This is a genomic window from Methylophilus sp., assembly GCF_035460085.1.
Lineage (GTDB): Bacteria > Pseudomonadota > Gammaproteobacteria > Burkholderiales > Methylophilaceae > Methylophilus.
This window is the reverse complement of record NZ_DATHWZ010000023.1, coordinates 56690-110404: the sequence shown is the minus strand read 5'-3', so window position 1 is coordinate 110404 and position 53715 is coordinate 56690. Positions and strand designations below refer to the sequence as shown.

Below are 53715 nucleotides of genomic sequence, written 5' to 3'. Positions count from 1 at the left end.
AACTGGTCGGCTATCAAAGCGGTCCAATGATGTATCAGAATATTCCTACAAATAATTCAGCCATATTTGCATGGCGTGTTTATTGACGGGGCGCCATGATTGAGCCTCAATTAGTAAACAACTCAAAAATTAAAATTGCTTATTTGGCAATGCTATCTGTTTAGGAGACCGCGCTATGCTTAGAACTGTCCTGCTTGTGATTCTAATTCTTGCTTTAGTCGGGGCTCTGCCAGCCTGGCCCTACAGCAGCAGCTGGGGTTACTACCCAAGCGGCGGGTTGGGGTTAGTGGTACTTATCATTTTGATATTGGCGCTCACTGGAAGGTTATAAATGCGATTGGCTTAGAATAATTTCTAAGCCAATTTCTTTGTCATCTGTTAAAGCAATCTTTTTCCAATCTACTTTAATTAATTCAATAAGAGGAAACCCACCATGATCATGGCAAAACGTTTTTTAAGCGCCTTTGTGGCACTTTCGATTTTTTTTACAGGCTCCATTCAAACAGTGCAGGCAGCTATGATCAGTACCGACCAGGTAGTTGAATCAGCCATTACTGTGAAAGGTGAACAAGATCGCGCAAAGATTGTTGCCATGCTTTCGCGTGAAGACATGCAATCAGCATTGGTGGCTCGTGGTATTGACCCGGTCGAAGCCAAGTCACGTGTTGCAGCGCTGACAGATGAAGAAGCCAACTCACTGGCTACTCAACTGGACAAAGCCCCGGCAGGTGGTGGCATCATTGGTGCAGTGGTACTGGTGTTCCTGGTATTGTTGCTGACTGATATCCTGGGCTTCACTAAAATCTTCCCATTTACACGTTCAGTGCGTTAATGATTTATCATCTCGCTCATGATTGCGAGATGCGTAATTGAACATGGGTAACATCAAAGCCAGTCTGGCTCGTTTAAGCATGCTGGCTTTTTTGTGCCTGCTGACAGCGTGTGCTGCCACCGGGGTACGTGAAGCGACACAGAACTCCCAGCTGCCCCGACGGGTTGAGCTCACACAAACACCGTTCTTTCCGCAAGACCAGTACCAGTGCGGCCCTGCTGCATTAGCGACTGCATTGACTGCAGTCCATATTCCTGCTACCCCAGAGCAATTGACGCCGGAAGTCTACGTGCCCAGCCGGCAAGGTAGCCTGCAAATTGAAATGCTGGCCGCTGCCAGGCGCCATGGTGCTGTCGCGGTACAGATACCAGCAAAACTCGAAGCAATCATGCAGGAAGTTGCCTCAGGTCATGTCGTGATCGTGATGCAAAACCTGGGATTATCCTGGGTTCCCTCCTGGCATTATGCAGTGGTGATTGGCTATGATGCTGACCAAGAGTTGGTTTGGCTACGTTCAGGCCCCTATAAGCGCCAGGAAATGTCGCTCAGTGCATTTCAGCGTACCTGGGCGCGCAGCGAATATTGGGCGTTTGTGGCTTTACCACCAGGGCAGTTGCCAGCCAGCGCAAGTGCGGATGATGTTGCCAAAGCGCTGGTCGCTTATGAAAAAAATGCGCCTGTTTCAGCCAGGAAGAAAGCTTACCAGGTAGCGGTGGAACAATGGCCTGATCACCTTGTGTTATTGATGGGTTTGGGAAATGCGGCCTATGCCGCAGGTGACCTGCCTTTGGCTGCCACCAGTTTTAAACATATCACTGAAGTCCATCCTGAATCAGCTGCGGCCTATAATAATTTAGCCAATGTACTACTGGCGCAAAATCAAATTACGCTGGCAGAGACGGTCGCTACCAAAGGCCAGTCGCTCGCAGGCAGTAATGAAAAACTGAAGGCGCAAATTGACCAGACTTTGGTTGAGATCCGGCAGCAAAAAAAATAAAGTCGCTGGCAAGCGGATATTGCGCGGGCAGTACCCTGTCATTATTTAGGTATGTTTTTCAAGATAATTATAAAAATCTTTTCTTTTTAAAGATTTTGAGAACAACCAGCCTTGCACATATTTAACCCCACGCGCTTGTAATATCTTTGCCTGTTGCGCTGTTTCCACGCCTTCGGCCACCATTCCCAGCTGCAATGTTTTTGCCATTTCAATGATATGGAAAGCGACATGGCTGGTGACCGCATCGGTGCCAACCGAGTCGACAAAAATCTTGTCAATTTTAAGGTAATCCAGCTGGAACTTGGTCAGGTAAGACAGGCTGGAATAACCGGTACCAAAATCATCAATCGCCACCATCACACCACATTCACGGATATTTTTTATAGTGGTAAGCGCTTCTTCATCATCCAGAAAACCACGTTCGGTGACTTCAATCAATAGCTGGTTGCCTTGTGCGCCTGTCGATTTTTTCAGGTGTTCTATCATCGGTAATAAAGCGCCCGAGCGAATATCCTGCGACGAGATATTAATGCCGACATAAAAGTGTTTATGCATATTCAGGGCCGTATACATATCTTTGGCAACCAGTTCAAACACTCGCTGCGTGATCTGGCAGATCACGCCAGAGGCTTCAGCGGCGGGGATAAACGTATCCGGGCTGATAAAGTGATTGTCTGACGTTCTCCAGCGGATCAGTGCTTCAGCCCCGACGCAGTGGTTAGTTTCCAGATGTATGATGGGCTGGTATTCCAGGTAAAACTCATTATTCGCCAATGCCCGCAAAATGGCTGATTTTGTCGAGTACCTGGTTTTCTGCATATAGACGAAAATGCCGCCTAACGAGATGCCCACCACGATCACCAGCGGAATCAGGATCTGGATAAAGGAGGTCAGGTCATCATTGATATCTTCTAATGGTATAGCAGTGACAACGCCGGTTAAATTCAATTTGTTGGACGCCATATATACCAGCATGTGACGCTGTTTATCGATGAAAGTAAGCGCTTGCTTTCCTTGATATCGTTTAAGCCAGTCAGTTGCGATATGGCCCCTTGAGGTATATAACTTTTGCGATTCAATCCCGAATATACCTACAGAAACATCCGAACTCCCCAAGGCTTCTATCGTGTGGCTGGGTACCAGTACGATTGCCCAGCCAGCTTTCTCCATCATTACCAGGTGGTGATTTTGCCAATCAGCCACCTTGATGTTTACCCACATCCTGGTGCCATCAGGTTCGATCCGGAAAGGTTGCCCCAGGACTAAACCATCAAATATTTCCGAGATAGAGGAGCAGGTTATCCGGTTATCCTTGACATGGGCGACTGCCTGGAGAAAGAAACCGGTGATATTAAATTCCTGCATTTTTTGGATATGCCGGGGGGAACAAGCTTCTTTTTCCGGTACGGATGCAAAGTGGTTTACGACATTGGTAAGCTGGGTGCGCGTTGCATCCATACGCATCAACACACCAGTGGTCACTTCACGCAGGTGCTTGGTTTCTTTTGAAATGGCCTGTTTTTGCGCAATCATTAATGAGAGGAAGATTGAAACAAAGGCCGTTAACAGAATAAGTAAAATAGTAATGCCGGTGAAAACCCGGTTGTTCCGCCAACCTATATTTAATAGATTATTCAATTTTGCACCCTTCCAAAAGTCAGTCTTATCGCTGCATGGTTCATACACATCGGCCCTGGTAAACGCTGGCCGATGGTGTTCAGGGAGTAAACGTGGACAAGCCTGTAATGATTGAATGCGCCTGATGTACAAGAGTGATAAACATAATTTATTTTTTCGTTAGTGTTGTTTGGATATCGTTCTTGAAGCTGATGGAGGCAATTATATTGACACAAATTGTCTCTGTATCCATGTTATCGGCACAGGTGGGCGAGTCTGAAGAGTAAACAGGGGTTAATTGTTAACTTTTTTTATTTTATGCGGTGGAATAGTAAAACCCCGCTAGGCGCGAGATTGCTGAATCATTTTTCTTCATAGAGGATAACGCTGATTTCTCCATCCATCTCGATTTGCATTTGCTTGACTTCCGAAACATGCCCTATGCCTTCTTCCCTCAATTTGGCCATGATTTCATCTTTGGTGACGAATTCCTTGCGCATTTCGCGGAGTTGCAATACGCCATTTTTTACCAGTACCAGTGGCGGCGCTTCCACCCTTTTTCTTACCCATTTATATTTGAAACTGAGCCAGTCAATCAACAGGTTCCAGAACACCAACACCGCGATCAGTACCAGGCCATCTGAAATCGATTTGGAATCGCCACTCATGGCATTCTGGGAGGCATCGGCAATAATCACCACAAACAGGAAGTCACTGACACCGACACTTCCCATACTGCGACGCAGGATAGACCTGAAGATGATGAATAAAAACCAGTAAACCACCGAGCCCCGAAGGATGATTTCCCAAAGCGGGACAGTGAGATGAAACGGTGACAGATCCATATGCTTTACCCCGGTTATTTCTCGCTAAATGATGTTTACACTCAATCACTCACATTGAGTCCACCTTGGGTTGAATGCTACAAAACTGCAAATACTTTCTTTGTCAGATCACGCGTAAAGTGATGTAGGAAAAGGCTGAAATTAAAGCGGATGCTTTCATAGCAGATTCAAAACAATAAAAACAATAGACTAAAATTTAAAGCTTAACGTAGTGGTGACGACATGGTTCTCGAGATTGCGGGTGGCTTTATTGACGAGCTGATTAAGGTAACCGGTTTCGAGAACGTAGCTTTTATCGATCTTCCAGTTAACGCCGACAAAAAAACGGTTTTGGTCCAGGCCACGGTGTGCGCCCCAATCCGTCTGGTCGACATTGATAAACACTTCATCAGACACGACTACAGAAAGGGCAGGATGATTTGTTACCGGCTGTGCGGCCCTGAACATTTGCCGTAGCCTATGACCTGTGTCATGGAATCCTTCTCTTGTTCGCTCTTCGAGACGGCTGCGGTTGGTAAATGTGATTGAATGGTAAGGTTCGAACTGATACTGGAATTGCTGCCACCACCGATTTTCCTGGTAAGAAGATTTTCCATCGGGATGGCTGGCAATCGTATCATGTCCCAACCATAAACTGGTTTTAGCATCAGGTTTATAAAACACCGCAGGTCGCAGATAAAGGGTATCCAGATGCTTGCCTTCATCCCGCCAGCGAGGATTGATATCCATATCCCAATAAAAATGATGAACCGGTAATTCACCCTGCATACGCAGGTTGAACCAATAGCCCCCATCCACTTGCGGTCCAGCATAAGCGTGGCTGGAGCCCAGCATTGTTAAAGCTGGTGATATCAGCATTAGAAATCTCAATACAAAACCATGTAGCAAAGCACCTCTTTTTTTCATTGCAATACGCCTCGTCTTTTTACATTTAGGAAAGTTTAGGAGATGCAGCTGAATTAAATCTTAATTTCCCTTGATTAATACGCGCTGTATACGTCTTATCATTCCTACATGCAATTCAGCCAGTTTGGCATAGCGGCTTTTTTATCAGCGCGGCATGATAGGTTTGCAAAATAGATTACGATTGAAGGAGCGCTAATATGTGCGGAGAAACACGCATTGATCAAACCGACCCTAATCACGCTGTTGAAACGGATAACCTCCACACGCCGGAACAAAATGCGCATTTGTTAATGAGCATTTTTGTAGATCATTTCAAATTGCTGACTGGAGAAGCTTTACTGACCAATAAGTTAAGTAGTGTCTGGTACGACAAGCAAAAAAGTGAAGAAGATATGGTGAGTGGCATTGAATATGCAAAAAAACAGGAATGGATTACACCGCTGGATGATGCTTTCAGGCTAACGGAAGCTGGCTACGAATCTGCAAAACAGCTACCAGTGTAAGCACTTATTTCAGGCTGACATCCAAAACACTCATGGCTGTGCATAAATCGCTGGCATTTGTGAGACACACCTTCAATAATCCAACAAAAGGCATGCACATATGCATGCCCCTTCGGGTAAATCACAGCGTTGGTATTGTACTGTCTAACCAATAATATCGCGCTGGACATCAGGTTCAGCTGGTTCAACCGGCTGATAAGGAGTATCTGGATCAGGTTTGATCGGTTTATGGGTTTCTTCAGGAAATACTGGATGATCAGTATCATTCTGTTGCCCGAAAAAATATTGTTCTATCAGTGAAAAAGACATTTTTCTATCCCTGTAAGTTGATCGAATGAACTCAAGATACTGGTCGGCACGCAGTCTTTTTATCGGTAAATTGCTTAAAGTCTTGTAAGAATTTATGGAGTGCTTAAAGCACATGATGACGCTGAAAATTCCTACGTCGCTTTCATAGAGCGACTGACAGTAGGCTAAGTCGGAATTGTGTAATATAAGTTTCAGTTATTTTGCACTAGTAATTATGAACACTAGTAATTATGAACATTAGTGCATCTTCAGTAAAACCTCCATGCAGTGACAATCCACCATCATGCAATCCACCATTCACGTGGCAATAATTTTTTGATAAGGAGATTGATATGTTAGACAGATTCACCCTGGATTACCTGAATCCCGATCGATTCTCTGAAATAAGCTCAGCAGACAGAGACGAGCGCAGCGACGCTGTAACAGAAAAATCACGCGAAAGTAACCTCAAGCGGCGGGAAGGCAAATCCGCTACCCGTACAGTAAAACAAGCAATGGCGATCAAGCATTCAAAAGCCCTAAAAAATGCACATGATTAACGTTGTCTGAACTTTCCTACAAAAAATTCAGCCTGAGTTGTATGGCATAAATTCTTGATTTTGGAGATGATGAACCAACTATCAATCAACCCAATTAATTTAGAGAATCCCACACTACCAGCAGGAACGATAATGTAGGATTAAGTTGCAGGAGAACGCTATGATTAGTACATTACTTATTGTATTTGTCGTTTTAGCCGCCATCAGTGCGGCGCGCAGCTTGCCTTACAATATCCCGTGGGCTGAAAATCATTCCAGCAAAGGCGTCATCGGCGTTGTCGTTGCGGCATTGATTATCCTCTCGTTTACCGCAGGGTTCATTGATGTTTAGATGGTTGGTGATTGGCGCTTGATCGAAGTCGCGAGGCTTCTTCCCATGGTGCTTATTGCTTATCACTAGCACGATATTCAAGTCACTAGCACGACATTCAAGTAACTTGATTGCGATCAAATATCGCATGTACATGTATACGTTTGATGTCATCAGCACTTAAGTTTTCCAGATCGGTAAAGGTGATGGTTGCGCCTTTGTTTTTTGCTGCTTCAGCAATTCGGATTAAATCATCCAGTGGTTTGCTATTTGCCTTCAGCGTGAAGCCCAATCCTGCATTAGCGATTCGGATCAATTCATCCGTTGTCATGTTTTCGAAACTCATCGCGATATCCTCCGCAGTCATCACGCATTGCAGAAAATTACCAGACCGAACTACTGTTCAGGCACTGAGCTGCTGATGCCTAAAAATTACCGTAGCACTCAGTCACATAAACTGATTGTTAGCATCAAAAGCCAGCTTACTCCGTTATCGATGTATCTGAAATATTTAATTAAATGTATTTAGAGGGTGTTTATTTTTCTGCTGCAAACCTGGTCTGGTTTGCATCTGTCTTCAGGTCTTCCTGGGCAGGTTCCTTGACTATTAAAATGGTAATTGCTAAATTGAAAGCGCATGCATCCCTTGTTTAAAAAGTTTCTTGCCTTTATCGCGCTGCTTTCTGTCATTAGCTCGTCAGCGTGGGCGGTATCGCCTGTTGTCATGGCAGATGATGTATTCATGTCTGAAAACACCTTATTGCAGGACGTGCATACACAGAATGAAACGCAGGAGAGCCCTCAGCAACATCAAGAATCCACCTGCAACCATGCCTGCCATTTTTCAGCACATATCCTGGGATTGATTTCCCATGGCGTATTGCATGTGATTCCGGTGCTGGATTCAGGCATCTATAGTTTTCATCGTCCGCATCAGGTGAGCCATCCTTTTCTGCAAGGTCTTTACCGCCCTCCTATCCTCTTGTAAATCATTTGTCAGTCAGAGGCAACCTGGCTTCTGAAATCGTGATTGATCTAGAGAGGTATTCACTGTGTTTATCCCTATGTTTGAGACAGCGTTGCAGCGTATTGCAACCACTGTCAGCCTTGGTTTATGGCTATCGACAAGCTTGCCCGTTGTGTCATTACATGCGGCGTCATTAACGTTGGAAACGGCCTGGCAGCTGGCTGCCAGAAGCAACCCGGAATTACAGCGCCAGATTGCAAACCAGGACATTCCTGATGGCGATTACCAGGATGCCAGAGGGCTGCTTTATTACAATCCCGTCGTCAATATGGATATGCGGCAACGCAGTATTGCCCAATCACCCGGCGCCAACAGCAGGCGTGGTGAATGGGGTGCCGGCATTGCGCAAACTTTTGAGATTGCCGGGCAACAGGGCTGGCGAAGAAATGCAGCGCAACTCAGCCAGCAGGCGATAGCACTGGATATCGCCGAGGAATACCGCACTTTGCACGCACAAATGGAAGAGCAGTTCGTGACGGTGCTGGCCATCCAGAAAAGGATGGAGGTTGAACAGCGCATATTGAAGCTGATAGAGCAAAATACCGCTTTATCACGCAAACGTGTTCAAGCAGGTGAAGACAGCCTGCTGGATGGCAACCTGGCCGTGGTGGATACTGAACGCGCACGTAACCAACTGAGTGCATTGAACGAGCAACTGGTGCGTGCGCGTGCGCAACTGGCGGCTACCTTGCAGTTAGGGGAAGCTGAATTGCCTGTGGTGTCAGGCGAGTTAATGCCGGTGGCAAACACTTACACCCTCACCGACCTGCTCGAAAAATTAACTGCCCGGCCTGGCATCCAGTCGCTGGATGTCAAAGAATCCGCTGCCAGGTCCAGATTAGCATTACAGAAAAACCTGACCTACCCGGACCTGACTGTCAGTTTGAACAATAGCCGCGAGGCGACCATCGCCGGCGATGACAATATCACTTCGCTAGGGGTGTCGCTGCCGCTGCCTATCTTTCGCCGCAATGGTGCCGGTATCGGGCGCGCCACAGCCGAATTAATGCAGTCCGAAATCAATCGAACAGCGCTGACGCGTAATGCGAAAGCGGCCATTCAGGCCGCCTGGTTACGCCGCGAAAACATCCGCGAGCGCATCAGCCGCTTAGATAAAGAGGTTTACCCCCGGCTCGAAGAAAATCTCACGCTGGCCAAACTCGCTTTTGAAAACGGTGAAATCGGCCTGCCGCAATTACTGATACTCCAGCGCCAGGCGGTGGATGCACAACGGGATATCATCGACGCCCAAAAAGACATGCGGCTGGTGCAAATCGAACTTGAATATATTTCCGGTTGGGCTACGCCCGTGTTGCCCACGCCATGACAGGACAATAAAAAATGCATAAAACATCCATACAACTAGCACCACGCAATGCACTCTGGCTGCTGTCATTGATAGTATTGCTCAGCGCTTGCAGCCCTGAGCAAGGTGCTGAATCCGCACATCCTGCCAAGCCAGGACAGCAAGCTGAAGATCAAGAAAATACCGAGCATCGTGACACTCAGGCAGCACTTACCTTTAGCGAGGCAGAGCGACAGCAGTTCGGTATTTCTGTGGCGCCGGTGGTTAAGCAACCATTGCAGGATCAACTCACATTCACGGCCAATATCGTCGCCAACCAGAATAAATTGGCGCATGTCACGCCACGTATTGAGGGCAAGTTAGCCAAGGTGATTGCTAATCTTGGTGACCAGGTCAAAGCCGGTCAGGCACTGGCTGAGATTGATAGTATCCAGATGGGTGAAGCGCGGGCGCAATACCGCAGTTCTCAAAGTGAATTATCTTTAGCGCAAGCCAACTTTGAGCGTATCTCGCGCTTGTACGCCGATAAGGTCGTGCCGCAAAAGCAGATGATAGAGTCGCAAGCCGCGTTGGAGAGAGCAAAGTCAGCTTCTTATGCAGACTCGGAGCGTTTGAGAATGTATGGCGGCCTGAGTAAACAGAATGGTTCAAATGGTGGCTCAACTTATGTGCTGACTGCGCCCTTCGCTGGCATTGTGCTGGAAAAGAACGCGGTGATAGGCGAGCTGGCAAAAACCACTGACAGTATTTTTACCATTGCCGATATGTCTACCGTCTGGATTGAAGCAGACGTGCCGGAAAAAGACTTGAAAGACATGGCGATAGGCAAAACCGCAACCGTCAGCGTCAGTGCTTATCCTGAAGAGACTTTTTCAGGAAAAGTCAGTTATCTGGCGAGTATCGTTGATAAAACCACACGCACGGTCAAAGCACGGATCGAGTTGCCAAATCCAGACCATAAATTACGCATCGATATGTTTGCTAATGCAGTGATTAGTCATGCAGCCGCGAAGGAAAGTCTGGTGGTAGCTAATGATGCGGTGGTGATCATCCAGGGCGTACCACATGTCTATATTCTGCAAAATAAAACCGGTCAACAATATACGTTCGAAGCCAGGCCGGTTGCGATAGGTCAGCGCATGAATGCCTATGTGGAAATTAAAAATGGCTTGCGCGAGGGGGAAGTCATTGCCGAGGCTGGCGTATATGCCCTGAAAGCGCGGCAGCTCAAATCACAAATCAGTGATGAACATTAGGGGACGCACATGCTGTACTGGATGTTAGAAACGTCGCTGCGTTACCGGTTGCTGGTGATTCTGGCCGCAGTGTTACTGATATTTTTTGGGGTGAAAGCCTGGCAGAATGTGCCGCTGGATGCTTTTCCGGATGTCACGCCGGCACAGGTGAATATTTATACTGAATCGCCTGGACTGGCTTCGGAGGATGTCGAAAAACTGGTGACTTTCCCGGTGGAAAGTGCCTTGGCCGGACTCAAGAATATTGAGCATATCCGTTCAGTTTCCCTGTTTGGTTTATCGTATGTCAGCGTTTATTTTAAAGACGATACAGATATCCAGCAGGCCAGGTTTCTGGTGAGCGAAAAACTGTCAGATGTGAAGGCGCGTATCACGATGGGCGACGGCGGCACTGGCTATGGCGAACCGACCCTGGGGCCGAATACTTCAGGCCTGGGGCAAGTGCTATGGTATACCTTGAAGTCGGACACCATGAGTGGCATGGAGTTACGCAGCCTGCAGGACTGGACCGTACGCATGATGGTACGCACCGCTGCCGGGGTAGATGACGTTACGACATGGGGCGGACAGGAAAAGCAATTCCAGGTGCAGATAGATCCGCAAAAACTTTTTAAATATGGCTTAACTTTTGCGCAGGTGGTTGAACGGCTTACCGCCAATAACCGGCAAGTCGGCGGCCAATTTATTAATGTCGGCCAGGAGCAGTTTCTCGTGCGTGGTTTGGGCCTGGTCAAGAATACTGCCGACATCCAGAAAATTGTCGTCGCAGAAAACCAGGGTATTCCGGTCTATGTGGAAAATATTGCGACAGTCGTAGAAGGTCCGGGGCTACGTTTCGGTGCAGTCACGCAAGATGGTAAGGAAGTGGTGATGGGCATGGTACTTGCCCGCATGGGTGAAAACGCCCAGCAGGTGGTGAATGCCGCCAAGCAAAAATTGGCACTGGTGAAGTCGGCACTGCCAAAAAATGTAACGCTGGAAACGGTATATGACCGCACGGCGATCATTGATAAGGCAATCCACATGGCAGACCGCGCCATGCTGGAAGGCGCGTTGCTGGTGATCGCAGTGCTTTTCCTGTTGTTGGGCGAAATACGTGCTGCGCTGGTGGTTGTGGTGGCTATTCCCTTAGGGCGGTTAATCGCGTTTATCCTGATGGCGCAATATGGTGTCTCGGCCAACCTGATGTCACTTGGCGGACTGATCATCGGTCTTGGTATGACGATTGATGGCCCATTGGTGATGGTGGAAAATTGTTTCCGGCGCCTGGCTCATGCCGGCAACCAGGTGAATAAAACCCAAGTGATATTACAAGCTTGCAAAGAAGTCATCCACCCGATTGCGTTCGGGATGTTGATCATTACGGTCGTTTTCCTGCCGATATTTTCACTATCAGGGCTTGAGGGCAAGCTGTTCAAGCCGCTAGCGATCAATATGATATTTGCCATGACAGGCTCAATGCTGCTGACACTGACGCTGATTCCTGTGCTTTCATCGCTCATGCTTAAGCGCTCGAAAGCACCTCTCGAAAAAGAACCGTGGTTGATTCACTATTGCAAACCCCGCTATCACAGATGGCTGCAATGGAGCCTGGGTCATCAGAAAATCATTGTCGCGGTCACTGCCATCGCATTTGTGGCGGCTATGCTCATGTTCCAGTTTTTGGGTAAGTCGTTTATGCCAAATTTGCAGGAACAGGATATTTTATTCAGGGTCACCAGTATCCCTTCAGCGTCATTGGAGCAATCCATTTCTGTGTCAGACCGCGTTTACCAAAGCCTGAAAAATATGCCGGAAGTGAAAGGCAGTGTTGCCATGATAGGGCGCGCTGAAAAAGGCGAAATTGCCGATGTGAATTACATGGAAATTCTGGTGCACTTGCAGCCGTTGTCGGCCTGGCCGCAGAAAATCAGCTACCAGCAACTCGCGCAAAAACTACAATCCCAGCTGGAAAAAGAAATCCCTGAGGCAGTGATTGCCGCCACGCAACCGATACAGATGCGGGTGGAAGAATTGATTTCCGGGGTAAGGGCAACCCTGTCTGCCAAGGTGTATGGCGAAGACCTGGCGACGCTGGACCGTATTGCAAACCAGGTGAAAAGTACGATAGAAAAAGTGGATGGGGTGACTGACCTGGCCTTGGAAGCCAATGTGGGAAAACCGCAACTGATTATCGACGTGAACCGCGAAGCCATAGCCAGATATGGCATCAATGTAGATGAGGTATTACAGGTAGTGCAATCCGGTATCGGCGGTAAACGAGTCTCAACGGTGCTCGAGGGCGTTAAACGTTTCGCGATCCAGGTGTGGTTGCCGCCTGCCTATCGTGACAATCTGAAAGCCATCGGCGACATTCCGATCACGACAGCGCAAGGCGCACTGGTTCCGCTATCGCAGGTGGCGACATTGAAGACTGAAGAAGGCTATGCCTTTATCCGCCGTGAGCAGTTGCAGCGCTATGCCGTGATCCAGATGGATGTGCAAGGGCGCGACATTGATGGTTTTGTCAAAGAGGCGCAAGCCAGCATTGATCGACACATCACCTTGCCGAGCGGCTACTGGATAGAATGGGGTGGTGCCTTTGAAAATCAGCAACGCGCACTCACCAAACTGGCAATCATCGTGCCGTTGACCATAGGCCTGATTTTTGTGCTGTTATATACCGCGTTTGATTCGCTGCGTTATGCCGGTTTGATACTTGCTAATGTACCTTTTGCCGCCATGGGCGGCATATTTTCATTGGCTATTTCCGGTCAATACCTTTCGGTGCCAGCTGCCATCGGGTTTATTGCGGTGTTTGGCGTGGCGATGCTGAACGGGATTGTGCTGGTTTCTTTCATCAACAGTTTACGCGCAGAGGGTAAAAGTATCCGCGAAGCGGTGCTCGAGGGTACGTCACTGCGTTTACGGCCAGTGATGATGACTGCTTTGGTGGAGATTGTCGGGTTGATCCCCTTTGTGCTGGCCACGGGTGTGGGGTCAGAGATCCTGCGGCCATTGGCGATCGTGGTGATTGGTGGCCTATTGACTGCTACTTTATTGACGTTGATATGCCTGCCAGTGGTATATGACTGGATGGAAACCAGAAACGCGCCTGGCGCAGGCTATTAATCCAGGAGTGAATGCTAACTTATCTATAAGAACAAGCGTTCACTGTTCGGTGCAAACGGCTGTCAATCAATGATGACTATGCCGTTTTTGCCATTCTTTTTGGCAGTGTACATGGCTTTATCTGCCCGCCGGATCAACTCCAGCGGTTCTATTTGTTGAGGTTGCGGGCCGCCATAGTAGGCGATGCCTATACTTAAAGTGATATTGAGCTGCTTGTCACCTATCTGCACCGGCTCGGCAATCATTTTCTGGATATTGGCTGAAATCCTGTTGGTGTCCTCTTTATTTTTGAGATTTTCCAGCACAATCACAAACTCATCCCCCGCGTACCTGACCACAGTGTCAGATGTCCTGGTGCAGCGGTTGATACGGTTAGCCACCTCTCGAAGGAGCTGGTCGCCAGCCTGATGGCCGTGCGTGTCATTGATTAATTTAAAGCCGTCCAGGTCGATAAACACCAGTGCCAGGTAAGTCTGGTGGCTTTTAGCGCTTTGGAAAGCCACCGGCAACAATTCTTCCAGTATCCTGCGGTTAGCCAGGCCAGTGAGCGGGTCGTTCCTGGCTTCACTTTTGAGCAGGTTTTCTAGTTGCCTGCGTTCGGTGATATCGCGTAAAAAGGAGGTGAATAACACTTGCCCATTAATCTCCAGCGCATTCACCTGCAACTCAATCGGGATGCGTATGCCATCTTTACGCACTGCTTCCAGCTCAATCCGGTTACCGACTATCCTGGAGTTTTTTTCCTGCAGATAGCGACTCATGCCGGACTGGTGGGCGTGCCTTAACTCGGGCGGAATAATCAGGGTTTCCAGTTTTTTGCTTATCGCTTCTTGTTCCAGCCACCCAAAAGTATGCTCTGCCTGTTTATTCCAGGCAGTGATGCATCCTTCGGAATCCATGCAGATATACGCCTCATTGGCATTGGCAAGAATAGTCCTGAGCTCAAGTTCTTTATTCTGTAGTTCCTGTTCAGATTTTGATTTTTCCTGATAGGCATGCGACAGCGATTGATTGACTTGCCTGAGTTCATCCGTGCGCTGGCTGACCTTTTCTTCCAGTGTTCTTCTTAAGGCATCCAGCGCAAATTCGGTTTCTTTGGCCACGTTGATATCATTGATGATGGCAATCAGGTAGTCGATTTCATTGCCTTCTGTCATTTGTTTGGTGACCGTGATTTCTACCCAGACGAGTGAACCATCTTTTCTGATGTATCTTTTTTCCAGCTGGTAGCGGTCGATTTTACTTTCTTGCAACTGCTCCAGCAGCACCAGGTCATTGTTCAGGTCTTCCGGGTGCGTGATATCCTGGAAAGTCAGGTCAAGTAGCTCTTCCCTGGAGTAATTGACGATTTTGCAGAGCTCGTCATTCACTTGCAGCCATGGTCCTGAGGGTTTTACCAGGGCAATGCCGGCACCGGCATTTTCAAAGACACTCTGGAATTTACCGTGCGCATGATCAATCGTATCTTGTGCACTCAGCATGCGCTCACGAAACTGGATCTCTTTGGTTGCCAGCTGGGCAAGGTCACTCAATGCCTTTAATTCTCTTGCGTTTGGACGTTTGGGTTTACTGTCGATCACACACAAGGTGCCGAGCGAATAACCCTCGATACTTTTGATCGGGATGCCGGCATAGAACCGGATATTAGGCGCATTGACTACCAGCGGGTTACTGAGAAATCTTGCATCACTGCTGGCATCCTCGACAATTAATTCGGTGCCGCTACTGACTGCATGGGTGCAGAAGGAAATATCCCTGGGCGTCTCGGAAACGTCTATGCCATGCTTTGATTTAAACCATTGCCGGTGTTCGTCTATCAGGGAAATCACCGAAATCTCGGTCCCGAGAATCGTGGATGCTACACGGGTAAGGCAATCGAAAAACTCATCCGGATCTGAGTCCAGCAAGCCTAATGATCTTAATTTCTCCAGCCTCAGTTTCTCAATGTCTTGTTTGCCGAATGCAGTTTTTTCTTGGGTCGCCACAGCTTACTCCTGACGGTTGTCATGCAAACTATATAAAATTACGTGCTAAAAACATAGCGATAAATAATATAATTTAATGGCGTTTTTCTTCAGTTTGCTGTGTGACAAGTACAAGGCGGATTCGTTTTCACTTCTTGCGACATGGGGAAACATTTAATAACAGGCAGACACATGGCAGGTCAAAGCAAGCCTGTAAAAAATGAGAACAACAAGGTAGAGCCCTGATTGTTCTCTTGATGAAGATATTGAAAATTATTTTTTGGGTGCCGCCGCGTTTTTTCTTGGGTCATCACCAGGGTTGGTATATTGAATATCCCAAGGCCCGGTCGCAATCAGTTCAACGATGGTTTCCTGATCTGTAGTCCATACATAGTGGGTATGTCCTGGTGGCAATACAAAGCTGGAACCTGCATTCAACAACTCTCCGTTGGTTTTATCAAGCACTTTGCCCATGCCATTTCCCAGTTTGCCGCTCAACACGGTCACCACTTCGGTATATGGATGCGTATGCGGTGGAATAGGGTAGTTTGCCGGGAATTTCAGCCAGGCGATGAATACGCCTTTTTTGGTCGGGTCACCCACGACGATGGCGCTTTGCGCCCCTTTTGGCAGAATAGGCTCGTCTTTCCATTGAATATTTTCAGGGGTGAAAGACTGCATGGTGCTGGCATGCATGCGCTCAATATCATCCTGCGCAGAAGCAGCGCTCGCCAGGCAAAAAATGAACGGGGTTAAACATAGTGACAGTGTTTTCATTGAAATTCCTCTCATCAGGTGAAGCATTTTTATGGATGTATACAGATCTGTATATAAAGAATCTATTCTTGCCCAATTCATGATTTACCTGCTAGCAATATTCTTGAGTGCTTGCTCAGGAAATTAATGAATCACCCCTGCAACTAATCTTTACTGGTTCGGGATATCTTCCTATTCCCGGCATAAAACGCTTTTACCTCAATGGCTTGCATGAAGTTAATCAATTATTTTATTCCCGCAAGGTAAAAACACAGGGTTGTAGATTTGCGATTAATATTGACGCCAAGGCTTAAATTGAATGGATAGTCACAGATTAAAAAACTAAGGCTATTCGTTAAACATTGGCTGGTTTATGTTTATCGCGGTAATTAAATTGAAAATTAGCCCACAATTGCCGCGTTTTTGCATGAAAAGCGCGCACGATAGTTAAAATAAAATCGTTTCAGACATTTTTTCATGAAATAGCAAAGTGTTTCGTAAACCTAATCAAACTGAGAAAAGCTTTGGTGTTGGCCTGTTAGCGACGCTGCTCGCCTTTTTGTTCTGGTATTTCCTGTTTGAATACCAGCGGCAGAAAGAAGAAAGTGAAGCCTATCTGGAAGCGGCATCTTATGGCAACGTGTTGCGTTCCGAGATGGACCGTGAACTGAACTCCTTGCTGTTCATCTCCAATGGTTTGTCCAGCTTTATCAAGGTCTACCGGAATGATCTCGAGACTGAAAAAGTACAGTCCATCCTGGCGGATTTATGGGCTCAGGCGCGGCATGTCAGGAACCTGGCAGTGGCCGTGGATTACAAGATTACCTATGTCTACCCTGACAAATCCAATGAAAAAATCTTTGGTATAGACTACCGTGAAGTGGCCTCGCAATGGCCAAAAGTCAAACTGGCAATAGATTCCCGCCAAGGTGTCCTAGATGGGCCACTGGAGCTGATCCAGGGGGGAAGTGGCATGATTTACCGATTCCCGATTTTTGTCGAGGGCAAGTACTGGGGCATTATATCGACAGTCATCGATACCCATGCATTTCTGGATGATGCCTTTAAAAACAACCGTCGCAACGATTTCGCTTTTGCAATCAGGACGGCAGAGGACAAAAAGGTGTTTTATGGCGACCCCAGGTTGTTCAGGCAGAAGCATGTCTATATCCAGGAAAGCCTGATTCCTAATGGTAAATGGCAATGGGCAATTGAAAACAGGAAAATGCATAACTTGCGTGACCGCTGGTTCGGAGTATTGCTGAGCTTGTTGTTTAGCACGCTGGTTGGATTGTTTTCCTACTTTTTTGCCAAGGAACGTTATTACCTGTCCGAAGGCGCACTCATGGATAGCCTGACCGGCCTGCCAAACCGCAGGCTGCTTGAAAACCGGCTGAATTATGTGCACTCCGAAGCTAAACGCTTCAAGAGGAGGTTCGGGTTGATTGCGCTGGATGTCGATCACTTCAAGAGTATCAATGACACTTTTGGTCATGACGTAGGCGATGAAGTGATCAAGGCGGTGGCTTACATCCTGGAAAGCAATATCCGTGATGTGGATACGGTCAGCCGCATCGGAGGTGATGAGTTTGTGATCGTGGTAAAGGACCAGCACTCGGAAGAAAGCCTGATCAAAGTAGCGACCAAGTTACTGAGCGTATTTAAAAAACCCATGCATATCCACGAGCATGAGATTACTGTACACCTGAGTATAGGCTTGACGCTGTTTGACCCGGATTCTGAAGTCGCGTTGAAACAGCTGTTCAAGCAAGCGGATATCGCTTTATATCAGGCCAAACAAAGAGGCCGCAATACCTACAGTTTTTGGCGATAGCCAATGATAAGGCTCTCAGCGTTACCTCCATTCAGCCTGGCAAACAGCCGTGTGACCGAATTAATCGATAAGCCATCACATCGTCATTAAGTTTTACGCAACCTTTACTGGTGGCCTCGTTCAATACAATACAAACCCTTCATTCACATGCTGCTGTCCTAAAGATAGTTTGGTAAGAAACTGTGCGCTGGTGAAAAATCATATTCGCGGATACATGTTAGCATTGCATATTTTATTGATATAAATGCAATTATGAGATTCAGGTACATTCGTTGTTTGCTGGTAAATGCTGTCCTGGTCGTTTGCCCGTTGATTCAAGCCTCTGAAGAAACACTTTTTCATGAAACTGACGCCGCCCACAGTGATCGCAGCCTGAGAATTCCTGAGCCTATGGTCTATGACCTTGTACGCCCCCTTGGCGTGAAAAAGGGTGACCTGGAAATCAATGCGCTGGTGGATATCAATCAGCAGACAAGTGATGCCAGCTGGGCGCCAGAGGTTGAGTACGGCCTGGCGGATGACCTGGCATTCGAGCTTGAATTACCTTTTGAGAATGCCAGCCACGAGAGATATAAGCTTGCTATCCAGAAAACGCTGGGCGTTTACAACCATCTCGGTATGGCTAATGGCTGGCAGGCATTTGTGGACCTGAACAAACATACTAAAACCCTTTCTGGGGATGCGACCTATATTCATGCCATTAAATGGGCTGACAACTGGTCTTCACTGAGTATGCTGGGGTTGCGCATGCATGGCATCAACCGCAGTGCCGATATCGAATACCTGATCAACAATACTGTGTTTTATGATGTATCGACACGGTTGACGCTGGGCCTGGAACTGAATCAGGAAGTCAGCACCGGTGGCACCTGGCGTTACAGAGTCACGCCACAGCTGCATTACGATATTGATCAGCATTACACAGTGCAGGCGGGCGCTGCACATTCAACGCTCAACCCCATAGGCAAGGCAGAAAAGTTATGGAGCTTCAGGGTGATCAGGGTGTTTTAGTGGGAGATGATATCACTATCCTGTTTGATAGGTCGCATGGTATGCGTTTGCAAGGTACAAGCCCAGTGGTGAAATATCCGCGGTATTCAAACAGTCCGGGTGGGGCGAAGATGCAAGAAAAACCAGGGATCCACACCTGATATCAGGTGGAAATCTGAAGGGAGAAATCCAGGGCTGGGCATGATGTATGATTTTAGCCAAAACCAGCGCATATATTGTCACCATTATTATTAATTTAATTGTATGAGATAGTATTAATTTTTCTTATCATTCATAATCCTTAAAAATCTTTATAACAGTTTTTTCATGTGACGAAAGATGAATTGATGTAAGTGGTCACTCCTATTCGACATGTGGAATTTCATTCGATACCTACTCTTTTTATGCATAAGCATGGTAGTGGTTTGCCAGGTGAATGCGGCACCCGGTAAAGCCATCACTGTCATCAGTGATGATAATTACCCACCGTATTTATTCAAAGATGACCGGGGCAATACCGTCGGCATAGTGGCCGATTACTGGAAGCTATGGGAGCAGAAAACCGGCATCAGCGTCACGTTGCTCTCTACCAGTTGGGAAATGGCACAACAGCAATTGTTGAGTGGTCATGCCGATGTGATCGAAATGATTTTCCGCAATCCTGAGCGAGAAATCAGATATGCCTTTTCCGCGCCTTATGCCACGGTGCCGGTAGGCATTTATGCCCATGAAAGCATGAGTGGCCTGATCTCTGCCGACTCCCTGACCGGGTTTACCGTCGGTGTACAAAAAGGCGATGGCTGCATTTTCAAACTGAAAGAAGCCGGGGTAAAGTCGTTCCGGGTCTATAACTCCTATGATGAAATCATTCAGGCGACGCTGAGCGAGAAAGTCATGATCAGCTGCATGGATGATTATCCTGCCCGCTATTATTTATACAGGCTTGGCGCTGAAAGTAACATCTTGCGGGCCTTCACGCTTTATCAGGGCCGCTTCCATCGCGCGGTCAAAAAAGAAAATCCGCAGATGCTGGCCCTGGTGGAACAAGGGGCAGCGATGATTACGGCTGAAGAAATGGCAGCCATCGAGTCGAAATGGAAAGGCAGCCATGTGCCGCGGAATGCTTATTCCAGGCAAGCCATCCTCGCTGTTGCACTGATGCTGGTGATTGGCTTTTTGCTGGTGTTGCTGATTTATACATTGCGTGTTGCCGTCAGGCGCAAGACTGCAGAGATTCAAAGTAAAAGTGAAGAGATTGAAAACCAGCGCTTACGCCTGACAGAGATTATTGATGCCACCCGCGCAGGTACCTGGGAATGGAATATGCAAACCGGTGAATGCCAGTTCAATGCACGCTGGGCCGAGATTGTTGGTTATACCCTGGACGAGTTGCAGCCGCTGACATTGGATGTGGCCAAATCCCTGATGCATCCGGATGACTTGCAAGTGGCCATGCAGATGATTGAGCGCCACCTTAACGGGGAAATAGATTTCTACGAGTGCGATATCAGGATGCGCCATAAAGATGGCCGCTGGATATGGGTATCTGACCGTGGCAGCCTGATTTCGCGCACCTCTGCCGGTACGCCTTTGGTCATGCGCGGCACGCATTTTGATATCACAGACAAAAAAGCGGCTGAAGAAGTCATCTGGCGGCAGGCGAATTATGACAGCCTGACCCAATTGCCCAACCGGCATTATTTCAACCAGCAACTGGTTGCAGCCATTCAGCAAGCATCTGCCAAACAACAGCGCCTTACATTACTATTCCTGGACCTGGATCAGTTTAAAGATATCAACGATACGCTTGGGCATCACCGTGGAGATGATCTGCTGGTTGAGGTCGGGCGCCGCATCGAGCAAAACCTTCCGCAAGCGGCGACTGCTGCCCGCCTCGGTGGTGATGAGTTCGCCATTATCCTGCCTGCGGATGACGCGGATTTGCAAACATTATGCAACCAATTACTACAGGATATCTCGCATTCCTATACCCTTGGTGGTGAGCGTATATTCGTCACCGCCAGCATAGGCATCAGCCAGTTTCCGGATGATGCGGTGAATGCGGATGAAATGATCCAGCATTCAGACCAGGCCATGTATGAAGCGAAGAGTCGCGGCCGGAATAACGTACGTTTTTTTTCGCTGGCGATCCGCGATGCACTGGCCCAGCGTACTTCGCTGGCCAGAGATTTGCGTAGCGCGGTGGAGAATAACGAGCTGCGCGACTATTACCAGCCGATTATCTGCCTGCGCACCGGCAAGATAGTCAAAGCCGAGACACTGATGCGCTGGCAGCATCCGACACGCGGGTTGATCAGTCCGACATTGTTTATCCCGGTGGCTGAAGAAATTGGTGAGATCACCCGCATGGGTGACTGGATCTTCAGGCAGGCAGTGCAAAATGTATTGAAATGGCAATCGCTGGTAGACGATGAATTTGCCATCAGTGTCAATAAATCACCGATGCAGTTTGTTGAGCCTTCTGCGATCAGCTACGACTGGGTGCAACACCTGCAAACGCTTGGCGTAGAAGGCAAACGCATTGTGGTAGAAATCACCGAAGGTCTTTTATTGCACCCTGACCCGGTGGTGGAGCAGCGTTTGCTGCATTTCAGGGACAGGGGAATCCAGGTGGCGATTGATGATTTTGGTACTGGTTATTCCTCGCTGTCTTACTTAAGCAAATTTGATATCGATTACCTGAAGATCGACCAGTCATTCACCCGTAACCTGAACGAGGGCAATGAAAGCTACGTGTTATGCGAGGCGATTATCGTCATGGCCCATAAACTGGGCCTCAAGGTGATCGCCGAGGGCGTGGAAACCGCCTTGCAGCGCAACTTGCTGCGTGACATCCACTGTGACTACGCACAGGGGTTTTTCTATTCCCCACCTATTGCAGCAGAGGCTTTTGAGCAGTTGCTGAAAGCCGAATCTCAAAAAAACTGGTCTTGAAAGCCCCTGCTTTCTGCCTTGGCTGAGGATTGTTGCAATCCATTGCTCCATACTTAAAAGTAGTTAAAACACATGCTAGAGACCGTGTTATTGATTAGCATGCCAAATTCTCATATTTGGCAACAAATCAAATAGAAGGCAATATGAAATTACTTATCAAAGCGGTAGTGATCAGCGCATTGTCAGTGCAAGCTTGTGGTGCATAGGCAGCTGTACTGATGTAGGCGTTGCCGGCTGGTGCGCAGACGTAGTGCTATTGTTTAATCGTATTCTGCTGCACTAAGTGCGCGCATCCAATTAAAAAAGACTCAAGAGCTCTTGAGTCTTTTTTGTTTCAGCACCGGTTTTAAAATTTGAGACGCAAGCCAGCGCCTACACTGTTGACGTCGCGATAGGTGGTGGCACTCGGGTATTTGTCCCCTGAAAAATGGTTCGTGGTGTAAGCCAGGTAGGTATCAAAGCGTTTGTTAAACTTGTAGTCAGCCATTGCTGTCCAGGTATCAATTTTGCCTTGCGAGGTGGTGGAAATGGTAGGGCCTTCAATGGCATCCGCCTTGGTTTCATAAAAACCAATGGAAGTCGTCAGGCCAGCCAGCGCCGGTATACGTTGCGCAAAATCAAAATTGGCACCCAGGTAATACACGTGGTTATCCTGTTTGAAACCTGGTTGTAATGCCGACGTTGCCACACCACCAAACACGGTTTGATCGTAAAGGTTGTGGTAGCTGATAGAAGGCGATGAGGAAGGTTTTAACTGATACCACTCCATACCGCCTATGATTTTCAGGTCTTTGGTGGGAGACCATCTGCCGGTGATTAATGCAGCTTCTGTATTAAGCAGGGACACTGCAATGGTGTCATTCGCTAAAGGATTGCCTTGATCTGCAACGCCAGAGCGCACCGAGTCGAAAAATTTATCATAGGCGAACTGCACGCCGAATTCACTGCTTTCGTAGCCTACTTGCGTGGTGAAGCCATTGCCGTGTTCTGTGCCCGCGGAATTACCGAACTGATTAATCACTGCATAATTGATTTTGTCATGACTCTCTAATTCGTACACATTGGCATACTTGATCGAGTTCTTCATGCGCGAGTTTTCAGATACGCCACCCCCGCCGCCAACAGTGCCGCTTTCACCCAAGGGTGAAAAACTGTCTGCTTTACCGTTAGGGTCATAGGTGACTGTAATTTCAAAAAACGGGTTGTATTGGGTACCATAGGTCAACTTACCCAATGAACCACCATCCAACCCTGCCCAGGCTTGCCTGGTAAACAATTCACCGTTCATGGATGAGTTGGTGCTGACGCTGGAGTTGGCATTGGTACCGGAGTTGTCTGCCAGTGTTTGTGCAGCATCATGCAATTTCATGTCCAGCGTGTTAAAGCCGGCTTCAAACTGATAAATGAATTTAAAGTCATGATCCCACATTTGAAGTTTGGCTACTTCGCCTTTGAAACCCAGGCGTGAACCCTGCCAGCCACCATTCACCCAATTAGTTCTTGAGGTGGTCCTGGGCGTTTTTTTTGCGCCTGCATAAGGGTAAAAGTTATTGGCTAGTTCGTAGCTCTCGGGCAAGGAATGATTGATATGGGTCAGGCCGATATCCACCAGGCCATATACCTGGAAATAGGAAGGATGGTCGCCCAGGTCGAAATTGATCCGGAACGGGTTATCGTCATTCATAAAGCGTGATACAAGAGAGGGTGGCTCTTGTGAAATTTTGTTTGCTTCATCAGCCGGAGTTTGTGCTTCGGCGGCAAATGCCTGGTGAATAGTCAATGGTAATAGTGCCAATTTGAAAAAATGCTTGATGTTCATCCTCTGTCCTTGAAAGCGATGTTGCGGGTTGTTTCAGAACGGGGAGTTTGGATTTTGTGTGTGAATCTTAGATGACAGCCGGCTTACATGAACCTGACAAGCTGGAAATGACGCCGAGGGATAAAAGAAAAAGCCGTGATGCGGGTAGCGATCACAGCTTATTTAAAGTGTATATTTGAAGTAAAGGACAGTGCTAGAAATTATGGGTCAATTGCACACTCAGAATATCAGCGCTGCCTTCGTATTTGCCTGCGATCAGGCCTCGGCCCGGTATGGGAGCTGCCGGCGGTGTTTGATCATCTGAAATGCGTGCATCCCTGATAAATAAATGGGTATACCCTACATCAAGTTTTGTCTCCGGACTATATTGCCAGCTTGCACCCAAAGATAACCAGATGCGGTCATTGCCTGGAATGCGGGCTGTACGGTGTTCGTTATCTATGGCTTCATCATCATAAGCGAGACCGGTGCGGAGCTTTAGAGTATCGGTATAGCGATAATTCAAGCCTACCGAGTAACGTAGTACGTTGTTCCAATGTTCGATGACGGGAGAGCCTACAATAGTACCGCTGCCATTCTCACGCTGGATTTTCAGTTCTTTGAACTGGCTCCAGCGGGTCCATGTAATATCAGTCAACAAGTCCCAGCGTTCATCCAGTCTGCTGAAAGCGCTGAAGGATAAGGTTTCCGGCAGCGTGATATCGGCACTGATATCGGTGTTCAGCGTCGCTGCAGGATTGCCATTGAATGCAGCCAAAGGCGAGCGTACGTCGCCTTTTAAATGCTGCTCGACTTTGGAACGGTAAGCTAACCCTAATCGGGTGTCTGGCGTGACCTGATAAATAGCACCCAAGTTATAACCGAATCCCCAGTCTTTGCCTTTGTTTCTCACAAATGATTCACCAGCTCCCAAATTCACTGCACTGGTAAGCTCGGCTTCTGCCCACATCGCAGAAAATCCTAACCCTAAAGACCACTGATCATTTACTTTCCATGCCAGTGACGGATTGATATTGACAGTCTTAAGTTCTGATTTGACTGCCTGAAAGCGTCCCAACCAGTTTCTGTCGTATTCAGTTTTCAACCCAAAAGGTGTACCTACGCCAATACCGAATTTGAGTTGCTCGGTCAGGTCTTGTTTGTAATATAGGTTAGGTAAAAATGCCCAGCCGCCAAAATCCCCGCCTTCACCGCCGAGTGGACGTCCGCCGCCTGCGATACTGCCCTGATTATCAAAGTCGCCGGTTGTCCTGATTGTATGCAAGGCACCGACCAGTTGGCGCCCCTGAATATAGGTCATGCCGGCCGGATTGAAATAGATGGTACTGGCGTCTTCAGCGACTGCAGCCGCGCCGGCATAGGCGTTACCCAATCCGCTACCACTTTGCTCGGAAAGGGCGAAACCAGCGGCATGGCCCGTGAGTTGATAACCTGACAAAATAAGGCCGGCCAATAGTGGCGACGTAAAGCGTGACATGAATCCCCCTAACGCGTGCTTAATGTATCTTTAAATTATATTGACTACAATTCCGGCTGTGCAACCTTGCGGAAGCCAGCCGGAATACTTTCTGGAAACTCCGCCATGAATGAAGTGGTCTGGCTGGCAGACAATGCGGCACTGAACAGATAGCCTTGTACATGGTGGCAGAGTTTATATTGCAGGTATTCAAACTGGATTGCGCTCTCTACGCCTTCGGCCACTACTTTCAGGTTCAGGCTGACAGCGAGGGCTACCAACGCATCGACAATGGCGATATCGACTTTGTCATGGGGGATGCCGCCAGTGAATTGCTTGTCAATTTTGAGGATATCTACCGGCAGCTGCTTCAGGTAGTTCATGGAGGAATGACCAATGCCAAAATCATCAATCGCGATGCCTATGCCCAGCTGTTTCAACGCATAGAGGATATGCTTGGCGGATTCGATATTGCGCATCACCATGGATTCGGTGATTTCCAAATTAAGCGTACGCGGCGCGATACGGTAAAAATCCAGCGCGTGGCGTATGGTGCCCGACAAGCTGTCATCATCCAGTTGGCGAGAAGAGATGTTCACGTTCATGAACAAGTCCTGGTCAAACATCTGTTGCCACATGGCCAGTTGTTTCAATGACTGGTGAATGACCCATGCGCCTATGCTGATGATCAACCCTGAACCCTCAGCCAAATGGATGAACTGGTCCGGGGCGAGCAATCCCCTGGTCGGGTGGCGCCACCTGAGCAAGGCTTCAAAACCAATGGTTTTGAGTTGCTGGGTATGAATAATCGGTTGGTAGAACAGCTCGAGTTCCTGGTTTTGTAAAGAGAAATGCAGCTCTTCACGCAAGGTGCGTAATTCAGAAGTATTGGTTTCATCCTCGTCGCTGTAAAAGCGATAAGTATTGCGACCTGCATCTTTGGCCTGGTAAAGCGCGATATCCGCGTTTTTCATGACTTCTGTCTTTGAATCAAACCCTGGTCTTAAAGTCGCGATGCCTATGCTGACACCAATATGGATTTCGTGCTCATCGACAATAAATGGCGTGGAAATATTCTGGATTACCCGGTTGCAGACCTGCTCTATGGTGCTGCGTTTTGGCGCTTCCAGAATAACTGCAAACTCGTCGCCGCCTAGCCTGAAGATAGCATCTTCCTGCGACATATTGCCGCGCAATCTGTGCGCAACCTGCTGTAATAACTTGTCACCTGTGTTGTGGCCGAAGGTATCGTTGACGATTTTAAAGCGGTCTAGATCCAGCAACAGCAAGTAAATATGTTTGCGTTCATCAATCGGGGTGGTGATTTTTTTTGTAATGATTTCTTCAAACGCATGGCGGTTTAGCAATAGTGTACTTTTGTCATAATGCGCCAGAAACTGGAGTTTCTCTTCGATTTCCTTGCGGTGCTCCAGCTCTTTCTGCAATTGCGCGTCACGCTGGCTGATGCTTTCCAGCATGTTATTGATGTCTTTGCCAAGCAGGCCGATTTCATCATTGCTGGTGGTGTGAATGCGCTGGTCGTAATGATGGTTCTGGGTGATGTTGCTGACGAAGGTTTGCAGGGTGTGGATCGGGCTGACAATGTAGCGGTTTAACCGCCACATCACGAAATAACCGAACAGGGCGGCAGCAATCGCGGCAATGGTATTGGACCAGGCAAAGCCAATCAGCATATCGACGATCTGTTCCTGTTTGATGATCGCCCTTAAAGTGCCAACTGTTTTCTCGTTCACGATAATAGGGACATTGAGCTCCATATCGCCAAAAAACGGGTAAAGCCATTGCCAGGCAGAGGAGGTCGGGAGGTGTTGAGGGTGAAGACTTTCCAGCTTATGCTGCTGCTGGTCGAGTATCACAATGGTACGGATATTGTTGTTATCCGATAAAGGCTCCAGCGTTTTCGTGGCAGAATCCAGCTCGCCAAACATGACTGCCGGACCAATAGAAGTGGTCACCACATTCATCTGCAGCAAAATGCTCTCTGCAAGATGAGTGCGTAGATTGTGATAATGATTGCCGAGGGCGAATATACTAAACACCAATAGCATACTCAGTGTCATTGCCAACTCTGTCAGCAGTAATTTCTCGGCAATTTTAAGGTTACGCAACAATCTCAACATACACAGTTAATCGTTAATAATATTAGTCGCCAGCTTCAACAGGCGCGCATCAAACACAATCCCCGCCTGTTTGGCCGGCTGTATGCGCAAATCAAACTGGTAGCGCTTATCCTGGGCGCTGATGACCACATGACCATGCTCGGTGAATTTGTTCGTGGCATGCACCACGGTCAATACCACATCTTTTTGGATGGATTGTTGCAGTTCTATTGGCTTCTGTGGAACATAAGCCTGAATATACAACAGATTGCAGCGTTTAACGTCAGTGGTGGCTTTCAACGGGACTAAAAACACCGGCACATTCTGTATTTTTTGCGATTCTAATGTGGCGGCTTGCAGATGAACGATATCTTCTTCAAAAGCGCAGACATTGTAGGCTTCCTGAATGATGCGGTTGGGTGTCTGGCTCAGGAGGGCAAAGTTATAAATCAGCTCGCTGGTGATTTCACGCATATCCTGTGATGCAGCCCAGCCGGTATTGGCGGTGATAATAAGGTAACAAACCGCTATGACCCGTAGAGGGTGAGTGAGCGTCTTGAAAAATGACAGGCTGTTAACCCAGCGGCCGCATTGCAATATTTGCAGTGGTTGAATGACATGGTAAGGCAGAAAAATCATCAGGCTCAATTGCTGCGTCCTCCTGTAAAGGCTTGCTTTCATTTCCGGGCTAACTCCCTTGAGATGTCATCGGGGAGCGCCACTGACTATGCTCAAAAAAATGTGCAGGCAATAAGCGCTAAACTATTAAGTATCATACCTTGAAGCATACAATCTACAATCTAAAAGATTGATAAATTCTGTATGTATTTGATAAATAAACCTTAACTGCTGATTTATACTTGATGATAAAAGGCTGGGGATAGCACCTAGTATTGGCTACTGGCGGTTGCTAAAGAGGCTGCAGGCTTTAAATCAAACGCCACGCAGATACGTTCTGCATCCGCATTGAACGGGATGGTTCGGTGAAATAGTGATGAGGGGAAAAGCACGATATCCCCAACGCCGGGCTTGATGAAGTCCACAGGAAAGCTGTCATGGACTTTTGGGTAACCATCGCCATGCGTGCCATACTCAAAAGCTCCCTCCTTCGGGTCTTCCGTCTCTGGCATAGCCAGGTAAACCGCCCCGCTTATCCAGCCAATTTCATGGATATGTGCGTCCAGGTGTCCGCCTTTCTGCATCTTCACATACCACGAGCTGGTGAATTCAAGCGTTTCAGGGAAAAACGTGATCAATGCGCATTGCGCTTGCTGGAAGTGTTGCTGGTAATTGCGGAACTCGCGTTTTACCAGTTCACCTAAGGTGCGGAAAGCCGCTTCAGGTCGCTTGAACAGGTTGCCTGCAGATTGTTTGCCGTTGGTGAGCCGTGCCTGCTTGCGTTCCGCGATATCTGTCTGTGCAATATTCGCCAGTAACTCGGCCAGTAATGGGCTGCCGGGTGCCAGCTCGGGGATGCGGCGGTGGTAAACAAATTCCAGCCCGTTCGGACAGAACTGGTAAGGATCTTTTTCTTGATGGTTCAAGCTGTAATGCGTCGATAAAGTGGCAATAAAAGGCGCAGTATGCGGCCCTTGCTGCATCACCTCATAACGTAACTGTTTAAAAGCATCAAACTTTTCCGCCTGGTATAAACAATACAGCACCCTGGATTGCCAGTCGTCCAGGCGCGAGCGTTCAAAGTGTGGAATCGCTTCCTCAAAACGCTTAGCCAGATAAAGGAATTCACCCATATTGTAATTGGCGCCCGCATGCCCGGGATTTCGCTGAAGAGCTTGCTGATAATATTGCACTGCCCGGGTCATATCGCCCTGGTCACGCCAGGTTTCCCCGAGATTGTTATACGCATCTGTGTAATTGGGAAACAATGCGATGGCACGTTCATAGCTACCAACCGCTTCCTTTAATTGGCCCTTGTCACGCTGAGCAGTGGCCAGATTGAAGTATCCACGCGCATCTTGTGGTTGAAGACGCAAGCCAGTCTGATAGCAGCCAATCGCTTCGTCTAAACGACCTTGTTTCTGTAACAAGGTACCAAGATTTCCGTGCGCCTCAAAAAAAGATGGATTTAGGGCAATGGCTTGACGATAGGCTTGTTCAGCATCGGCAGGTCTATCCAGGTGCGTTAATACAATGGCATAGTTAAACCAAAGCTCGACGTTATTAGGTTGGAGCTTGAGCGCCTGCGCATATGCCTGTTCGGCCCCGGTAAATTGCTGGCTCTGATCTAATGCCAATGCCAGCAGATGATGCAATACAAATTCACGGGGGTATTGTGCGCACAATTGCCTGGCGCGATTGGCTACCGCAGCAAACTTGCTGGCATTAAGTTGTTGTATCAGTGCATTAATTTCTTGGGGAAGAGAAAGCGCCATCATGCAGAATTCCGGGACATAGTTACAATTTTGTAACATATTTTACAATTCTGCAATCCTTCACTATTTGAAAATCGTATATCTATTCAGTTTTACATGTGGTAAACGGTAAAAAAGAGCTATCCAGTCCAGTTAAAGGCTCTAATCCGGGGTACTGTTTATCCGGGCATGATGCGATAACTGTTTTAACAAGCGCACCGCGATTTTTGGCTCTTCCTGTAGTAAGTCTTCAATGGACTCAGCGTAGATCTCAATAATCGAAGCTTCTTCTGAAACAACAATAGCGCTAGCCGTCACCGGCTGGGCTGAAAACAAAGCGATGTCGCCAAAAAAATCGCCGGATTGCAAGATGCGGATGGTTTTTTCCGAATCATCCGCTTGACGTTGAACCAGGTGAAGCGTGCCCTCTACCACCATATAATAATGATGGTTTGCTTCACCCTGGTTAAAAACATAACTGCCTTGCGAGTAGGTTTTACCGTATTTGTGCATGAGTCTTTGCAGGTAATGCTGTTGATTGGGAAAGTCGTCGAACAACCCTTTCAGCAGTAACACATCTTTTTGCCTGAGCGTTACCATCAACTCGAAACCAATCAGGAAAATGGCAAAATTCAGGTAGAGCCAGCTGATGGAAACAAACATGGCTTTCATGCTGCCAAAAACAGCGCCGAAGTTTTTGTTAACACTCAGGAATAAACCAAACGCCGGTCTCATCAGCAACCATAGCCCGGCAGTCAAGAGTGCTGATATCAGTAAGTGCCGCCATTGCACATGCAGCGGACAAAACGTTCGGTAAAAACCCGCGATCAAAATCGTGGTCAATAATAAGGAAAGCACGCCGCCAACGAAGTTGATCAATGCGGAAGGTAAATGCACTGCAAGAAACACAATCACCGATTCCAGTACAAAGCCAGCCGCTGTAAACAGGAAAAAAACCAATAGCACACCTAATACAGCCAGCACGTCTCGGATCTTTTTATTCCAGAAAGACGGCACATCATGCCGACTGGAAATCAGGTAAAAGCTGGAGCGCATATTGGCTGCCAGCGGAGTGATGGTCCATAACAGAATAAAGAAACCGACTGCGCCCCACGCGGCTTTTGTCTGTGTGTTGTTATAGACTTCAATCATGATGCGCTGACTGAATTCCGGTAACAAATTACTGGTGAGTATGGCCAGCTTAACAATCGCATAATCAGATGAATACACCATGTGGCTGATCAAAAAGAAAATAAGAATGATCAGCGGAATCAGCGCAAACAGGGCATAAAAAGACAATGCGGCCGAGAGGCCCATCAGTCTATGCTTGCTGACCCCTTGCAGTGTGGTTTTGATGACAAATAGCGGAGTGGAATAAATATAGGGTGAAAAGTATTGCGCAAGTGCCTGCCATTGACTCTTGGCGCGCTTTGCGATTGTTTTTAACATTCATCAGGCCCCGGTTGCTCAATGGTTTATAAGGGCGAAAGCGATTTAAAGTGCTCAGTCGCGGCCAGTAATGCCTGGCAAGTCCCACTCTCCATCGCTGAATGTCCGGCGTCAGGCACCATCACCAGTGTTGCATGCGGCATCGCATGTGAAAGCTCCCAGGCTGTTTGCGGTGGGCAGACCATGTCATAGCGGCCTTGTACAATCATGGTGGGTATATGGCGCAGTGCCTTGGCTGCCGAATTCAGTAATTGATCGCCATCAACAAAACATCCATGCCGGATATAGTGGATTTGTACGCGTGCGCGCGCCAATTCAATAGCGCCATCTACAGTTGGACTGTCTTTACTCGTGCTATCTGGCTTAGGCGTTTCTTGTTTGGGAACGAGGCTCATGATGCTTGATTCAAACGCATTCCACCGGATCGCTGCCGGGATGCTGATGGTAGTATCGGCATTGAAGACTAGGCCTGCGTAATATTCCAGGATAGCCTCGTGCTGATCGTCGGGCACGTCTTGTAACAAGGTTTGCCAGGCTTCAGGGAAAAACAGCGCAACTGCTCCCAGGAACCATTGGATCTCCCGAGGCCTGCTTAAGAATATTCCTCTCAACACCAGGCTGATAATGTTGTCAGCATGTTGGGTCGCGTAGGCCAAAGCTAATGTGCTCCCCCATGAACCGCCGAATACATGCCACTGCTTGATATTCAGGTGGTTGCGAATGGTTTCGATGTCTGCAACCAGTGCCTGGGTGGTGTTTTCCAGTGTTTCACCAGCGGGCTGGCTGCGACCGCACCCGCGTTGATCAAACAAGATGATATGGTAATAAGCTGGGTCAAAAAAACGTCGCTGTGCTGGATTGCATCCACTGCCGGGCCCGCCATGTAAAAAAATAATAGGGATACCATTCGGATTGCCGCATTGCTCGATATAAATAGAATGTAAATCGCTGACTTTCAAAAGCGCAGAGTGGAAAGGCGTACATTCTGGATAGAGACTTAAAAGATTCATATTGCTTGTTTTCTTTTGGCTGTTTAATTAACTATATGATTTATTGAATATTTTTTCAAAGCGATTTTAGTGGGAAAAAATAACAAAATCAAAGCTGAAAAAAGTGTAACCAATTTGTAACTAAAGTGTTGCAATTGAAAACAAATTGTTCTATATTGCAATCCTCACATGCGGCAAAGTGTGAATTTCTACAGTTAGTCGGGAATTTTTCCCTAGCCGAGAATGTGTAAAGTATGCGGACAATTCAGTATGCCAATCCTAGTGGATGCAAATTGACCGTGTGCTTATATTAAACCCTTAGTTTCAACTTTGGAGATCAATATGCAAGTTAACAAAATCAAACTGGCTTTGGGCCTGGTAGCAGCGTTGCCAATGGTCGCATTTGCTGCTGCAGACCAAGAAGCTGCAATGAAAGATTCAAACAACTGGACACACCCACGCGGTAACTACTTCAACCAAGGTTACAGCAATCTGTCACAAATCAACAAAGGTAACGTTAAAAACCTGAAAGCTGCCTGGACATTCGCAACCGGTGTAAACCGTGGTCACGAAGGTTCACCAGTTGTTGTTGGTAACATGATGTATGTTCACACTGCTTTCCCAAACAACGTATACGCACTGGATCTGAACGACAATCAAAAAATCGTTTGGTCCTATTTCCCTAAACAAGACCCAAGCGTTCAAGCAGTTCTGTGCTGTGACAACGTATCTCGTGGTCTGGGCTACGGCGACGGTAAAATCTTCCTGCAACAAAACGACGGCGTTTTGATCGCTTTGGACGCAAAAACCGGTGCTAAAGTATGGGATGTTAAAAACACTGATCCAAAAGTCGGTGCTACTAACACTAATGCTCCACACGTTTACAAAGACAAAGTATTGACAGGTTGTTCAGGTGCTGAATTTGGCGTACGTTGCTTCCTGGCTGCTTACAACATCAAAGACGGTTCTTTGGCATGGAAAGCCTTCTCAACAGGCCCTGACGCTGAAGTTCTGATCGGTGCTGACTTCAACAAAGAAAACCCACAATACAATGCGCTGTCAGTTTACCAAGACGTAAACGGCGGTAACAAAGAAGGTGGTTCTTTCAAAAAATTAGCTAGCGATCAAATGAAAACTGGCGAAAAAGAACTGGGTACACGTACCTGGTTGAAACCACAGGCTGTTAAAGATGGCTGGCAACATGGTGGTGGTTCCGTATGGGGCTGGTGGCCATATGATGCTAAAACAAACCTGGTTTACTACGGTACTGGTAACCCATCTGTTTGGAACCCAGACGTACGTCCAGGCGACAACAAATGGTCTATGACAGTATTTGCACGTGATCTGGACACTGGCGTGGCTAAATGGGGCATGCAAATGACTCCACACGATGAGTGGGACTACGATGGCATTAACGAAGTGATCCTGTTCGACAAAGGTGGCAAAACATACGCATGGCACCATGACCGTAACGGTTTCATCTACACATGGCAAGCTAACAACGGTACATTGGTTGCTGCTGAAAAAGTACATCCATTTGTTAACTGGGCTAACAGCGTAGATATCAAAACTGGTGTGCCAGACAAATTGGCTTCAGCTTCTACTCACCAAGACTACAACGCTAAAGGTGTTTGCCCGGCTGCTTTGGGTACTAAAGACCAACAACCAGCTGCTTACTCACCAAAAACTGGTTTGATGTACACACCATTGAACCACGTTTGTATGACTTACGAGCCAGTTGAATCCAAATACGTTGCAGGTCAACCATGGGTTGGTGCTACATTGACCATGTTTGCTGGTCCTGACGGCGTGATGGGTGGTTTCGGTGCTTACGATCCGATGACCAACAAAAAAGTTTGGTACAACAAAGAGAAATTCTCTGCTTGGGGTGGTGCTCTGACTACTTCTACTAACATTGTGTTCTACGGTACTTTGGATCGTTGGTTGAAGGCTGTTGATGCACAAAATGGTAAAGAACTGTGGAAATTCCAAGTTGGTTCAGGTGTAATCGGTAACGCATTCACATACGGCCACAAAGGTAAACAATACGTTGGCGTACTGTCCGGTATCGGCGGTTGGGCTGGTGTTGCGATGAACCTGGGTATGACTAACGACACCGATGCACTGGGTGCTGCTGGTGGTTACAAAGAGTTGACAAAATACAACGCTGCTCCTGGCGGCGGTGCATTGAATGTATTCTCACTGTAATTTGAAATTTATTTCAAGTTAACTTAAGAAATACGTTGACTCCTCTAACACCCTGCTTCGGCAGGGTGTTTTTTTTCATGAAATTCATGATTAGTAAAAGCAAAATAAATTAAAGTAAGTTTTGGCTACAAATAGAAACTTATTCAAGATAAGATGATGGCTCTTGTCGTACGTTAGCAGAACTTTTGAACTAAAAAAGCACTCCAAAGACGACAGGTGAAAATCACAATAAGGATGAAATCAAGATGAAAATGACATGGAAGTTACTGGGTGCGATTGGTTTGGTGTGGGCAGTACAAACAACGGCATTTGCCGAAGAGATTGATATTCCCTCTATTAATCCAGATGAAGGCCGTATTGGCGAAGTGCGGCGTGTAGCAGATGAATCTGAATTCAAGGTCTGTTCTGACCCGGAGAATATGCCTTATTCCAATATCAAACTGGAAGGCTTTGAAGACAAAATTGCGAAAGTGCTGGCTGATGACCTGGGAAAAAAACTGACCTTCCAGTATGCCTATAACCGTCAGGGTTTTTTGCGCAATACGATTAACGCCATGCGATGTGATGTGATTATCGGCATGACTTCAGATTTTGATGGCTTGCGTACCTCCAAGCCTTACTATCGTTCCGGCCACGTCTTCGTATGGCGCAAAGATAGTAATTACGATATTACCAACTGGGATTCCCCGGATCTGAAAAAGGGTATCATCGGTATCGTGGACAAAAGTCCGGCTACTATTCCTCTCAATGATTACAACTTGATGACCAATGCAAGACCCTATCGTTTGCAGCGTGATTTGAATCTGCCGACCAGCTTTGTGATTGATGATCTGGTTGCTGGAAAAATTGACGTGGCAATTATGTGGGGTCCGATAGCTGGTTACTATGCAAAACAATCCAAGGTGCCACTCGAAGTTCGTTTGATTCCTGAATACAACAAAGTGAATCTAAAAGGTAAGGAATACTGGAATATTTCAGTTGCCGTGAGGATGAAAGACAAAGACCGCATCAAAATGATCAATGAAGCCTTGGAGCGTAATAAAGACAAGATCGATGCGATCCTGAAAGAATATGGTATTCCAACCGTGCCTGTGGTTGATGGCGACAGTGTGTACAAAAAATAACAGTGAATTGAAAAAATATTATAAACAGGCCTTGATTAATGACAATGGAAAAAAAACCCAGTAAAATCGAGCACTTGTTTTGAAGCGGTCACGTGAAAGATTCTGAGTATTATTCGGAAATATTCGTCAACCGTTTCTGAAACGATTCGTTAAATGAGCATGCGTTAATTATTTGGTTATTTAATTAACGCCGCTCATTTTGTTTAGGATTAGGAGACAACATGTTTGGGAACACAATTAAATCAGCATTGGTGGTTTCTCTGCTGACATTTGCTACAAGCGCGATGGCTGATATCACATTATCTGCTACTCAAGATGGATCAACTATCAGCGTCGATAAAGCCATGTTTGATACAGACGCAGCTAAAGAATTTTTGGCTACTGGTAAAAACCCTTACATCGGTAATGAGGAAGCCATTAAAAAAGGCAAAAAGATTTTCAATCTGTACTCTTGTGTAGCCTGTCATGGTGGTAAAGGTGAGGGCGCAGTGGGTCCTGGTTTGATTGGCGCAAACTTCCGTTATGCCAAGAATGCAACCAATAAAGGTATGTTTGAAACCATCTGGCACGGTACTAATGGCGGTATGGGTGCCAAGGGCTTTGGTCTGATGGCTCCAGATGATGGTTTGAAGCCAGATGAAGTGTTGAAGGTAATTGCTTTTATTCGTAGCAACAGCAACGTAAAGATGACTGGTAACGAATAATAATAATGCTCACTTAAAACGGTCACCTTGGTGACCGTTTTTTGTTTTTATGGCACAATGATTCAGTCGGTTTTATCAATAATAAAAACAATAAAACTGTTTTATTTTAAAGAACATCCAAGTGAATCTATGGGGGAAATCATGAGAAGTTTGTTGTTAATGTCAGTTCTCGCTACGTTATTGGTAGCATGTGGTAATGATGGTCAGTCAGGCTCAGGCTCTGAGGCCTCTGCAGAAGATATCAAGGCCATTAAATTTGAGGCTACCCAGGATGGGCAGCCGTTACAAATCGATGTCAAAATGTTTGATACTCCGGCTGCGAAAGAGTTTTTAAGCACAGGTAAAAATCCCTACATTGGTAAAGAAGATGCAATCAAGGAAGGCAAAAAGAAATTTAACCTGTTTTCCTGCGTGGCTTGCCACGGTGGTCACGGTGAAGGCGCGGTTGGGCCAGGCCTGATCGGTGAAAACTTCCGTTATGCCAAAAATGCAACTAATAAAGGCATGTTTGAGACCATATGGCATGGTACAAATGGCGGCATGGGTGCCAAAGGTTTTGGCCTGATGGCACCTGATGATGGTTTAAAACCAGATGACGTATTGAAAGTGATCGCTTTTATTCGCAGTCATGCCAAAATCACGGGTAACGAATAGCGGTATAATGGTGTTGTTGTGCGCGCTTGGCAGTACGGCAGGCGCGCTTTTTTTATTGAAGGATATAGTGTGACGGATGAAAATAATTTGCACCATGTCATCATCGTAGGTGGTGGCGCAGGTGGACTGGAGTTGGCGACAAAACTGGGAGATTCCCTTGGGAAAAAGAACAAGGCTCTCATCACGCTGATTGATAGCACCAGAACACATGTATGGAAACCGTTATTGCATGAAATCGCAGCTGGCAGCATGGATCCGGATCGTCATGAACTGGATTACCTGGCACAGGCGCATTGGCATCATTTCAAGTTCCGCCTGGGACGTATGGATGGCTTGAATCGAGCCACGCGTGAAGTTAGTCTGGCGCCCTTTATGGACGAAGATGGCAATGAAGTCATCGCACGCCGTACCTTTAAATATGACACCTTGATCATTGCCGTTGGTAGTACTACTAATGATTTTGGCATTAACGGTGCACGTGAATACTCACTAGCACTGGATACACATTCCCAAGCGCAACGCTTCCACCGTTATCTGCATAACGCATTATTACGTGCACAGACACAGACTGAAGCCTTGAAACCTGGTCAACTGGAAGTCGCCATTGTAGGCGCGGGTGCTACTGGTGTTGAACTGGCTGCCGAGTTGCACAACACGACGCGTGAATTAACTGCCTATGGGTTAGACAAGATTGATCCTGACCGGGATGTAAAGATATCGCTGATTGAAGCTAGCGACCGGATTTTGCCGGCGCTGCCAAACAAGCTTTCTTACGCCGTGGATGTTGAGTTACGTAAACTAAGGGTCAACGTCTTTACCGGCGAACGGGTGACTGAAGTTTCTCCCAAAGGCGTCACCACTCACAGTGGTCGCTTTATTCCTGCGGAGCTCGTGGTGTGGGCGGCGGGCATTAAAGCGCCGGATTTCCTCAAGGATATTGATGGTCTGGAGACGAATAGAATTAATCAGCTAGTCGTCAACCAGCATCTGCAAACCACGCGGGATGAAAATATTTTCGCCTTTGGTGATTGTGCCGCCTGCCCATGGCTGGGGCACGATACGACAGTGCCGCCACGCGCACAAGCAGCGCATCAGGAAGCATCATTGTTGGTAAAAACAGTAAAAGCGCGTGTTGCTGGCAAAGAATCGCTACCGGAGTTTCATTACCGCGATTACGGTTCACTGGTCAACTTGGGTAAATATTCGACTGTAGGCAGTTTGATGGGCGCAGTGGCAGGTGGCAGCATGTACATTCAAGGTTTATTTGCCAGAGTGATGTACCGTAGCCTGTATAAAATGCATTTGATGGCATTGCATGGTGTGCTGGCGGTGATTGTGCACAGTATTGGCCGCCTCATTTCAAGACGTACCGAGCCGCATGTGAAACTGCACTAATTATTAAACATTACAAAGAATCATAAAATACAGGGCGCATGAAGCGCCCTGTATTTTATTCAAAGCAGCTTAATGTTGAATTTGTTTCCGGTAGACGAATGTGATCAATGACATGCTGATAATAATAAACGCGCCAAAGATCGCAACAATGGTATTAATCTCGAACTTTGCACCTACCATCCAGGTATAAGCGCCCAGCAACAACAAGATGCCAATATTTTCGTTAAAGTTTTGCACTGCGATCGAGTGCCCAGCGCCAAGTAAATGATGTCCGCGGTGTTGCAGCAGTGAGTTAAGCGGCACCAGGAAGTAGCCGGATAAAACGCCAATCACAAACAGTAAGGCGGCCGCTACAATCGGGTTGGTGATCAATACCATGCTGATGACCAGAATGCCCATGTAAATCCCGGCCGGCAGCACTTTCACTGCATTCTCCAATTGTACGTATCGCGAAGCGATAATTGAGCCTACAGCAATGCCGACGGCCAGGATCGCAATCAGGTAAGTGGCTTCCTGCTGTGTAAACCCGAGCTTTACATCGGCCCATTTTAAGACCACAAACTGTAAAGTGGCCCCTGCACCCCAAAACAGCGTCGTCACTGCCAGTGAAACCTGTCCTTGAGGGTCTTTCCATAAGGTAACAAACGCATGCCAGAAGTCTTTTAATAGAAACCTCAGGGTTTTTTGTTCTACCTTGTGGTCAATAGGTACTTTAGGAATAAAGTAGTTAAAGGCTGCTGCCATTAAATAAAGCAGGGTGATAAATGCAATCCCTACATAAGGGCTGGTCGCCGCTGCAATGGTCGAGCCAAATACTGGCCCTAGAATAATTGCGGTAACTGTCGTGCCTTCCATCCATGCGTTGGCTTTAATCAATAAATGTGAAGGCAGCATTTCGGTCAGGATGCCATATTTGGCAGGGGAGTAAGCCGCAGCGCCGATACCGACCACGGCGTAGGCGTATAGTGGCGGTACACCTGCCAGAGCCAGTAAACAACCTACGAACTTCAGGCCATTGCTCAAGAACATGACGCGGCCTTTGGGGAGGGCGTCTGCAAAAGGGCCTACAAAGGGCGCCAGCAGAATATAGGAAATAACGAAGAACTCGCGCAACAGGGGTTCGTGCCAAGTGGGAGCATTCAGTTGCGCGAGCAGCGCAATGGCTGCAAATAACAGCGCATTATCCGCGATTGCCGATAAAAACTGGGCAATCAGTAATGTATAAAAGCCTTTGACCATGACAGCAGGGCAGACGAACGTCTACAAAACCTCTGCCGCAAAATCAGCCAGGCGTGAGCGCTCGCCGCGAATCAAGGTGATATGGCCGTTGTGCTCCCAGTTTTTGAAGCGGTCGACCACATAAGTGAGGCCTGAGCTACCTTCTGTCAGGTATGGGGTATCAATTTGTGCGATATTACCCAAACAAACCACTTTGGTACCGGGGCCAGCACGTGTAATCAACGTTTTCATTTGTTTAGGCGTCAGGTTTTGTGCTTCATCAATTATCAGGAATTTATTCAGGAAAGTACGGCCACGCATAAAGTTTAGAGACTTGATCTTGATTCGCGTGCGGATCAGGTCTTGCGTTGCAGCACGGCCCCATTCACCGACATCTTCATCTGTCTTGTTTAGCACATCCAGGTTGTCTTCCAGGGCACCCATCCATGGTGCCATTTTCTCTTCTTCCGTCCCTGGTAAAAAACCGATGTCTTCACCTACCGGCACGGTGACACGGGTCATGATGATTTCAGAATAGCGTTTTTTATCCAAGGTTTGTGTCAGTGCGGCAGCCAGGGTCAATAATGTTTTACCGGTACCGGCCTGGCCGAGCAACGTGACAAAGTCAATGTCAGGATCCATCAACAGGTTCAAGGCAAAATTCTGTTCGCGGTTACGTGCGGTAATGCCCCACACATTATGCTTGGGGTTCGCGTGATCGTGCACCACTTCAAGCACAGCAGAGTTATCTTCAAGTTTGCGGACTATCGCATGAAATGGTTTATTGAATTCATAAAATACAAACTCATTGATCAGCAATGATTTGACAATCGGTCCATTGATCTTGTAAAACATACGCCCTGCTTCCTGCCAGGAGTGCATGTCTTTGCTATGCTCCTCCCAGAAGTTTTCCGGTAGCTCACGCAAGCCGGTGTACAACATGTCGCTGTCTTCCAGCACTTTGTCATTGAAGTAATCTTCGGAAGGCACACCCATGGCGCGTGCCTTGATGCGGATATTGATATCCTTACTGACCAGGATGACGTTGCGGTCCGGGGTTTGCTTTTTGAGTGACAGAACCACGCTGATAATCTGGTTATCGGCTTTGCTGCCTGCCAGTCCTGGCAGATCTGTAGGGACATGTTCTGTCTGGAAAAACAGTTTTCCTGGCAGGTGGCGATTACCCTTGATCGCTAGCGAACAGCCAGCTTCCAAGTTGTTAGTATCGGCACTACCCATGATTTCTTCCAGAAAACGGCTGGCTTGGCGCGCATTGCGGGCAACTTCCGTCAGCCCTTTTTTGCCATTATCCAGCTCTTCCAGGGTCACCATTGGCAAATACACGTCATGTTCTTCGAACCGGAACAGCGATGAAGGATCGTGCATCAATACATTTGTATCCAGAACGAACAGCTTAGTTTGTGGAACACGTGCCATAGAAAATCACTTTATGAGTGGAAAGATTGGATAGTGGCCAGCACTTCTGCGGCATGGCCATCGACTTTAACACCGCGCCATTCGCGGATGATGTTGCCTTTAGGGTCAATTAAAAACGTGCTACGCTCAATGCCACGTACCTGTTTGCCGTACATGTTTTTCATTTTAATGACATTAAACGCCTGGCAGGCAATCTCTTCGCTATCGGAGATAAGCTCAAACGGAAATGTGTATTTGGTTTTGAAGTTTTCATGCGATTTGAGCGTATCACGCGAAATCCCGAAAACCACTGCATCGGCCGCAGTGAATTCGTCGTGCATGTCACGGAATTGAACGCCTTGTGTAGTACAGCCGGGCGTGGCGTCTTTGGGATAAAAATACAAAACAACATATTTTCCCAAATAGTCACTGACTTTGAATTGAAGGCCGGAGGTTGCTGGCAAGGATAACGCGGGAGCTGGTGAATTCAACATAATATTCGTGGCAAATGCTTAATCACATTGTTGATAAAAAAACAAAATTAAGCAAGCAGAAAAAGAAAATTAGTAGCTTACGCAATATCGCTTCAAATCAGGCCAGGTTACTGGGGTAATGAAATAGTGATGCGGGTGCCCTTACCTACCTGGCTGTCAAACTGCATGGCGCCGCCAAGCTCTTCGCAGACTTTAAATGCGAAAGGGATGCCAAGGCCGGTGCCAAACCTTTTAGTGGTTGGTCCCGGTGTGATGGCATGCGGGTCCGGTTTGAAAGGCATGCCGGGACCTTGGTCGATGATGACCAAGGTGAGTATATTGTCCAAAAGCGCACATTGGATGTGAATCGCTGAGCCTTTGGGAGAAGCTTCCGAGGCATTGAGCAACAAGTTGTAGAGCATTTGTTCCAGCAGGTGCTCATCAGTCAATATCAGGCGTTTGATATTGGCACTGTTTTCTACCACTTTGATATTTTTTTCACTAAGCTTGGGTTGCAGCGTCATGATTGCGCCTTGCACAATCGAAGAAAGCATCAGCTGGTTCAACATCGGTTTGATCGGGTGCAAATAAGAAAGCAGGCTGCCGGTCCAGCGTTCCAGGCGGTCAACGGTATGGATAATACCCAGTACCGATTCCTGCGTATCTTTATCCGGTGCGTCAATCACCTGGGCTGTGGCGCGGATACTCGCCAGCGGGTTGCGGATGTTATGTGCCAGCATCGGTACCAGCAGCCCCAGTGCCGCCTGTTTTTCACTTTTGACCAGGGCATCCCGACTCAAAGCCAGGTCCTCCGCCATCTTATTGATTTCTTTGGATAACACAGCCAGCTCTTCCGCGCCCATTTCAGGGACCTGGTGGCTAAGGTTGCCGGCACTGATGGCATTGGTCGCAATCATGATGTCATTGATGGGGTTGACGATGGATCGTTTTAAAATCCGCCGTGAATAAATAATCAGCACACAGGCAAGTAACAGGGGCAGTGACAACACTGCAATCGAGCTACTCCTCGCATCTTCCAGGCGATTTTTAATCTCACTTTGCTTGATCATCAACAGGTGTTCGGCCCGTTTGGATACTTCTTCATAGTGCGTGAAAATGCCTGTTTCAATATCCTGGTAAATGGATTTTTGTGCCTGCTTGTTGGGGTTGTTTTGATAACGGTAGAACAGGGTAGGTGCTTCATTCACCAATCTGCGGTATTTGCTCTCGATTTCACTGAGGGCGGTTCTTTCTTCCTCATCAATCGCTATCTCTTGCAAACGGTGCAAATGCAGCAGGATAGAGCTGGTGTAGTGGTTATATTCATTCAGGGCATTCTCTTCCTGCAGGAAAAAAGCATCAAACAATTCTTTTACCTGGCGATATAAATCACCCCTGACCAGATAAATTTCCTGGATAACAATGTTGATACGCTGAGATTGCTTGGAGGCTTTATCCCATAGATAAATGCCATAGCCGCCGCTTGCAACTGCCAGAATGATCAGCGCAATAAAATAGAGGTCATGAAACAGCAGCAAATGCCTGAGGGACTTGCCATAAGTCCGCTGCGTAAAAGCCGTTTTGAGTTTTCTGCTGGAAAGTGCCATATTCTAACTGGAAAGCCTGAAGCTGACAGTCACTACAATATTACTGATTTTACCGCGCAGAATTTCGTTGAAATGCGGCTTTAGCTGTGATTTCTGTGCGGCTGCCAGTGCTGCGTCATCGATTGCTTTATTGCCACTCGACTCAAGCACCTCGATGCCTGTGATGTTGCCATGGTCATCAATGTTGATACTCAGTTTGACATCACCTTCAATGCCCCTGTCTTGTGCGATTCTAGGGTAGCGCTGGTTTTTCTTCAGTTCCCTGTGTGCTGCATTTCTAAATGCATTTCGCGCCGCTTCAATATCACCTTCACTAGGTCCGGTCGCTTTGGGTGGCTCCGGAGGTGGTGCTGGTGGTGCTGGTGGTGGTGGCACCACTTCGGCTTTACTCTCGCTAGGTTTTGCTGTAATCACAGAAGGCGCTGGCGCTTCTGTGACTGTCCGGGTAGGCTCTGCGGGCGGTTCCGGCAGGGGCGATGTCTTTTGCGGCAGAGTTGGTTTTTGTTCTGCAGGCTTGGGTTCTACCGGCTTAGGTGGTGGTTTTACCGGATCAGGCTTGGATGGTTCAGGTGTAGGCGGCGTTGGCTCAGGCTCGGCTGGAGGAGAAACCACTGCTGGCGGTGTCTCTTTCACCAGTTCGATTTGAATTTCCTGTTTTTGGACGGGAGGCTTTTCATAAGTGGGTTTGGGAATATAAAGCATGATCAATGCATGAGCGAGCAGCGAGCCAATCAGGCACCACTCCAAACCATGTTTGAACTGTGTTTTTGATTCTTGTAGAACCGCTTGCACGCTTAAACCCTAACCTTAAACCCCCATCACGACCCGACACTATAAGCTATTTTTTAGCATTCCTGCCAGTGTCTGAGGGTTTGATTATCTAACAAACCCCGTGAAAAGGTTGTACTTCTACCATCTTGCCTGCATCGAGTGCGCCGGTTTGCTCATTGAGCACAATAAAGCAATTGGCCCGGCTCATACTGCTTAAAATGCCTGAGCCTTGTTCACCTGTGGTTTTGACTTTCCAGGTCTCGCCTTCTTTAAACAATATGCCGCGCTGAAATTCAGTACGGCCGGTGGCCTTTTTAATAGCGTTGACACATTCGACTTGAAAAGAGGGTGGGGTCAGGTTGGCTGCTCCCATCATGGTTTTCAGCGCTTCCTGAACAAACTGGTAAAAAGTCACCATGGCAGAAACCGGATTACCAGGCAGACCAAAATAATGGGCAGCGCCGATTTTTCCATAGGCCAGAGGTCGGCCTGGCTTCATATTGATTTTCCAGAATAAGACCTGTCCGTGCTTGGCCAGCAACTGTTTCATAAAGTCTGCCTCGCCGACCGAAACACCGCCACTGGTGATTACTACATCATAATTTTCAGATGCTTCCAGCAGGATTTTTTCTAAAGTGGCCGGGTCATCGGCCACATTACCAAGGTCAGTCACTGATACACCAATTGCCTGTAATAAGCCCCATAAACTATAGCGGTTACTGTCATAAATCTGCCCTTGCTGCAGAGGCTTGCCGATGCTTACCAACTCATCACCCGTGCTAAAGAATGCCACTTTTAATCGGCGATAAACCTCGATTTCACCAATCCCCAAAGAGGCCAGCAGACCCATATCGGCTGGTTCAATACGATGGCCAAGGGTCAACACCGTTTGACCAACAGCAATATCTTCTCCGGTCAGGCGGATATTTGTGCCTATAGCAGGCAATTTTACCAAGGTTACCAACTCACCTTCGATTGAGGTATGTTCTTGCATCATGACCGTATCGACGATAGGAGGAATAACCGCTCCAGTCATGATTTTGATACAGCAACCGGCCGGAATATCTGAAGTGAACGGAATGCCCGCAAATGCTGTGCCGATCACTTTGAGTGGATTTCCTGCCTCTGCATGCCTGAAGGCAAAGCCATCCATAGCCGAATTATTATAGCCAGGCACATTCATGCCTGAAATCACCGGCACGGCTAGAACACGCCCTAAACTCTCTTTGAGTACTATCGTTTCAGTCTCGCTGACCGGGCTTAAGAACTGCTGGATGTAATGACGCGCCTGTGTCACTGACATGGCATTCGGGTCATAGTCATCCATGCATGAAGCATTTGAAACGAAATCGGATAGTTGTGGTTGCATGATGCTACTCTGATTAAATGGTTGATTTACGGTAGCGATTTTTCTACCGGATGATTGATGTTAGTGAATGCTTGCTCATCTGCAAAATCTACAAAAACAGGCGTATGCCGGTATTGCCAGGCACTTACGCGACGTTGGCCTTCATTCAAAAACGTATCAAGATCGTCGCTCAATGATGTATGCAACAGGCAAAAAACCGGATGGTCGCCGCTGCTGCTTCGCGCTATTGCCATTAACGCATTAGATTTACGGATGGCGTTGGACATACGTTCGACTAAATCGAGCGGTAATAAAGGGGAGTCGCATGGTACGGTGAGTACCCATTCTGTTTTTGCGTACGCCAGACCGGCCTGAAAACCCGCCAACGGTCCATCAAACTGGTTGGTGGCATCAGTCACTACCTGTATACCAAACTGCTGGTAGATATCCAGATTGCGATTCGCATTCATAATGACCTGTGTAACTTGTGGCTGGATGCGGTCAAGCACATGCGCCACCATGGCTTTGCCGTTGTAATCAGCAAGCCCTTTGTCGATGCCACCCATACGCATGCCACGACCACCTGCCAGGATAACTGCGGTAATCTGCATTAACCACCTGTGTGGGACATAAAACGGATGACTGCGGGCGCGGCGCGTTGCAAATCAAAATCATGCCCCTGCGGCTTGATGCGCATACCTTGCAAAATAGCTTCCACCAGTGGGCCATCGTCAGTGGGATGCGCACGCAACAGCGGCATCAGTTCAATTTTATGTTCTTGTCCCAGGCATAAAAATAATTCGCCTTTGCAGGTGATGCGAACGCGGTTACAGCTTTCACAGAAGTTGTGGCTATGCGGTGAAATAAATCCGATTCTGGTCTTGTGACCATTCACTTGCCAGTAACGGGCAGGTCCACCAGTTTTGTGGTTGCTCGGTGTGAGTGAGAACTTACTTTTTAAACGCCCGAGCGTTTCGCTGTTACTCACACAACTGTTTTCGCGGTCATGGTTGACTTCACCCAGCGGCATTTCCTCAATAAAACTGATATCAATATGCTTCTGCATTGCAAAATTAACCAGTTCAATTGCTTCATCATCATTAATGCCGCGCATCAGCACGGTATTCAGCTTGATATTGCCAAACCCGGCCTGGATGGCATGGTCTATACCGGAAAGTACTTTTGGCAGCTCGCCTACGCGGGTGATCCTGCGAAAGCGATCTTCATCCAGGCTATCCAGCGAAATATTGATGCGGTCAACCCCGGCCTCTTTTAAAGCCAGGCTGTGTTTATCCAACTGGCTACCATTGGTTGTCAGCAGGCATTCCTGCAAGCCTGGAAGATGGCCGATTTCTTCAAACAGCCACATGGCATTTTTACGCACTAACGGTTCACCGCCGGTGATACGAACTTTAGTGACGCCCATACGGACAAACAATTTAACCAGTCTTGCGCATTCCTCCAGGCTCAAAACTTCGTCGCGGGGCAAAAAAGTCATTTCTTCTGCCATACAGTACTGACAACGGAAATCGCAGCGATCGGTAATTGACAGGCGGATATAGTCCACATGCCGGCCAAACTGGTCGATAAGCTGGGAAGGAATATTTGCCGAAGAGTACATTGTGTGCATGAATTTTAAAGTAATCAATATTCTATGCCCTTTTCATGGTTTCACAAGGGATGAATAGAGCGTATGATTTCGGGGTGGTAGAATGTAACTAAATTGTAACTGTGAGGTTAGTTTGGATCATTTATTAAGCCAGGAGCAGCAGGCGCTCATACAAGCACATATCCAAGCACATCAGCATGTGCCGGGGGGGTTGATGCCCCTTTTACATGCGATTCAGGATGATATTGGCTATGTGCCTGAGACTATTTATCCCGATATATCCAAGGCACTGGCACTTTCAGTCGCTGAAGTGCACGGTGTCGTCAGTTTTTACCATCATTTCCGTACGCATCCGATTGGCAAGCATGTGTTGCAAATTTGCCGCGCTGAATCTTGCCAGGCCATGGGTTCCGAAAAACTTGAAGTGGAACTCAAATCCAAACTAGGCGTCGATTACCACCAAACTACACAAGACGGCCAAATCACCTTGTTGCCAGTGTATTGCCTGGGGAACTGTGGTTGTTCGCCAGCGGTGATGTTGAATGATGAAGTATATGGACGCATGAACACCGAAAAGGTTTCTGAGCTGATCGCAGAGGTCTGTCATGATTAAGGTATATGTGCCGATTGACTCGACCGCATTGTCACTAGGTGCTGAGCGCACCGCCAAAGCCATCGTGGCGGAAGCGAAAACCAGAAACATTGATATTCAGCTCATCCGAAACGGATCTCGTGGACTGTTCTGGCTGGAACCGCTGGTAGAAGTTGAACTTGCCGAAGGTCGTGTCGCTTTCGGTCCGGTGCAACCTAAGGAGGTTGCCGGCCTGTTTGATGCTAATTTTATTGATGCACTGTCGGATTCAGCCAAAGCGCATCCTTTATATCTGGGGTTAACCGAAGAACTTGCCTGGCTGAAGAAACAGCAACGCCTGACATTTGCACGCGTGGGGATTACCGACCCGGTATCTCTGGAAGATTACCTGGCCCATGATGGTTACAAAGGCCTGAAGAATGCACTGATATTGACCGGTGCCGATATCGTCAAAGCAGTGACAGATTCAGGCTTGCGCGGGCGTGGCGGTGCGGCTTTCCCTACCGGTATCAAGTGGAATACGGTGCTGAATGCACCTGCTGAACAGAAGTATATTGTCTGCAATGCCGATGAAGGCGATTCTGGCACTTATTCCGACCGTATGATCATGGAAGATGATCCTTTTGTCCTGATTGAAGGGATGACGATTGCCGGTATTGCTGTCGGCGCTACCCAGGGGTATATCTATTTACGCAGCGAATATCCGCATGCGCTCAAAACATTGAATGAAGCCATCCGTAGAGCAACACTGGCGGGTTACCTGGGTGAGAATATCCTGGGTTCAGGCAAGACTTTTGATCTGGAAGTACGTCGCGCAGCCGGGGCCTATGTGTGCGGTGAAGAGACTTCACTGCTGGAAAGCCTGGAAGGTAAGCGTGGCCTGGTGCGCTTCAAGCCGCCATTGCCGGCGATTGAAGGCCTGTTTGGCAAACCCACCATCGTCAATAATGTGATCTCGCTGGCGACCATACCTATCATCCTGGACAAAGGCGCACAATATTATGCTGATTACGGCATGGGACGTTCGCGCGGCACCTTACCGATTCAGCTGGCCGGCAACCTGAAACAAACCGGCCTGATTGAGTTGGCGTTTGGCGTCACCCTGCGTGAATTGCTGTATGACTATGCCGGTGGCTCTGCTTCCGGTAAACCGATCCGCGCGGTGCAGGTTGGCGGCCCATTAGGCGCTTACCTGCCAGAAAGCCAGTTTGATACACCGCTGGATTATGAAGAATTCAGCAAAATCTGGGCGGTACTAGGCCATGGCGGAATCGTGGCATTCGACGACACGGCGGACATGGCCAAAATGGCCCGCTACGCATTCGAATTCTGTGCCGTAGAAAGCTGTGGTAAATGCACGCCTTGCCGAATAGGCTCTACCCGTGGTGTAGAGGTGATGGATAAAATTGTGGCCGGTAAAAACCACCCGCAGAATGTGCAGTTGCTGCGCGACTTGTCGGACACCATGTTGAATGGTTCTTTATGCGCACTGGGTGGGATGACGCCTTACCCGGTGTTGAGTGCGCTGAATCATTTCCCCGAAGATTTCGGTCTGAGTAATAAAGAAGCTGCTGCCTAGGCAGTAAAGGTGACATTATGGATGACATCAAATATACCCCTTCCCAACCTTCAGCATTGAAGTACGACCCGCACAAAGATTACGGCACACCAAAATCTGACAGCGATGTCATGGTGACGCTCAATATCGATGGCGTCGACGTGACTGTGCCTGAAGGTACTTCGATCATGCATGCGGCACAACTGAGTGGCGTGACTGTGCCTAAACTCTGCGCAACTGATTCGCTGGAAGCTTTCGGCTCCTGCCGACTGTGCCTGGTGGAAATTGAAGGTCGTCGCGGTTACCCGGCTTCGTGCACTACGCCTGTCGCTTCAGGCATTAAAGTCAAAACGCAAACGCCAAAACTGGCTGATGTACGCCGCGGTGTGATGGAGTTATATATTTCTGACCATCCGCTGGATTGCTTGACTTGCGCAACCAACGGCGATTGCGAACTGCAGGACATGGCCGGCGCGGTTGGCCTGCGCGAAGTGCGTTATGGTTACGATGGCGAGAACCACTTGGGTCAGGCCAAGGATGAATCTAATCCATATTTCACTTTTGACCCATCTAAATGTATTGTCTGCTCCCGCTGCGTGCGCGCCTGCGAAGAAACGCAAGGCACATTTGCATTAACTATCCAGGGCCGAGGCTTTGAGAGCAAAGTATCACCAGGGAACCAGAATTTCCTCGAATCGGAATGTGTATCTTGCGGTGCCTGTGTACAGGCGTGTCCAACCGCTACTTTGATTGAGAAAACGGTGATTGAGGCCGGTACACCTGAACATTCTGTGACCACCACTTGTGCCTATTGTGGTGTAGGTTGTAGCTTCGATGCCGAAATGAAGGGTGAAGAAGTGGTGCGAATGACGCCTAGCAAAGCGGGTGGCGCCAACCACGGGCATAGCTGCGTCAAGGGCCGTTTTGCCTGGGGCTATGCTACGCATGCTGATCGCATTACCACGCCGATGATACGCCAGAGTATTCATGACCCATGGCGAAAAGTGGGCTGGGATGAAGCGATCAATTATGCGGCCAGTGAAATCAAACGTATCCAGGCAAAATACGGCAAGGATGCGGTCGGCGGTATTACTTCCAGCCGTTGTACCAACGAAGAAGTCTATGTTACACAGAAACTCATTCGGGCCGTGTTTGGCAGTAATAATGTAGATACCTGCGCGCGTGTCTGCCATAGTCCTACTGGCTATGGCCTGAAACAGACATTGGGTGAATCTGCCGGTACACAAACCTTTGATTCGGTTATGAAATCCGATGTGATTTTTGTCATGGGTGCCAACCCTACAGATGGCCATCCGGTATTCGGTTCACTGATGAAGCGACGCCTGCGTGAAGGCGCCAAACTGATTGTGGCCGACCCGCGCGCGATTGACCTGGTAGAAAACTCACCACATATCCGTGCTGACTATCACCTTAATTTGCGCCCAGGTACCAATGTGGCACTGATCAGTGCATTGGCACATGTGGTCGTTACCGAAGGCCTGGTTAAAGAAGACTTTGTTAAAGAGCGTTGCGAATGGGACTCTTTCGTTGCCTGGCGTGATTTCGTTGCCAAACCGGAGAACTCTCCTGAGGCGTTGGCAAAGGATTTGGGGCTGGATCCGCAAAAGGTGCGTGAAGCCGCGCGCCTGTTTGCGACCGGAGGCAATGCAGCGATTTATTATGGCCTGGGTGTGACCGAGCATAGCCAGGGTTCAACTACCGTCATGGGCATTGCCAACCTGGCGATGGCGACCGGCAACATTGGCCGCGAAGGTGTTGGCGTTAACCCACTGCGTGGACAGAATAACGTTCAAGGTTCTTGTGACATGGGTTCCATGCCGCATGAATTCCCCGGCTATCGCCATGTATCCGATAACGAAACCCGAGCATTGTTTGAACAAGCCTGGGGCGTACCTCTGAGCGCAGATCCCGGCTTGCGTATCCCTAACATGCTCGACCTGGCAGCAGAAGGCAGTTTTAAAGCCGTATATTGCGTAGGTGAAGATATTGCCCAATCAGACCCGGATACTCAGCATGTGACGCATGCGCTCGAAAGCATGGAGTGTGTGATCGTGCAGGACTTGTTCCTGAATGAAACAGCCAAGTTTGCACACGTGTTTTTCCCTGGTGCTTCTTTTCTGGAGAAAAACGGAACGTTTACTAATGCCGAGCGCCGCATTTCACCAGTGCGTAAGGTGATGACACCAAAAAATGGTCTCCGGGAAGATGGCAAGCATGAAGCCGGTCTGGAAGACTGGGAAATTACCGCGAGGTTCTCAGAGGCATTGGGTTACCCCATGCACTATCATCATGCCAGTGATATCATGGATGAGATCGCAGCACTGACGCCGACCTTCAAGGGGGTTAGCTTTAAAAAACTAGATGAGTTGGGCAGTATCCAGTGGCCATGCAACGATGAAGCGCCTGATGGCACGCCAACCATGCATGTGGAAGAATTTGTACGTGGCAAAGGTAAATTCTTTATCACGCAATATGTGCCAACCACTGAAAAAGTCAATGGCAAATTCCCGCTGATCCTGACCACCGGCCGCATCCTTTCACAATACAACGTCGGTGCACAGACTCGCCGTACCGAGAATGTGGTCTGGCATCCGGAAGACAAAATCGAGATTCATCCACATGATGCTGAAGACCGAGGCATTCTGGAAGGTGACTGGGTAGGGATTACTAGTCGTGCCGGGCAAACTGTGCTGCGCGCCAAGCTCACAGAGCGGGTGCAGCCAGGTGTGGTCTATACCACTTTCCATCATCCTGAATCTGGCGCCAACGTGATCACCACCGACAACTCTGACTGGGCGACCAACTGTCCGGAATATAAAGTCACGGCTGTGCAGGTGACTAAGGTGAACCAGTTGTCTGAATGGCAGAAAGACTACCGTAGCTTTAGCGATACGCAAATCGAATTATCGGGGATGGATCCGCAAACGGTTGTTTCCTGATGGTTCAGCCAGCTATCGAATATGAGGGCTGCCCAATCTCTGCCGGTAGCAGCGATTGGCAGGCAGTCGATGCCAATGAAACGGGCTGCGAATTTGCAGTAACCCGCTGGCGTGATGGCCAGCCACAGAGGGTGATGGACACGCTTGCGCAGGAAGTACCGGTAGCGCTGGTGTATAACGGCATCTCCCACGTGGTGATGCTCGCAACGCCAGCTGACCTGGAAGATTTCGCCTACGGATTTTCATTTACTGAAGGCATTATCAGCGAGCGTGCGCAAATATACGGAATAGATGCGAAAGCCATCCAGCATGCTAATGGCTTGTTGCGTGGCATCGAGTTGCATATCGAATTAGCCTCTGCGCAGTTTGCGGCACTGAAAGAGCAGCGCCGTAACCTGACTGGCCGTACCGGCTGCGGTTTATGTGGTGCGGAAAGCCTGGACCAGGTTTTCAAAAAACCTGGGCTGCCAACAACATCAGTGCCAAACCTTTCGCTGCAAGCGATTGATGCCGCAATAGAGCAACTCAAATCTCGGCAACCACTGCAGCAACTGACCGGTGCTACCCATGCGTGTGCAATCGTTAATGATCAGGGCGATGTGTTACATGTCCGTGAGGATGTCGGCAGGCATAATGCGCTGGATAAGCTGATTGGATTATTGTTGCGGCAGGATATTGAGTTTTCAGAGGTGTGGCGCGAGCACTGGGTGCTGACGACCAGCCGTGCAAGTTACGAAATGGTACAGAAGGTCGCTATGACTGGGGGTCGGGCTTTGGTCGCCATCTCTGCGCCGACGGCCTTAGCGGTGAACCTGGCACAAGAGCAGAATTTTTTACTGGTCGGGTTTGCCAGGCCATCACAATGCGTGATTTACCATGGCGAATTAACGGGTAAATAAAAATATGCTTACCTGATCAACTAAGCACTGAATGTCGGTAACTGTAGTTAATTTATGATGGATTTGAAAAGAGCAAGCGATGGAAGTCGATAAATTGATCAAGATGGCCAACCAGATTGGCGATTTTTTTGAGGCGAATCCGGATGAGGATGATGCCAAGCTGGAAATTGCCGGCCATCTTAAAAAGTTCTGGAACTCGGTGATGATTAAGTCTCTGGTCACGCATGTGCAGCAGCATCAGGGCGCTGGCTTGCACCCCAAGGTATTGGCTGCCATTCAGCAGCATATGCAGGCTTGATGATTCCGGCTTTTTCCAGTCCGCAGCGCTCTAACACTTAACGACGCTGAAGCAGCCTGTAAGACTCTTTGCTTTGACGGCTTTGTTCACCTTCCCAAATTAACGACCACTCAGTCCCTGGTGAGGTGTGCCGTTTACCAGGTTGATCCTCAATTAACAGCAAATCACATCCTGATGGTTCTGCCGACAGACGAATGCCGGAGTGATAATGCAGCAAGTCAGCTTGTGAGGAGCCGATATTACGGCTGCTGATGCAACGGTAATGCGCAGGCAGATGATTGCGCAAATCTTCAAAAATAGGCTGATAGGTACGGGCGGCTTCAATCATCGGTAACCATAAGCTCATGAATACAGTCCAGGCGCAGGTCATACCGATTGCCCAATTAGTGGCACTGGAGCGGTTTGAATGTTTGGAACGAATCACGCCAGACAGCCAGATCAATGTTACTGCCACCGCAATGGCGCCATACAAGACGCTGAGATGTATGGATTGTAAGCCGGATAAGTAAGCCAGGCGCTGGTAAAGTTTGATGGGGTGGCCAGTCAGCATCGCCCACCAGCCGAGCCAGGCAATGGCAATCAGCAAGCCAAATAAAATCAGGCCAAACCAGTTTAATGC

General features: G+C 47.9%; 46 protein-coding genes (1 of these 46 running past the window's edge). 23 read left to right on the top strand and 23 right to left on the bottom strand.

The features are described 5' to 3' along the window. The first annotated feature begins 175 nt into the window (after window positions 1-175). From VK958_RS04165 to VK958_RS04155, 3 genes are all read left to right on the top strand, one after another. Complete coding sequence (locus tag VK958_RS04165; protein WP_325239246.1) at window positions 176-331, top strand: DUF3309 domain-containing protein; 156 nt, start codon at window positions 176-178, stop codon at window positions 329-331. A gap of 108 nt (window positions 332-439) precedes the next feature. Continuing rightward, window positions 440-832 (top strand): PA2779 family protein, encoded by a 393-nt coding sequence (locus VK958_RS04160; protein ID WP_325239244.1) that lies wholly within the window; start codon window positions 440-442, stop codon window positions 830-832. A gap of 43 nt (window positions 833-875) precedes the next feature. Then, the gene (locus tag VK958_RS04155; RefSeq protein ID WP_325239242.1) at window positions 876-1829 is read left to right on the top strand and encodes a PA2778 family cysteine peptidase; all 954 of its coding nucleotides are present in this window, start codon (window positions 876-878) and stop codon (window positions 1827-1829) included. Window positions 1830-1874: 45 nt separating this feature from the next. Here VK958_RS04155 and VK958_RS04150 read toward each other — a convergent pair whose 3' ends face one another. The 3 genes from VK958_RS04150 to VK958_RS04140 form a co-directional block, all read right to left on the bottom strand. Further along, the gene (locus VK958_RS04150; protein ID WP_325239240.1) at window positions 1875-3467 is read right to left on the bottom strand and encodes an EAL domain-containing protein; all 1593 of its coding nucleotides are present in this window, start codon (window positions 3465-3467) and stop codon (window positions 1875-1877) included. A 341-nt stretch (window positions 3468-3808) separates the two neighbouring features. Next, complete coding sequence (locus tag VK958_RS04145; RefSeq protein ID WP_325239238.1) at window positions 3809-4291, bottom strand: DUF421 domain-containing protein; 483 nt, start codon at window positions 4289-4291, stop codon at window positions 3809-3811. 189 nt (window positions 4292-4480) lie between these two features. Next, on the bottom strand, window positions 4481-5149 hold the full coding sequence (locus VK958_RS04140; protein WP_325239236.1) for a DUF2490 domain-containing protein: 669 nt from the start codon (window positions 5147-5149) through the stop codon (window positions 4481-4483). A gap of 245 nt (window positions 5150-5394) precedes the next feature. Here VK958_RS04140 and VK958_RS04135 point away from each other — a divergent pair, with 245 nt between their 5' ends. Further along, window positions 5395-5700 carry a hypothetical protein gene (locus VK958_RS04135; RefSeq protein ID WP_325239233.1) on the top strand — a complete coding sequence of 102 codons (306 nt, stop codon included), beginning with the start codon at window positions 5395-5397 and terminating at the stop codon, window positions 5698-5700. 144 nt (window positions 5701-5844) lie between these two features. Here the strand turns inward: VK958_RS04135 and VK958_RS04130 are convergent, their stop codons facing one another. Continuing rightward, a complete protein-coding gene (locus VK958_RS04130) occupies window positions 5845-6009 on the bottom strand; it encodes a hypothetical protein (RefSeq protein ID WP_325239231.1) in 165 nt (54 codons plus the stop codon). A 332-nt stretch (window positions 6010-6341) separates the two neighbouring features. Here VK958_RS04130 and VK958_RS04125 point away from each other — a divergent pair, with 332 nt between their 5' ends. Beyond that, a complete protein-coding gene (locus VK958_RS04125) occupies window positions 6342-6548 on the top strand; it encodes a hypothetical protein (RefSeq protein WP_325239229.1) in 207 nt (68 codons plus the stop codon). A 160-nt stretch (window positions 6549-6708) separates the two neighbouring features. After that, the gene (locus VK958_RS04120) at window positions 6709-6879 is read left to right on the top strand and encodes a DUF3309 family protein (RefSeq protein WP_325239227.1); all 171 of its coding nucleotides are present in this window, start codon (window positions 6709-6711) and stop codon (window positions 6877-6879) included. 97 nt (window positions 6880-6976) lie between these two features. Here the strand turns inward: VK958_RS04120 and VK958_RS04115 are convergent, their stop codons facing one another. Beyond that, window positions 6977-7204, bottom strand: coding sequence for a hypothetical protein (locus VK958_RS04115; protein ID WP_325239225.1), 228 nt, complete (start codon window positions 7202-7204; stop codon window positions 6977-6979). Window positions 7205-7495: 291 nt separating this feature from the next. On the opposite strand from VK958_RS04115, the gene VK958_RS04110 reads away from it, so the two are divergent. From VK958_RS04110 to VK958_RS04095, 4 genes are all read left to right on the top strand, one after another. Beyond that, the gene (locus tag VK958_RS04110; RefSeq protein WP_325239223.1) at window positions 7496-7846 is read left to right on the top strand and encodes a hypothetical protein; all 351 of its coding nucleotides are present in this window, start codon (window positions 7496-7498) and stop codon (window positions 7844-7846) included. A gap of 64 nt (window positions 7847-7910) precedes the next feature. After that, complete coding sequence (locus VK958_RS04105; protein ID WP_325239221.1) at window positions 7911-9212, top strand: TolC family protein; 1302 nt, start codon at window positions 7911-7913, stop codon at window positions 9210-9212. 14 nt (window positions 9213-9226) lie between these two features. Continuing rightward, window positions 9227-10447: an efflux RND transporter periplasmic adaptor subunit gene (locus tag VK958_RS04100; protein WP_325239219.1), complete on the top strand. Its 1221-nt coding sequence runs from the start codon at window positions 9227-9229 to the stop codon at window positions 10445-10447. A gap of 9 nt (window positions 10448-10456) precedes the next feature. Next, on the top strand, window positions 10457-13558 hold the full coding sequence (locus VK958_RS04095) for an efflux RND transporter permease subunit (protein WP_325239217.1): 3102 nt from the start codon (window positions 10457-10459) through the stop codon (window positions 13556-13558). Between the two features lie 62 nt (window positions 13559-13620). Here the strand turns inward: VK958_RS04095 and VK958_RS04090 are convergent, their stop codons facing one another. Together VK958_RS04090 and VK958_RS04085 are read right to left on the bottom strand one after the other, a co-directional pair. Further along, window positions 13621-15543 carry a diguanylate cyclase domain-containing protein gene (locus VK958_RS04090; RefSeq protein WP_325239215.1) on the bottom strand — a complete coding sequence of 641 codons (1923 nt, stop codon included), beginning with the start codon at window positions 15541-15543 and terminating at the stop codon, window positions 13621-13623. A gap of 252 nt (window positions 15544-15795) precedes the next feature. Further along, window positions 15796-16299: a cupin domain-containing protein gene (locus tag VK958_RS04085; protein ID WP_325239213.1), complete on the bottom strand. Its 504-nt coding sequence runs from the start codon at window positions 16297-16299 to the stop codon at window positions 15796-15798. Between the two features lie 469 nt (window positions 16300-16768). Here VK958_RS04085 and VK958_RS04080 point away from each other — a divergent pair, with 469 nt between their 5' ends. The 3 genes from VK958_RS04080 to VK958_RS04070 all read left to right on the top strand — a co-directional run bounded on the left by VK958_RS04080 (window position 16769) and on the right by VK958_RS04070 (window position 22057). After that, window positions 16769-18112, top strand: coding sequence for a sensor domain-containing diguanylate cyclase (locus tag VK958_RS04080; RefSeq protein ID WP_325239211.1), 1344 nt, complete (start codon window positions 16769-16771; stop codon window positions 18110-18112). A gap of 252 nt (window positions 18113-18364) precedes the next feature. Next, the gene (locus VK958_RS04075; RefSeq protein ID WP_325239209.1) at window positions 18365-19123 is read left to right on the top strand and encodes a hypothetical protein; all 759 of its coding nucleotides are present in this window, start codon (window positions 18365-18367) and stop codon (window positions 19121-19123) included. Between the two features lie 393 nt (window positions 19124-19516). Continuing rightward, window positions 19517-22057, top strand: a complete 2541-nt coding sequence (locus VK958_RS04070) for an EAL domain-containing protein (RefSeq protein WP_325239207.1) — start codon at window positions 19517-19519, stop codon at window positions 22055-22057. A gap of 346 nt (window positions 22058-22403) precedes the next feature. Here the strand turns inward: VK958_RS04070 and VK958_RS04065 are convergent, their stop codons facing one another. From VK958_RS04065 to pip, 7 genes are all read right to left on the bottom strand, one after another. Beyond that, window positions 22404-23876, bottom strand: coding sequence for a porin (locus tag VK958_RS04065; RefSeq protein ID WP_325239205.1), 1473 nt, complete (start codon window positions 23874-23876; stop codon window positions 22404-22406). Window positions 23877-24069: 193 nt separating this feature from the next. Continuing rightward, window positions 24070-25353: an OmpP1/FadL family transporter gene (locus tag VK958_RS04060; RefSeq protein WP_325239202.1), complete on the bottom strand. Its 1284-nt coding sequence runs from the start codon at window positions 25351-25353 to the stop codon at window positions 24070-24072. A gap of 44 nt (window positions 25354-25397) precedes the next feature. Further along, on the bottom strand, window positions 25398-27473 hold the full coding sequence (locus VK958_RS04055) for an EAL domain-containing protein (protein WP_325239200.1): 2076 nt from the start codon (window positions 27471-27473) through the stop codon (window positions 25398-25400). A 6-nt stretch (window positions 27474-27479) separates the two neighbouring features. After that, window positions 27480-28133, bottom strand: a complete 654-nt coding sequence (locus VK958_RS04050; protein ID WP_325239198.1) for a YfiR family protein — start codon at window positions 28131-28133, stop codon at window positions 27480-27482. Window positions 28134-28339: 206 nt separating this feature from the next. Continuing rightward, window positions 28340-29845 (bottom strand): tetratricopeptide repeat protein, encoded by a 1506-nt coding sequence (locus VK958_RS04045; RefSeq protein WP_414683840.1) that lies wholly within the window; start codon window positions 29843-29845, stop codon window positions 28340-28342. A 141-nt stretch (window positions 29846-29986) separates the two neighbouring features. Further along, complete coding sequence (locus tag VK958_RS04040) at window positions 29987-31273, bottom strand: YhjD/YihY/BrkB family envelope integrity protein (RefSeq protein ID WP_325239195.1); 1287 nt, start codon at window positions 31271-31273, stop codon at window positions 29987-29989. 26 nt (window positions 31274-31299) lie between these two features. Beyond that, entirely contained in the window at window positions 31300-32283 is a 984-nt protein-coding gene (gene pip, locus VK958_RS04035; RefSeq protein ID WP_325239194.1) for a prolyl aminopeptidase, read from the bottom strand. Window positions 32284-32604: 321 nt separating this feature from the next. On the opposite strand from pip, the gene VK958_RS04030 reads away from it, so the two are divergent. The 5 genes from VK958_RS04030 (at window position 32605) to VK958_RS04010 (ending at window position 38347) form a co-directional block, all read left to right on the top strand. Then, a complete protein-coding gene (locus tag VK958_RS04030; RefSeq protein ID WP_325239192.1) occupies window positions 32605-34470 on the top strand; it encodes a PQQ-dependent dehydrogenase, methanol/ethanol family in 1866 nt (621 codons plus the stop codon). A 245-nt stretch (window positions 34471-34715) separates the two neighbouring features. Then, on the top strand, window positions 34716-35594 hold the full coding sequence (locus tag VK958_RS04025) for a quinoprotein dehydrogenase-associated putative ABC transporter substrate-binding protein (RefSeq protein ID WP_325239191.1): 879 nt from the start codon (window positions 34716-34718) through the stop codon (window positions 35592-35594). A 221-nt stretch (window positions 35595-35815) separates the two neighbouring features. Beyond that, window positions 35816-36298 carry a cytochrome c gene (locus VK958_RS04020; RefSeq protein WP_325239190.1) on the top strand — a complete coding sequence of 161 codons (483 nt, stop codon included), beginning with the start codon at window positions 35816-35818 and terminating at the stop codon, window positions 36296-36298. Between the two features lie 141 nt (window positions 36299-36439). Next, on the top strand, window positions 36440-36952 hold the full coding sequence (locus tag VK958_RS04015) for a c-type cytochrome (RefSeq protein WP_325239189.1): 513 nt from the start codon (window positions 36440-36442) through the stop codon (window positions 36950-36952). 69 nt (window positions 36953-37021) lie between these two features. After that, window positions 37022-38347, top strand: coding sequence for an NAD(P)/FAD-dependent oxidoreductase (locus VK958_RS04010; RefSeq protein ID WP_325239187.1), 1326 nt, complete (start codon window positions 37022-37024; stop codon window positions 38345-38347). Window positions 38348-38416: 69 nt separating this feature from the next. Here VK958_RS04010 and lplT read toward each other — a convergent pair whose 3' ends face one another. From lplT to moaA, 8 genes are all read right to left on the bottom strand, one after another. After that, a complete protein-coding gene (lplT, locus tag VK958_RS04005; protein WP_325239186.1) occupies window positions 38417-39586 on the bottom strand; it encodes a lysophospholipid transporter LplT in 1170 nt (389 codons plus the stop codon). 21 nt (window positions 39587-39607) lie between these two features. Next, the gene (locus tag VK958_RS04000; RefSeq protein WP_325239184.1) at window positions 39608-41002 is read right to left on the bottom strand and encodes a PhoH family protein; all 1395 of its coding nucleotides are present in this window, start codon (window positions 41000-41002) and stop codon (window positions 39608-39610) included. A gap of 11 nt (window positions 41003-41013) precedes the next feature. Then, the gene (locus VK958_RS03995) at window positions 41014-41475 is read right to left on the bottom strand and encodes a peroxiredoxin (protein WP_325239182.1); all 462 of its coding nucleotides are present in this window, start codon (window positions 41473-41475) and stop codon (window positions 41014-41016) included. Between the two features lie 107 nt (window positions 41476-41582). Further along, window positions 41583-43061 carry a sensor histidine kinase gene (locus tag VK958_RS03990; RefSeq protein ID WP_325239181.1) on the bottom strand — a complete coding sequence of 493 codons (1479 nt, stop codon included), beginning with the start codon at window positions 43059-43061 and terminating at the stop codon, window positions 41583-41585. A 3-nt stretch (window positions 43062-43064) separates the two neighbouring features. Next, a complete protein-coding gene (locus tag VK958_RS03985; RefSeq protein WP_325239179.1) occupies window positions 43065-43853 on the bottom strand; it encodes an energy transducer TonB in 789 nt (262 codons plus the stop codon). An 88-nt stretch (window positions 43854-43941) separates the two neighbouring features. Continuing rightward, a complete protein-coding gene (moeA, locus tag VK958_RS03980) occupies window positions 43942-45201 on the bottom strand; it encodes a molybdopterin molybdotransferase MoeA (protein ID WP_325239177.1) in 1260 nt (419 codons plus the stop codon). Window positions 45202-45227: 26 nt separating this feature from the next. Next, window positions 45228-45791 (bottom strand): molybdenum cofactor guanylyltransferase MobA, encoded by a 564-nt coding sequence (gene mobA, locus VK958_RS03975; RefSeq protein WP_325239175.1) that lies wholly within the window; start codon window positions 45789-45791, stop codon window positions 45228-45230. Further along, window positions 45791-46801 carry a GTP 3',8-cyclase MoaA gene (gene moaA, locus VK958_RS03970; RefSeq protein ID WP_325239174.1) on the bottom strand — a complete coding sequence of 337 codons (1011 nt, stop codon included), beginning with the start codon at window positions 46799-46801 and terminating at the stop codon, window positions 45791-45793. Before moaA ends, mobA begins: the two co-directional genes overlap by 1 nt. Before the next feature lie 121 nt (window positions 46802-46922). On the opposite strand from moaA, the gene VK958_RS03965 reads away from it, so the two are divergent. The 5 genes from VK958_RS03965 to VK958_RS03945 all read left to right on the top strand — a co-directional run bounded on the left by VK958_RS03965 (window position 46923) and on the right by VK958_RS03945 (window position 53096). Beyond that, complete coding sequence (locus VK958_RS03965; protein ID WP_325239173.1) at window positions 46923-47402, top strand: formate dehydrogenase subunit gamma; 480 nt, start codon at window positions 46923-46925, stop codon at window positions 47400-47402. After that, window positions 47395-48960: a formate dehydrogenase beta subunit gene (locus VK958_RS03960; RefSeq protein ID WP_325239171.1), complete on the top strand. Its 1566-nt coding sequence runs from the start codon at window positions 47395-47397 to the stop codon at window positions 48958-48960. The genes VK958_RS03965 and VK958_RS03960 overlap by 8 nt, the downstream gene beginning before the upstream one ends. A 17-nt stretch (window positions 48961-48977) precedes the next feature. After that, window positions 48978-51899 carry a formate dehydrogenase subunit alpha gene (gene fdhF, locus VK958_RS03955; protein WP_325239169.1) on the top strand — a complete coding sequence of 974 codons (2922 nt, stop codon included), beginning with the start codon at window positions 48978-48980 and terminating at the stop codon, window positions 51897-51899. Beyond that, window positions 51899-52798: a formate dehydrogenase accessory sulfurtransferase FdhD gene (gene fdhD, locus VK958_RS03950; RefSeq protein WP_325239168.1), complete on the top strand. Its 900-nt coding sequence runs from the start codon at window positions 51899-51901 to the stop codon at window positions 52796-52798. The genes fdhF and fdhD overlap by 1 nt, the downstream gene beginning before the upstream one ends. A 79-nt stretch (window positions 52799-52877) precedes the next feature. Further along, a complete protein-coding gene (locus VK958_RS03945; RefSeq protein ID WP_325239166.1) occupies window positions 52878-53096 on the top strand; it encodes a formate dehydrogenase subunit delta in 219 nt (72 codons plus the stop codon). A 37-nt stretch (window positions 53097-53133) separates the two neighbouring features. On the opposite strand, the gene VK958_RS03940 is transcribed toward VK958_RS03945, so the two are convergent. Then, window positions 53134-53715, bottom strand: partial view of an ArnT family glycosyltransferase gene (locus VK958_RS03940; protein WP_325239164.1) — the end only. Its footprint extends 1086 nt past the window's final position; the window shows 582 of its 1668 coding nt (coding positions 1087-1668); its start codon lies off the right edge, out of view; the stop codon is at window positions 53134-53136.

Bases quoted from the DNA above. Each gene is read 5' to 3' on its own strand.
- VK958_RS04155 (WP_325239242.1), top strand. From the start codon at position 876: ATGGGTAACATCAAAGCCAGTCTGGCTCGTTTAAGCATGCTGGCTTTT.
- mobA (WP_325239175.1), bottom strand. From the start codon at position 45,791: ATGCAGATTACCGCAGTTATCCTGGCAGGTGGTCGTGGCATGCGTATG.
- VK958_RS04165 (WP_325239246.1), top strand. From the start codon at position 176: ATGCTTAGAACTGTCCTGCTTGTGATTCTAATTCTTGCTTTAGTCGGG.
- pip (WP_325239194.1), bottom strand. From the start codon at position 32,283: ATGAATCTTTTAAGTCTCTATCCAGAATGTACGCCTTTCCACTCTGCG.
- VK958_RS04040 (WP_325239195.1), bottom strand. From the start codon at position 31,273: ATGTTAAAAACAATCGCAAAGCGCGCCAAGAGTCAATGGCAGGCACTT.
- fdhD (WP_325239168.1), top strand. From the start codon at position 51,899: ATGGTTCAGCCAGCTATCGAATATGAGGGCTGCCCAATCTCTGCCGGT.
- VK958_RS04100 (WP_325239219.1), top strand. From the start codon at position 9,227: ATGCATAAAACATCCATACAACTAGCACCACGCAATGCACTCTGGCTG.
- fdhF (WP_325239169.1), top strand. From the start codon at position 48,978: ATGGATGACATCAAATATACCCCTTCCCAACCTTCAGCATTGAAGTAC.
- VK958_RS04050 (WP_325239198.1), bottom strand. From the start codon at position 28,133: ATGAAAGCAAGCCTTTACAGGAGGACGCAGCAATTGAGCCTGATGATT.
- VK958_RS04015 (WP_325239189.1), top strand. From the start codon at position 36,440: ATGAGAAGTTTGTTGTTAATGTCAGTTCTCGCTACGTTATTGGTAGCA.
- VK958_RS03990 (WP_325239181.1), bottom strand. From the start codon at position 43,061: ATGGCACTTTCCAGCAGAAAACTCAAAACGGCTTTTACGCAGCGGACT.
- VK958_RS04160 (WP_325239244.1), top strand. From the start codon at position 440: ATGGCAAAACGTTTTTTAAGCGCCTTTGTGGCACTTTCGATTTTTTTT.
- VK958_RS04135 (WP_325239233.1), top strand. From the start codon at position 5,395: ATGTGCGGAGAAACACGCATTGATCAAACCGACCCTAATCACGCTGTT.
- VK958_RS04120 (WP_325239227.1), top strand. From the start codon at position 6,709: ATGATTAGTACATTACTTATTGTATTTGTCGTTTTAGCCGCCATCAGT.
- VK958_RS04110 (WP_325239223.1), top strand. From the start codon at position 7,496: ATGCATCCCTTGTTTAAAAAGTTTCTTGCCTTTATCGCGCTGCTTTCT.
- VK958_RS04085 (WP_325239213.1), bottom strand. From the start codon at position 16,299: ATGAAAACACTGTCACTATGTTTAACCCCGTTCATTTTTTGCCTGGCG.
- VK958_RS04065 (WP_325239205.1), bottom strand. From the start codon at position 23,876: ATGAACATCAAGCATTTTTTCAAATTGGCACTATTACCATTGACTATT.
- VK958_RS04145 (WP_325239238.1), bottom strand. From the start codon at position 4,291: ATGGATCTGTCACCGTTTCATCTCACTGTCCCGCTTTGGGAAATCATC.
- VK958_RS04055 (WP_325239200.1), bottom strand. From the start codon at position 27,473: ATGTTGAGATTGTTGCGTAACCTTAAAATTGCCGAGAAATTACTGCTG.
- moeA (WP_325239177.1), bottom strand. From the start codon at position 45,201: ATGCAACCACAACTATCCGATTTCGTTTCAAATGCTTCATGCATGGAT.
- VK958_RS03995 (WP_325239182.1), bottom strand. From the start codon at position 41,475: ATGTTGAATTCACCAGCTCCCGCGTTATCCTTGCCAGCAACCTCCGGC.
- VK958_RS04075 (WP_325239209.1), top strand. From the start codon at position 18,365: ATGAGATTCAGGTACATTCGTTGTTTGCTGGTAAATGCTGTCCTGGTC.
- VK958_RS04095 (WP_325239217.1), top strand. From the start codon at position 10,457: ATGCTGTACTGGATGTTAGAAACGTCGCTGCGTTACCGGTTGCTGGTG.
- lplT (WP_325239186.1), bottom strand. From the start codon at position 39,586: ATGGTCAAAGGCTTTTATACATTACTGATTGCCCAGTTTTTATCGGCA.
- VK958_RS04025 (WP_325239191.1), top strand. From the start codon at position 34,716: ATGAAAATGACATGGAAGTTACTGGGTGCGATTGGTTTGGTGTGGGCA.
- VK958_RS03945 (WP_325239166.1), top strand. From the start codon at position 52,878: ATGGAAGTCGATAAATTGATCAAGATGGCCAACCAGATTGGCGATTTT.
- VK958_RS04115 (WP_325239225.1), bottom strand. From the start codon at position 7,204: ATGAGTTTCGAAAACATGACAACGGATGAATTGATCCGAATCGCTAAT.
- VK958_RS04140 (WP_325239236.1), bottom strand. From the start codon at position 5,149: ATGCTGATATCACCAGCTTTAACAATGCTGGGCTCCAGCCACGCTTAT.
- VK958_RS04030 (WP_325239192.1), top strand. From the start codon at position 32,605: ATGCAAGTTAACAAAATCAAACTGGCTTTGGGCCTGGTAGCAGCGTTG.
- VK958_RS04130 (WP_325239231.1), bottom strand. From the start codon at position 6,009: ATGTCTTTTTCACTGATAGAACAATATTTTTTCGGGCAACAGAATGAT.
- VK958_RS03960 (WP_325239171.1), top strand. From the start codon at position 47,395: ATGATTAAGGTATATGTGCCGATTGACTCGACCGCATTGTCACTAGGT.
- VK958_RS04020 (WP_325239190.1), top strand. From the start codon at position 35,816: ATGTTTGGGAACACAATTAAATCAGCATTGGTGGTTTCTCTGCTGACA.
- VK958_RS04125 (WP_325239229.1), top strand. From the start codon at position 6,342: ATGTTAGACAGATTCACCCTGGATTACCTGAATCCCGATCGATTCTCT.
- VK958_RS04060 (WP_325239202.1), bottom strand. From the start codon at position 25,353: ATGTCACGCTTTACGTCGCCACTATTGGCCGGCCTTATTTTGTCAGGT.
- moaA (WP_325239174.1), bottom strand. From the start codon at position 46,801: ATGTACTCTTCGGCAAATATTCCTTCCCAGCTTATCGACCAGTTTGGC.
- VK958_RS04070 (WP_325239207.1), top strand. From the start codon at position 19,517: ATGGTAGTGGTTTGCCAGGTGAATGCGGCACCCGGTAAAGCCATCACT.
- VK958_RS04000 (WP_325239184.1), bottom strand. From the start codon at position 41,002: ATGGCACGTGTTCCACAAACTAAGCTGTTCGTTCTGGATACAAATGTA.
- VK958_RS04045 (WP_414683840.1), bottom strand. From the start codon at position 29,845: ATGGCGCTTTCTCTTCCCCAAGAAATTAATGCACTGATACAACAACTT.